Origin of the sequence: Vibrio sp. 1159, from assembly GCF_033340395.1 — a bacterium.
GTDB lineage: Bacteria > Pseudomonadota > Gammaproteobacteria > Enterobacterales > Vibrionaceae > Vibrio > Vibrio alginolyticus.
This window is the reverse complement of the sequence record NZ_JAWOWL010000014.1, coordinates 57,672-115,342: the sequence shown is the minus strand read 5'-3', so window position 1 is coordinate 115,342 and position 57,671 is coordinate 57,672. Positions and strand designations below refer to the sequence as shown.

Genomic DNA, 57,671 nt, shown 5'->3' with positions numbered 1-57,671 from the left:
GTTCAACGTCGGCGTAAAACCGATTGGCGATGATGTATCTTTGAATACAACCTCTAACACGTTCACTGGAGATGAAGGTGATTCCATTTCGATTGACTTTTTAGCGAGCGGTTTTGAAACAAATAGCAACGAATATATAGAAGTGTCGATGTTGATCAAAGCAAGCTCTGAACCCTCTGCATTGGAAGGCTTAGGTAGGATTCGTATTGGAACTCAATTCTCATCCTTTACCTTCGATGACGCGGGCAATGCCGTGGCGACGGTATTAGTGCGAGCAAATGAAGTGTCAGGTTTGGAGTTCATTCCGAAGGATGCATTTGGAACGATGGATGTTGCTCTCAATGTTAGAACGTTTGATCAAGCGATAGTGTCAGAGACACTCGAAACCGATTTTGGAGATGTGCAAACTACCGATCTAACCATTGTTGTTACCCCTGAAGCTGATGAGCCAACACTAACGGCCGATTATCAGTCTATTGTGTCTGAAGCGTCTGGGAGTATTCCTTTGGGGTTGAGCATGAATTTAGTCAATCCTGCACCCGAAGAGTTTGGAAGTGTGGAGATTCGCGGATTACCAACAGATCTAGAGTTGAGTCATGGTGAAAGATTGAACGGCATTTATACTGTTGATCAAGAGGATGTCGCTGATCTTTCCATCGTTGGCGGGTTTAGCGGTGCAAGTGATTTTACGTTGTCGATAAAACCGATTGCAACACTGGGTGCTACAGTCGCAGAAGGTGCTGCTCAGACAGTCAATGTTACCTTAGTGGAAGAAGGGGGCCAAACATTACTTGCGACAGATGCTAATGATTTGCTTATTGGAGGAAGTGGCAGCGATGTATTCCAGTTTGACAGTTCAGGGCTCGGTAACGAGTTAAAGCCCTCGTACGATGTGATCAACGATTTCCAAATATCCGTTATTGGTGATGATAATGACACAATTGACATCGCCTCGATAATCACCGCTACCTCGATAACAGAAGTCGATAATAAGCTCGATTTAACAGAGAATGATGATGGCGTAACGCTTCACATAAAACCAGAAGAGACGGGGACAAAACAACAGATTCTTATGCAGGGCGTCACTCTCGATCAGCTTTACAAAGGTGACTCGACTGGCGTAGCCGAAGAAAATGTCTTACAGAAGATGATTGATGACAACAACTTGCTAGTAGGTGGTATGTCATGAAGCATCACTCATCCTCATCAAGTGAGCTGACTAACGATCCTTGGGGGCAATCGTTAACTTGGTTGATGCGTTATTTTGAGGTTAGACACCATACAAAAAAGGTGCTTTCTGGATTACCTCTTGTTGAGGGTAGATTGGATAGTGACTTATTCATCAGAGCCGCTGAGCGAGCCGATCTTGAACTCACATTAATCGATTTAAAATCCACCGCAATGTTGAGCTTTCCATTGGTGGGAATCAATAGGAAGACGTTACAACCCGCTATTATATCTGAGCGACATAACAGCGATTATCAAGTCACGTTATTTAGTGAAGATCAAGGTGAAACGCAATACGTCACGAGCGAGGAGCTGCATAATCAATTCCAGCCTCAAGCATGGCAAGTTTCTATGCGTCCAGAGTTGGACAAACGGATAAGTTCTATTCAAGCGGATTATAATGAACATTGGCTTTTCGCCGTAGTGAAAGAAATGTCTCCGTGGTATCGAGATCTTTTGATTGCCTCTTTCCTTATCAATACGCTAGCGCTAGTTATTCCGCTTTTCACTATGAACGTTTACGATCGTGTAGTGCCTAATCAAGCTTTCAGTACATTATGGGTTTTGGTCGCTGGTGTCTCCGTCATCATTATTTTTGATTGGCTATTGCGTAAAGCAAGGGGAGTTGTCACTGATACCGCGGGTAAGTACATCGATAACAAGCTTTCTTCGATACTTTTTTCTAAAGTTATGGGGATGAAACTTGAACACCGTCCTGCATCAGTCGGTGCATTCGCTCGACAACTACAAGATTTTGATAGTGTTCGCGATTTTTTTACTTCTGCATCTCTTGTGACCTTAGTTGATCTCCCATTTACGTTGTTATTTTTAGTCTTAATAGGTTGGCTAGGTGGGGCAATGATGTTCATACCTATTGCCGTCATGTTTATCCTGCTGATCCTTGGCTTTGCGGTAAAAGCAAAAATAGAACAATCACATACGGAAAGTGCTGCACTATCCATGAAGCGACAAGCTCACTTGTTTGATTCATTGTCCTCTTTAAAAGAGATTAAGCAAAATAACGCTACGGGAGAAGCACAAAAGCGTTGGGAGCAGACGGTATCCATGCTTTCTGATTGGCAAAATCAATCGCGAAACTATTCGAATATCGTTGCTTACTCCATTCAATCTAGCCAGCAGATAATTACCGTAATGTTACTTGTAACAGGCGTGTACAGAATTTCTGAGGGATTGCTCAGCATGGGGGGGCTCATTGCTATTGTCATGCTTAGCGGTCGTGCTGCAGGGGCGATTAACCAGTTAGCTATGCTGTTACTTCGCTATCAACAGACAAAAACAGCGGTTGAAGGCTTAAATTCTATCATGTCTTTACCTCAGGAGGTGCAACGCAGTCAGGTCATTACGTCTGCCGAATTTACAGGGAATATACGTTTAGAAAACGTGAGCTTCCAATACCCAGATGTTGATATGCCATGTTTGAGAGATATTAATCTTACTATCAAGCAAGGCGAACGCGTTGGCGTTATTGGTAGTGCAGGAGCAGGAAAGTCTACACTCCTTTCTATTATTACCAATCAACTCAGTGCCTTACAGGGTAGCGTTTATTTTGATGACATTGACAGTCAGCTTTGGCCCGCCGAATTGATAAGAGAGAAAACGGGTTGGGTTGGCCAAGATTCGCATCTTATATACGGCAGCATTATGGAAAACATAGTATTAGGACATCATGTTATTGATCAAGAACGTTTACGCCGTGCGATAGAATTATCGGGTTTGAACCAGTACATGAGCCGCCTTCCTCATGGTCTAGAAACGCAAGTCGGAGAAGGAGGGCGTTATTTGTCGGGGGGGCAAAGGCAAGCTGTAGCGATTTCAAGAGCGTTTTATCGAAACCCTGCAGCATTAATTTTAGACGAGCCAACCAGTTCCTTAGACCAGCCAGCTGAGAATGCGTTGTTTAATGCTCTTAAATCGTTGCCGCACTCGACGACGATGATTATTAGCTCTCATAAACATTCCTTATTATCGCTTTGTGATCGAATTGTTGTGCTTGATAAAGGCACAATTTTGAGGGAAGGAGCGCCCCAAGAAATTTTTGCTAAACAACAGTCTAACGCGAAAACGAACAGAGTACGCGCAGTATCAATTGTACGCGAAGGAGGTCAATGATGAGCACAGTTCGTTGGAGTAATGCTCATTTAGCAAACCGTTCGAGAACGTTGATTTGGTTGTCTGCCGCGTTAGTGCTAAGTGTGATTATTTGGGCCTCGTGGGCGAGGTTAGACGAAGTGGTTGTCGGCGAAGGAAAGGTTGTTCCTACTTTGTCTGTTCAGACGATTCAGAGCTTAGAGGGAGGCATTCTAAAGGAGTTACTTGTCATGCCTGGTGAAAGCGTCACTAAGGGGCAAACCATCGCTATTCTGGATGATACAAGGTTTAAGTCGACCTATTCGGAGACCTCTGAACAAGTTGAATCTTTGCTCGCCAGAAAGCAGAGGCTTCAAATTGAATTAGAAACGGTAAAAGTGAATAGCCTCCAACTGGATTGGAAACAACAAGTGAGTATCGAGCCTCAGCCATTTGATATTTCGATGACCGGCCACTCTGCCTATCTGAATGCCAAAGCAAACTATCTTGAGCGGTTGAGCCAACTGGAGTCTGAGCTGGAGGAGGCTAAATTGCGAATTGAGCAACAATCGCAAGCTTATCTAGATACCTTGAATACCATTCAAACACTAAAAAGCAGTCTGGTTATTGTCTCGAAAGAGCGAGATATGTTGAGAGAGGTGGTTTCTAGTGGCGCGGTGGCTGAAGTGGAATTATTAAAACTGAATAGAGACGTTATAAAGCTCAAAGGAGACATCGCGAGTTCACAAGCTGCTGCCCAAAAGCAAAGGGCTGTGTATTCTGAATCCATCGCAGATTATCGTGGTACTGCGCTTGCTTTTAGGGCAGAGGCACAAGGGCAGCTCAATGAAGTTGTGACGCAACTAGCGCAGCTCAATGAAAGTCGTCAGGCGATTGCGGATCAGTTGAATCGAACGCAGTTACTTTCTCCGGTCGATGGAACCATCAAAGATGTTTTTGTCAGAACCATCGGAGGTGTGGTTAAGCCGGGTGAGCCTATTTTAGAAATAGTCCCTCGTAATAGCACGTTAATCGTTGAAGCGAGAATTTCTCCTCAGAATATCGCCTTCATAAGGCCTGGCCTGCCGGCAACGGTAAAGTTGTCTGCCTATGACTTTGTCATTTACGGAGGCCTAGAAGGAGAAGTGACCTACGTAAGCGCCGATGCACTTCAAAATGAAGAGGGCAATGCCTACTACCGTGCCAACGTTACTTTCAAGGTTGATGATAAGTTTACGATCATCCCGGGAATGCAGGTTGTGGTAGACATTCTTACAGGAGAAAAAACAGTACTGAATTATTGGTTAAAACCTATATTACGTGCGAAAGAGAATTCGCTCAGAGAAAGATAGACATAAGGATATAAGATGCGGCTTAAATCAACGTTATTGGTCTTGTTTGCAGTATCATCGTCGCCAAACGCTTTGACTTTAGAAGAGTCAGTTACGTTATCTCTCGATAGCTCCCCCAGTTTGCTTGCTCGCTATTCTCGCTATGAGTCGATGGTACGAGACCGAAATGCCATAAATGGTTCATTTCTTCCTCAGGTTAATTTGTATGCAGCAGCAGGGTACGAAGGTACTCGATATAACAACGGAAACTACATCGACAGTGAAGATAGAACATTAGAAAGAACGGAGATGGGCGTAAGAATCTCCCAACTGTTATTTGATGGATTTAAAACAAGTGCTGATGTTGATCGCCTATCTTACGAGGCTGAAGCTGAACGCTTGGACTTATTGGCATCTGCGGAAAATGTTGCATTAGATACTGTCAGAGCGTATGTGGATGTTTTACATGCCCGAGAGTTGATGAAACTGACAGAAAGAAACCTAAATGAACACCAAGAGATCTACCGTTTCATTCTAGATAAAAAAGAAAAAGGTTTAACCAGCAACTCCGACTTAGCGCAGGTTTCTTCGCGTGTCGCGACAACACAGTCCTCATTGATTGCCGCCCAAAACAATCTTTCCGATGCTAGAACAAGATTTGTACGTTTGGTTGGTCGAGCGCCGCAAAACTTAGTTGAACCTGTTTACCCGCAGGAGTTGCTTCCGAATAAGCTTGACGAAGCACTCAAACAAGCGGTTAGGTTGCACCCATCCATACAGTCAGCGATGAAAGATTTAGAGGCGGCTCGACATGAAGTAAAAAGAGAAAAGGGGGATTACTACCCAGAGCTCAAGCTTGAGCTGTCAGCCAACAAAACAGACAACGTGGATAATATTGAAGGCATTAACGAAGATGCAAAGGTTATGCTGACGGTCAACTACGATCTTTTTAACGGCTTTTCTACAGACTCCCGAGTGGAGTCATCCGCCTGGAGAGTAGAGGAGGCGAGGGCTATTCGAGCAAATGCAGAACTAGATGCGAATGAAGGTGTAAGGCTAGCATGGGACGCACATACATTGCTTCAACAGCAAATGGAGTATTTAAAAGTCAACGTTGATGCGGCGAAAGTAACTGAATTAGGGTACATCCAGCAGTTCAATGTAGGGCGACGCAGTTTGTTAGATGTATTAGATGCCAAAGTTGAAACGTTTGTTGCGAGACGGAACTATACCCGAACAAAGTACGATCATTTGGTTGCCACTTACCGTTTATTCAACTCGATGGGGATTCTGACTTATGCGTTGCGAGTTGAGTATCCAGAGAACTGGAAGGAGAACAATAATGGATAAATTCGCAGTGACGAGTCTTCTAGTTTTTATGTTAGCAGGCTGTGCTGAATCACCGAATACGACGTTGACCACTTACCAGTACAACGACCTTAAAGACAATGATAGTGATGGCGTGATAAACCAACGAGATAACTGCGCAGATACGCCAAAAGGTGTCGTTGTTGACAGTGAAGGCTGTGCGAATTGGGTCAACGACTCGCAGACACACCTGATCAGTTTTTTCTTTGCGATGGATGAGCATCAGGTAACGCCATTTCATGATATGCCGCTAAGCGAATTGAAAGCACTGCTTCAGAGTAACCCAAATGCGCAAGTCATACTGATAGGAGACACAAGCCCTGAAGCGTCACTCGAATACAACAAAGCGTTGGCAAAGAAAAGAACGGCAGCTATACGAAAATTGCTAGTGAGAAACGGCATTCAAGATAATCGAATTGAAGAGCAAGAGTTTTATCAGAATACGGCATTGACGGTACAACTAAAAAAACGGGAAAGGCGCACAATTGCTGTTGTAAACACGAAAGCTGAAAGTACTGAACAAGCGTGGACTATATTTAGTTCGGACAGCGAGTTGACACCTAATTCGAAGTTGGAGTTGAATTATGAAAATTAAAGTATTGCCTTTCTTTGCTCTAGCTTCATGTTTGATTTCACCGCTGGCATTTTCTGACTCTGAGGCTCGAACATCGATTTTTGTCGAGCCAGAGATACTAGAAACGATAGAAACATTGATAGATGAGCCAAGTGTAAATGTAGCGCTTGCATCTCAGTCTGGTGGTTTTAACGACATGCTAAATGACGGAACCTCTATTGCGATCACATCTAAGAAATGGTCAGATGAAAACATCTCCCGATTTCAACGAGAAAGAGGCCACAGGCCTACACGTTTGTTTTTAATGGCAAACGCTATTGTCGTAATCAATAGTCAAAAGAGTACGGTAGATAGTGTTTCCGTTAGTGAATTGAAACGCTGTGATGCAAATACGTATGCTTTCGGGGAGATGCGTTTAAGTAACCCAGGTGTGAGCTCTAATGGTTGTCAATCATCGATTCAAATGCTTGATGAAGACCGATTGAAACGGGCTTTAAGCGACGACTTGTCAGCCAAAGCTTATATGCGATACTCCGATTTTAAATACTCAGAACAGTGGTCGAGCTACAAGGCTCTCTCTGTTCATCATAACGATGACTCATGCTCTTTGAGCACAGATTGCATCTATTCTCTTCGCTATCCATTTTCCGTGGTCTATTACGTTTATATAAATAAACAATTCGACACTAATCAGAAGATCAAAAAATCAAAGCTATTTGAACTCCTTACAACCGACCACAATACACAACAGGTACGAAATGCTGGGTTTATTCCACTACCAAAAGCGCTTATTAAAAGAAATAGAGTGAAGTTAGGGCTAGATGAGCCAGTTGTTTTAAACGGGTATAAATAAACTTCATACGCCTAACTATGTGGGCTGAGTGAACGTACCGTCCTAGGAAGTTTTGCCTTGCTGCTCATTTATCTTTGGTTAACCTTTGGTCAATTGAGTTGGTTGTAAGTGGTTTTGTTGGTAATTTTTCTATTATTGTGGCAAATTCACTTAAAATCACTTAAGTGAATTTAAGTTATGACACAAGAAGAAAGACTCGTAGCACTCAGAGCGAAGCTGGAGCAGCAAAACAAAGTAACGTTGTCTGAAGTTTGTGAGTACTTTGGTATCTCGCGAGATTCAGCTCGCCGAGACTTAGTTAAGTTGAGTCAGCAACCTGGGTTACAAAGAATACGAGGTGGTGTCATGCTTGCGCCGATCTCTTCCCATACCGAGGCATACGCGAGTCGACCCGTGAGTGACGTTAAACATCGACTGGCTCAAGCTGCCGCAGCGTTGTTGGATGAGCGCGACCATCTTGTTATTGATACCAGCACCATTTTATCTCTGCTCCCACTCTATGCAGGAAAAGCACATTGTGGAGAAAACAAGCTCAACGTCGTTACTAACAGCATTGATGTGCTGACCGCTGCTGAGACAAACGACACAATGGACGTTTATTTCTTAGGCGGACACTTTGACCCTTATGCCAGAGCAGTTTTAGGGGCGCAAGCAGAGCAGCAAATGCAGCATTATCACGTGAACAAAGCGTTCATTGGCGTGTGTGCATTGTCATCCCGGGGGCTGACAACAAATAGTTTGTTAGAAGCAACAATGAAACAAGCGATGATTGCTCAAGCTCAGCAGGTCATCGTCGTTTGTGAATCCCGAAAAATTGGTAGCGACAATTTCCACCACGTATGTGATTTGTCAAAGATCGACATCATTATTACCGATCATCCTCCTCAATCAGATTTTCAACAACTCCTCGATCACAATGATATTGAATGTATTGTTGTGTCACCGAAATAAGGAATCTTAGAATGGCTTACGATCCCGTAAAAACCGCTGTGATTGGTTACGGATATTCAGCAAAAACGTTTCATTTACCCTTCATTAAAGCGCTACCAAATTTAACGCTGAGCGCGATAAGCTCGCGTCAACAGGAGGCGGTTCAAAATGATTGGCCAGATGCTAAGTGGTTTTCTGATGCGAATACTTTACTCGATGATAGTGATGCAGAGCTCGTAATCATTACTGCGCCAAATGACGTACATTACGAACTTGCAAAGCGTGCGTTGAACAATGGGAAACACGTCATCATCGAAAAACCGTTTGTTACTCGGATAGAAGATGGTAATGAACTTATCGCCTTGGCGGAAGAGAAAGGTCTGGTGCTGAGCGTTTTTCACAATAGACGTTGGGATGGAGACTTTCTCACGGTTAAATCTCTTATCGAACAAGGTAAGTTAGGTGATATAAAGCTGTTCGAGTCACACTTTGACCGTTACCGCCCTGAAGTTCGTCAACGCTGGCGAGAGCTAGCTCAAGATGGTGGTGGTATTCTATTCGACCTTGCTCCTCATCTTCTCGATCAAGCATTGGTGTTGTTTGGCTTGCCAGATGCGATAGACGCACAATGTCGAATGATGCGTCCGGGCGCGACGACGATTGATTATTACAACTTGATACTTCATTACCCTGAGCATATTGTGCACTTGCATTCAAACTTGTATAGCCCAGAGCCGAATCTCCGCTACAAAGTATTGGGTACGGAAGCTAAATATGAAAAGTTCGGATTAGATCCTCAAGAGGGCTACTTAAAAGAAGGCCGTTTGCCGGAAAACGATGCTTGGTCGGAAGAAGATGAGGTGTTATACGGCGTCCGTTACGACGAAGACGGTGCGCAAACTATCAAAACGGAGAGAGGCGAGTACCAAGCTTACTTTGTTGGTGTGGCAGACGCCATTCGTTTGGGCACTGATAACCCGGTTCCTGCCGCTCAAGCAGTACAGAATATCGCTCTGATTGAGATGGCATTGGAAAGCAGTAAAACGGGTAAAACGATTCAGGTGAAACCATGAGTTTGACGCTTGAACTCGTGGCCCTGCAAGAGCATGAACTTCAGTTGGCGGAATTTAATCACCATATTGCGTGGTCTATCGGCCTCGCTCTAAAAGAAGAGGCTGAAGCTCGCGGCGCGGCTGTTGCTATTGAGGTTTACGGCTTTGGACAAACGCTATTTCAATACGCGATGGCAGGAACCTGCGCTGATCATTTAGATTGGGTCCGTAGGAAGCGAAACTCAGTATTAAGGTATGGCCACAGCTCTTACTATCTTTCTCTGTACAACAAGCAAAAGCAACGTGATTTCGAAAATCAGCCTCATCTCGATGCTCGTGAGTACTGTGCTCATGGTGGCGCGTTCCCAATTCGGCTTTCTGGGTCTGGTTTGGTTGGGGTTGTGACGGTATCGGGTTTACCGCAGTTAGATGATCATCAGCTAGTTGTGGATATATTAAAAACGATGACAGAGACAAAACCCTCTTAAACGCCAAATATGAAAGTAGCACGGTTCTTTATCGTGCTACTGAATTCTCTTTTTAGCTCATAAAGTGTTCTTTAATGTGAGCAAATATTAACATTGATCCCAACTTACTACCTGAAAATCAAATCAATTTCATATAACCTATACGCTCATTCATATAGAAAGCCTTCAAAGTTGGCCATTGGCAATGTCTTTTAGAAGAAAAGAAAAACTCAATCTTAGAAATCTTATTGTCACCCTATGTGTGTTCAGTGTGCTTGTCACTTTGATCAACGCATTCTACTCGATTTATCGTGTTCAAAGGGATCTCATCATCAATAACACGTTAGAATCAAACCGTGTTTACGCCCAAAAAATGTCTGAAATGACAGACTCTTTCATAGAAAGCTCAATGTCGCAGCTAAAATACAGTGCGAACGTGCTAAAAGACAAGATGCATGACGCTCAGCTTCTTGATAAAGAGGCTGAGAGATTAAGAACGCAAACCAAATCATTTAACTCTGTGGTTGTCGTTAATGCAAAAGGGGTTATTATTTCCGTATCACCTGAAACACTTCAGGTGAAAGGTGTAAGGTTAGTGGGTGAAAGAAAACGCCAATCTTTAAACGCTCAAGCACCAGTTGTTACTGAACCATTTATATCGCCCGCTGGAAATTACTTGTTAACCATCTCATACCCTATATTTTCTCAATCTAATGAATATTTAGGTTATATCGGCGGCACTATTTATCTAGAAAAAGAAAATATTCTCGCAGAGTTACTCAGCCAGCACGCATACAAAGATGGTTCTTTCCTTTACGTTGTCGATGAGAGTAACACTCTGATTTATCACCCAGATCAATCGAGGGTTGGTGAAGTAATCGACGATAATGAAGCAATCAAAGCGGTGACGATGGGGCAGAGCGGCAACAAAGAAATTGTTAACTCTCGCGGCGTCGAAATGCTTGCTGGTTATGCGCCAGTAAAGTCATCAGGATGGGGAATTGTTGCTCAGCGCCCGAAATCGATGACGTTATCTGTGCTAGATGAACAGATGTGGAATGTTTTCCTTAAGTCGATTCCAATTGGTTTATTAACTTTGTTGCTAATTTGGTTCTTGTCCCTTCTTATTTCTAGACCACTTTGGCAGTTAGCGGGTGCTGTGCGAGGTGTCGAAGAACATTCATCATCTATCGATGATCTCAAACTGGTTAAGTCTTGGTATTTTGAGGTCTCACATTTGAAGCTTAGTTTTCTTAAAGCATTTGGTATCGTGTCAAAAACCATTGATAAGCTGCAACTGGATACATTAACAGATTCGATGACTGGATTATTGAATCGACGTGGATTAGATAAAGTTCTTGGTTTGTTTAAGCAGGAAAATACCGCGTTCTCTGTTTTGGCGCTAGATATTGACCACTTTAAGAGCGTAAACGATAACTATGGCCATGACGTGGGTGACAACTTACTTAGAGAGTTTGCGCAGTTAATGAAAGACCAAGCTCGCTCTAATGATCACCTGTGTCGTTCTGGCGGTGAAGAGTTTATGATGTTTTTGGAAAAAACAGACGTAAACCACGCTATGGATGTTGCAGAGCGTATTAGACACAACGTGGAACAACATGACTTTCAGGTGGTTGGTAAGGTCACGGTTTCGTTGGGCGTTTCTCACTGGAAAGGCAATGACACACCAATTGAAGCGGTAATGAAAGACGCCGATAATGCACTGTATAAAGCGAAACATAATGGAAGAAATAGAACGGAGTTGGGTGACGACGCACAATAGATATTGCGCTTTATGCTGAACATAAAACGAGCCAGTGACTAATCTTTGCTGTTAATCGCTGGCGTAACCGCTACCAATTGCGCGAAACGGCAAGTTCAGCTCTAATTCTGGAATTTGTTTACCCACCCAAGCCGGAAATGTATTGCTATTTGGCCCTGGAAACAGCGTATATTCTTCAGCCCAAGGGTATTGGTTAATAACACTTTGTATTTTAGGGATAAGCTGGCGGGCCTTTTCACCTTGTATGGAGAGGATCTTTTCTGGTTTTGCACCATACCAATATCGATCTGGCGTCCCAGTTTGGTACTGATATAGAGCGGGTTGTCCGCGATTCACTCTCCAGCCGACTACTTCATACACTGTATATTCGTTCGCATTTTCAGGCTTTATTGCAAACCATGTATGAACGGCAAACCAGCCTCGCCAACCAAACGCGTCTGCGGCGTAAAACTCAATCACAGCATGCTTAACATTGGAAGGATCGGGTGCGATACCCGCAGGTTCTCTGCTAGCGGTACGCCAATCTCCTTGAGTGCATCCACCCAGCATAACCGCGATTGACATGAGCCAAATTTTTACATGGTGAGTAAAGTTGAGAGGGTCTTTCATTTATTGCTCCTAGACCAACCGATGCTGGTAACGCTCTATTGATTTTAGCTATAAAAACGTGGCAAGTCTGATTGTTGAAATCCTCTCCTTATTAAAAGAGAGAGGGAAGTTAGTGCCATAATTCCAGTTCATACGTAATAATAAGGTAAGCCGATTTGTAACATGTGGCATAGACGATGCCGTATTTCTCGATTCATTCGTCTAGTTGCGTATGAAAAAGTAAGAGGTTGTATGTATTCCTTACACGGGTACATTAATTAAAAGCATTAAAAAACATAGGTTTACAGTGGATTTTGACTGATTGAGTGAGTTTGTGACCCTCACATTTGCTTGTTTTGGACGGAATTTTCATCGCTCATCTTTTTGCGCGTTTAGAGTCAGCGTTCAGCTATGGCACAATAGGCGCTCACAGAACAAGTGCTGTTTGGTCATGCAAATAGCAGAAAAATAACTAGAAATAGAATAATTAATGTTTAAATCAAAAAGTATACTCGCATTAAGCATGTTCGCATTTGGCTGTTTTGCCCATCAAGATAGCGAACCAACGTCCGTTGTGCTGAACTATGGTGACTCCTCCATCAGTACTGATATTCAAGCCAATCGAAAATTTCATGTTGTCCGAGACAATGAAAGTGAGCACGTAGAATTTTCCGGCGGAATCATAAAGGAGTATTCCGACTATATTGTGAATGTTCATATCATAAGAAAAAGCAAAATACGCAGATCAAGCCGAGAGTTGAATACAACCGTACTTATGAACAGTGATCAGATTGGGAAGCCTTTAGTGATTGGCATTGAAAATGATGAGTTCACTAGTATCACTTTGCGTTAATGCTTAGTATTTATTGAATAAGAATGAGGAAATTGATGCTCTCAATACGCTGCTATCGCACCGAGGATGCCCCAACACTGTGGGCACTCTTTTACCATACTGTGCGAATCATTAATCGTCGCGATTATACGGAATCACAAGTTTCCGCTTGGGCACCATCAGATTTTGACCTCGATGTGTGGCAACGAAAAATGGACGATATTCAACCATACGTCGCGGAGATAGAAGGGCAGGTCGTTGGCTATTGTGATTTGCAAGGTGACGGCTTGATTGATCATTTCTTTTGCCATCATAAATACCAAGGACAAGGTGTTGGTCGTGATTTGATGTCTTTTCTTTTTTCACAGGCGAAAGTACAGGGGATAAAACGACTGTATTCTGAAGTGAGTATTACCGCCCGACCTTTTTACGAGAAAATGGGTTTCACAGTTAAGTCTCGACAACGTGTTGAGGTTAGGGGAGAAACCTTAACTAACTTTATGATGGAAAAGTATATTTAACTTAAATAGTGAGCATTTAGTGAGCTTGAACACAGATATAAAATGTTTTCCAATGTGAAAACGAGTTCATTGATCTCGCACCAACGTTTTGTTTGAAAACAGTGTACATAATCTTCTCTGGAACGCCATTACCGCATTTCGTCTCTGAAGGCTTAAAAACAGTCTGAAAGTTTTGGTTTTGCGGCGGGTAATAGCGTTCCAAACGCCAAATGTGTCTGGCTAACCATCTCAGGAAGAGAAGTAGTACTATGCGCCCTTATCTCAAATACGTTGTTCCAACATTGATACCATTGCTTGTTTGGTTGATGCCTCTCTCTGCGTTCCCATTTGATGGCATTACTATCGTCCAGCAAAGAGTGATTGCAATCTTCTTGCTTGCCGCACTTTGCTGGGTATTCGAGCCAATTCCAATCTACGCCACTTCGGTTGTGATCATTGTCCTAGAGCTATTGCTTGTATCAAATAAAGGTATTGTGCTCTTTCGTTTGCAAGAAGGGCAGCCACATTTTGGTGAGCCATTACAATACAACGAGATAATGGCGACCTTCGCTAGTCCGATTATCATGCTCTTCCTCGGCGGTTTCTTTTTGGCTATGGCGGCGACAAAGTACAGGTTAGATGTCAACTTAGCCCGAGTGTTACTCAAACCATTTGGACAAAAACCAAAGTTCGTTATGCTGGGGTTGATGCTGATCACCGCTGTTTTTTCCATGTTTATGTCAAACACCGCAACAACAGCGATGATGTTGTCCATTTTAACCCCTGTGATAGCGGTTTTCGGGCCTAAAGACCCAGGTCGAATTGCATTCGCCTTGTGTATTCCTGTTGCAGCCAACATTGGTGGCATTGGTACTCCAATCGGCACGCCACCGAATGCCATCGCCCTAAAATATTTGGTTGGTGACAACTTAATTACGTTTGGTGAATGGATGGTATTTGGTGTGCCATTCGTTATTGTGATGATGGCGTTAGCTTGGTTTCTGATTGGCTTTTTGTATAAAGCCGAACAAACCACCATCGATCTGAACATTAAAAGCAAGTTTTTGAAAACACCCAAAGCAATAATGGTTTACGTCACCTTTGCCGGCACGATTATTCTTTGGTTGATGGGTTCTGCACATGGAATGAATTCTTACACAGTAGCATTAATTCCGGTGGCAGTGTTCTCATTGACGGGCATCATCAACAAAGAAGACTTGAAGAAAATCTCTTGGGATGTGCTTTGGTTGGTGTCAGGCGGTATTGCTCTGGGCCTTGCTCTAGATAAAACCGGGCTTGCGAAGCTGGTGGTACACAGCATTCCGTTTGATCAGTTCTCGCCATATGTTGTCTTGTTTGGTGCGGCTTTCTTGTGCTTGTTAATGGCAAACTTTATGTCGCATACAGCCACCGCAAACTTGCTGATGCCGATTATGGCTGCGCTGGGTACTTCTATGGCTTCGCTAACGCCTCTCGGCGGTGAAGTTACTCTGATCTTGGTCGTGACATTTGCTGCTTCACTCGGTATGTCGTTACCAATCAGTACGCCACCAAACGCGTTAGCTCATGCAACAGGGCATGTCGAGAGCGGCCAAATGGCTCGTATCGGTGCCGTGCTAGGCGTGATTGGCGTATTACTCAGCTTTGTGATGGTGTGGATTTTACATACTGTTGGGCATATTGGATAACCCATGTACGAAACGAAGTTAGACGCGTTAGTACAACGCTACTTTAATCACCTTGAACGCCGATTAACGGTTTTATCCGGGTCGGTGCTTATTGAGCAAGCTGGCTACAACGATCGCTTGTACTATGTGCTGTCGGGAGAACTGGCGGGCTATTACGCGGAAGATGACAAGAAACCGATTCAGGTATTTTCTGCGTCTCAAGGTGCGTTTATTGGCGTACACAGTTTCTTTTCTGGTACGTGGACTGCCTCTTCGACAGTGATTGCTCAAACCGATGTTGAATTGGCTTGGATACAGCGCGATACGCCCGCCGTGGAAGAGGCGACATACGGACCATTGACGACACAATTTATGCCTGTGATGGTTAACGAATTATCTCGTCGTCAACGGCGCGCAATGCAAGAGGCATTGGCTAAAGAAAAAGCACTACAAAAGCTTCATACCGCAGAGCAAATGACAACGTTGGGGCAGCTTGCAGCGGGTATCGCTCATGAGTTGAACAATGCGATAGGCGTTGTAAGCAGTAAATCAGAACGGCTAGAGACAGTTATCATGGAACTGCTTGAAGAAGTTCATCCGGAAGCGAGTCAATTTTTTGATTTTGGTTTAATGCAAGGGCAGAAAGTCTCTTCTAGCGAAGCGAGAAAGCGGGGGCGCCACTTCGAAAAATACTACGGTTTAACCAAGGAGGTTGCTCGTGATCTTGCACGTGCCGTTCCAAATAATTTCCTTTCGGAACATTGGCTAAAAAGACCAGAAGAAGCGATACGTTTCTGGCAAATGGGACGAGATCTCCATGACTTACGCATTGCCTCTAAACATACCGTTGGCATTGTACGATCCGTAAAACAATTGGGGCGCACGGATATCGACTTGGATGAAGCGATTAACATCAATGATTCAATCAATCGCGCCTTGGCTCTATTGCAAAGTGACTTAAGACGAGTGAGTGTTCGTTTTAGCCCTGCGGATTTACCTGCTTTTATTGGTTCTCAAACCGAACTCGTCCAAGTTTGGGTAAATATATTAAAGAATGCGTGCGATGCACTTGGTGAAACGGAGAAACCCGGTATCGAAATACATACTCGGGAGAGTAAGGGTAAAATTTTGGTCACGATTGCTAACAACGGACCAGAAATTGATGAAGCGACACGTAGAAAAATTTTCCGGCCAAACTTCCCCACTAAAAAGGGGGGATTGTCGTTTGGTTTAGGGTTAGGTCTGTCGATTGTGAAGCGCATTATCGCCGGATATAACGGTTCTATTGTAGTAAAGAGCGACAGTGAAAAAACGATTTTTAGAATCAAGTTACCAGTAGAGGGTGAACATGGAGAAGCTTAATGTAATTTGCGTTGATGACCAACGAGAGGTACTAAGCGCGGTTCTACAAGATTTAGAGCCGTTAAATCAGTGGTTGAATGTCGAAGACTGCGAATCAGCAGGTGAGGCTCTAGAACTGATGGATGAATTTGATGCAGAAGGCGAGATGATCGCATTGATTATTTCCGATCATGTGATGCCAGGTAAAACGGGAGTAGAGCTGCTGACCGATGTATCAAAGGACGGTCGTTTTGGCTTTACGAGGAAAGTGCTTCTTACCGGGCAAGCGACGCACACCGATACGATTAATGCGATCAACTCCGCAGGCATTGACCGCTACTTTGAAAAACCATGGCAAGCAAGCCAATTAATAGAGTGCGTTAGAAACCTGGTGACCCAATATATCTTTGATGTGGGCTTAGATTACACTCAGTATCACGAACATTTAGATCAGAGTGTGGTGTTTGAACGTCTACGTTAATCGGGGGACATTAAGCTTGTTTTCGTCACGGCCAGTTAGTGTCTGAAATCTATAGTGAATAGTTCAGCATGTTTAACGTGGCCGTGCGGAATATTGCTCTAGTATGCTTAACTCAACGAATAGCGGCTTGCACTGGCAACAGAAAGTGGCTTAGAGAACCAATAACCTTGCAGATAATCGACGCCCATTTCGGTAAAAAATTCACACATTTTGGCGTCTTCAATTCCCTCAATCACTACTTCAATATTATTTTCCTGGCACATAGTGATAAGAAACTTCAGATATTCTTGTGAAGAGCGGTTGGTTAGTGTTTTCCACGCCATCGACCTATCAATTTTGATTTGTGTCATCGGGAGGTCGAAGAAGCTATTTAATGAACTGTAACCAGATCCAAAGTCATCCAGAGAGAGTGCAAATCCTAGTTCCCTGAGGGTATTCAGAGGGGCAATGGCTGTCTGATTATTATCCAAAATAAACGTTTCTGTTAGTTCCAACACAATAGACTCAGGATCGACACCAACCTCATCCGCCATGGCTTTAATTCGCGCAGGGAATTCACTGTTCATTAACTGAAGTACAGAAACATTCACGTTGACGCGAACTTGGTTTTGGTAACGCTCACGGTAGTTTTTGATAAATTCACACGCTTTGGCAAAGACTTGATATCCGAGCTCGACAATCAAACCTTTGTTCTCTGCGACGGGGATGAATTCGTCTGGGTAAATTTCGCCAAACTCTTTGCTACGCCAGCGAACCAGAGATTCGAAGCTCACCACTTTTGAGCTTTTGGCGTCAATAATTGGCTGAAACTTAACGCTTAATGTCTGTTTTTCTAGTGCACTTTTTAGACCTTGTTCAATAAAGAAATAACGGTCTACGGCATGCTGAGTTTTCTCACTGTAAACCGCAACACGGTCTTTATTCTGCTCGCTTGCGTACTGACAAGTTCGTGCTGCTTTACGTAATATTTCCTCTGCTGAGTGACTTGGATCTATGCAAGGATACAAACCAATACTAATGTTACTTCCTAAGTATTGGCCCTCTTCAATCACTGCCTCGTGGTAGGTTTCCTTTAAACTTTCGGCATAACTTTGCAGCGTTTCTACCGAGCATTCATCGTGAATCAAAATCGCAAAGTCATCATCATGTACGCGATATACAGAACTATTTGGAGAAGGTAGGTGACTGAGAGTTTGTAGCAATTTTTCCACTAACCCATCGACCAACTCGCTGCCATATTGATTTAAGTAAGATTTAATCTCTTCTATCTGAATGTAACAGATAGATGCACAAGAATCGGTGGCTCGAACACTATCTTCAATATCCAGCAAGAGATGGGCGCGATTAGCCATACCTGACGCATTGTCATGAAATGCGACTTGATGAATGTAGCTTTCCATCAGCTTGCGTTCAGAAATATCACGGTGGCTACCAACCATATAATGACCATGTTCTGTTTCTTTGGTCATGGCTACGCCTTCAATCCAGACGTACTGTCCATTGGGTTTACGCACGCGGTAGGTCGTTGTGACCCTCGTGTTGTTGGTAATGATGTGAGCATCGACCCGAGTGGAGAGTCTTTCTCGATCGAGAGGGTGAACAAGGTCTAACCATTGCTCTAAGCTGATTCGACCAGCGTTGATACCAAGCTGCTCATAAAAGCCCTTGTTATAAAATACCATGGTGCCAAACTCATCCATGTAAAAGAGGCCTTCGTTAAATACATCGAAGATATGAATGAATCGTTCTTCGACGATTTTTAGGAACTCTCGGTCACTATCTGAGACTTGTTGGTCAAATAGGGTGGTCAAGATATTTCCTCCTCGAGCCTTTTAGCATCAGAGATGAGTGTTGGGGTTGATAACATAGAGTTGATCTGCTGGCGTACATTACAATCACAAAAGTGTCAGTTCAAATTGTTTGGCTATCATTTTATGCGCTACTAGGTTAATAACATACTAAGATTAGGCGGCTAATCATCGACATTTATAAAAAATAGTCAACAGTAAAAATCATTTATAAAATACAGTTATTGATGCCGTCCGCAATCTATAAATATTTATGAATAATTATCCTAAAGTTATTTTCAGTTGTGTCGGTATCAATGTGCGGTTTTTTAACGTCATTTGTATATATGCTATCTTGGATAAAACCATAATAACAAAAAGGACTTAATGAGCGCGACCGATTATTAATTGACAGGATGCTCATTAATTGTAATCAATTCAAATTTATTATCACGCCAAGTAATCAAATCTCTTATAATGCGGACGTTAATATCGAGTAAGCCTTCTTTATATGCAGTACGATCCGAAAAATTCAATCAAAATTGCGCTCGCTGATATCGGCGTTGGTATGTTTGTTACCGCGATAGAGCACAACAAGCGCGTCAATTTAGCCAATGCAGGGCGGATATCTAGCCCTGAAGGCATTAAGAAGCTTGCTACAAGTGGCGTAAAGTATGTTTGGGTAGATCAAACATTATCTTCGCAGCAGTGTGTCTTCAAGCCTGTAGATGAATCAACTGATGCCACTAAAGAGACGAGAGAGCAGAAACACTCCGATTTTAAGAGGGGTCAACGAGCTTATCGTTCGAGAGACATCCAACACAAGCGAGCCAAAAAGCTGATCGCTGAAGCAAAAGATTTGGCGCAGAAACTATTGAATCAAACTTTTGAAGGAAAAATCATTGAAGTTGATGAAGTAGAAGCTTGGGCTGACGATGTCATTGAAAGTGTTTTGATTGACTCAGATGCGTTGCAGTGTGTCTCTGCACTCCGAAAAAAAGACTCTTACTTATTGGAACACTCCGTCAATGTCGCTTGTCTTTTAGTGTCATTCGGTAAGTACTTGGGCTTGGATAAGCCAACGCTAAAACAGCTTGCTGTAGGTGGCATTATTCATGATGTAGGTAAAATTAAAGTCGATGATAAGATCTTGCACAAGCCAGCGAAGCTAACGCCTGAAGAATTTGAACATATGAAGCTACATCAAGTGTTCGCAGGTGAGATAATCCTTCACGTAAAAGGACTTAGTGACGTAAGCCGTGATGTTTGTTTGATGCACCACGAGAAGTTAGATGGCAATGGTTATCCTAGAGGCTTGAAGGGGGAGGAGATTCCAATTCACGGCCGTATGAGCTGTATTGTAGATATCTACGATGCGCTAACGGCTGATCGCTGTTACAAAAAAGGCATGAGTTCTGCGGAAGCGTTTAAAATCTTGTTGAGTCTAACGCCATTTCATTTAGACGCCGACTTAGTTTACAAATTCATTAATTGCATTGGGATGTACCCCGTCGGCTCCATTGTCGAGTTGAACGATGGGCGTGTTGGTATTGTTTGGTCTTCAAATGAATCTCAAGCATTAAAGCCAGAAGTGAAATGTTTCTACTCCCGCAAGTATAAACGATACATTGATGTCACGATGGTGGATTTAAAAACGAGTGCGTACAAAATTGAAAGAGCGATCGCGCCTTCATCGTTAGAGATCGATCCTAGGCCTTTTTATGATTAAGAGAAATAGATAAGCTTATACAACAGGCTTTACATCCTTGCATGTAGATCGTATTTTATTTGCATAACTATCTATTAATTTTTTCTAAGTTATTTAGATGCAAGATGGTTATTAAGACCTCGGCTTCATGGATAGAAACCGGGCGATAAAATAGTTCTATACACAATGGGCTATAAACCTCATTTTTCTGGAAAGGATGCCAATGCAAATAGATACATGGATTTTTTACACTCTTGCCATTCTCGTGCTCACTGCTTCACCAGGACCAAGCTCACTGTTGTGTTTGAGTAAAGGAGTGAGTAGTGGGTTTCGTATTGCTTTCATGACTGCACTTGGCAGTTTGTCTGCGATTACGATCATCCTTACGCTCTCATTTACCGGGTTGGGAGTTGTCATTGCTTCATCTGAGTTAGTTTTTAATATTATCAAATGGTGTGGTGCCGCTTACTTAATCTGGTTAGGTATTCAAGCGTTGCGCTCATCTCAGACAGATTTTAATAAAACGGCAACGACTCAAAGTTCCGCGACAGCGTTTAGCGCGTTCACTAGTGGTTTCATTGTTGGCGCTAGTAATCCCAAAGCGATAGTCTTTTTCACCGCTTTGTTTCCTCAATTCATAGAACCTTCCGCACCGCTACTGTCTCAATTCGCGATTTTCGCGTCTACATTTGTGGTTTTTGAGCTTAGCTGGCTAACATTTTATGCATTGTTAGGGGTAAAAGCCTCCGATTGGTTGTTTGTCGCTGGAAGGGCGAAGTTGTTCAATCGTTTGACTGGTGGAGTATTTATTGGTGCAGGCGTGATGTTGTCGACGGCAAACCGATAAATAAGACAGATTTCGGTACGCAGTTAGGTTTTCCCATATAGTAAGTTGGAATGCGCTAATTTAGCTTTGTCTTATTTCCAGAATGGAAATAGACGTTTTGTTTATTTTCATTAGTGGCAACAGCCAAGCAGGAGTAAAATCACGTTACTCTTTAGGGGTAGAGCTCGTATTTTGTCTTGTGGGCTTGTGGTTACTTTGTAGGAATATCTTAGATGACAAGCCTTTCTAAACTACAACAACGTTTTCTAGATATCGCGACCGACGTCCGTCTTTCTCCAAAACAGAAGTCGAGTTTTTTAGCTTTAGAGGCGGAAGCGTGCATTCCTTACATGACCGTATCTCCATCACTGAGACAAGCAATGGATGAAGGCATCATCTGCGATATGTTTGAAGGTCATGCACCGTTTAAACCTCGCTATGTGTTGCCTGATTACGCTAAATTTCTATCGCAAGGCTCAGACTATTTAGAGTTGTCTCCGGCTGATGATTTCGATGATGCGTTGAATATGCTTACCATCATTTACCATCATGTTCCTTCGGTAACGAACATTCCGGTTTACTTAGGTCAGTTAGATGATGTCTTGTTGCCTTACATAGGCGACCTAACAGAGAGCCAGATTTACAAAAAGTTAAAACATTTTTGGATCATGCTGGATCGCACATTGCCAGATGCGTTTATGCATGTGAATGTCGGACCGACAGACAACATTATTTGTCGCACTGTTTTAAAAGTAGATGCGGAGCTCAAGCAGATCGCACCGAATCTCACCTTTATGTACGACGAGACAGTTACACCTGATGATTTACTTCGTCAAGCGACACAGAACATTTGTGAATGCAGTAAACCGCATATCGCCAATTACCCAATGCACGCGAAAGCCTACAACGGCTCACGCTTTGGTATTGTAAGTTGCTACAACTCGCTTCCATTAGCAGGTGGCTCGAACACATTGGTGCGAATGAATTTAAAAGAAGTTGCAAAACGAGCATCAGACTGTAACGACTTCTTAAACAGTGCGTTGCCTTCTTACCATCGATTAATGGTCGAGCTCATAAACGCAAGAAGCACGCACTTGCATGAAAAATCGAACTTCTTTCAAGGCTTTTTGACGCAAGAAGGGTTGATAAAAGAGTCCTATTTCGCGCCAATGTATGGCGTTTACGGCATGGCCGAAGCGGTAAACCTTCTATTTGAAAAAGAAGGGCAAATAGGGCGATACGGAAAAAATGATCGAGCAAATACTTTTGCTCATGATGTTTCAGCAACACTGGCTAAACTGGTGGACTCAACCCCGGTGAAATATGGTTTAGATGGCAAAGCGCTCTTACATGCACAAGGCGGCATTAGCTTAGATCATGATGTTACGCCAGGTGTACGTCTGCCTTATGGTGCAGAGCCAGACCCTGTCACTTATGTACAAGCAACGGCGAAGCATCATCAGTATTATCGTGCGGGTATCAGCGATATTTTGACGATTGATGAAACGGTGAAATCTAACCCAGAAGCGATGTTCAATTTATGTAAAGGGGCACTAAATGCTGGTTATCGTGAGTTTACCGCGAATGTCACTTCAAATGACTTAATTCGCGTGACAGGCTACATGATCAAACTTTCAGACGTCGCGAAATATGATGAAGAAGGTTCGAGAACCAACACGACGTTTCTAGGTGCAGAAGCAGCAAAAAATACCAAAATTTTAGAACGCTCACCACGTGTGGTGAGTCATGAAGTAACACCGACTTACACGCAGGCATAAGTTCGGTTTAGGAAAGAACAAGATGTCTAGACGAAGTGGAAGCCTTTTGGCAAAAGTCACTCGTATCCTTCCTTTCTCTTGTGTTGATGGGCCAGGAAATCGTCTAGTCATCTTTCTACAGGGTTGTAACTATCAGTGTTTGAACTGCCACAATCCTCACACGATAAACCATTGTAATCATTGTGGTGAGTGTGTGAGTGAATGTTCAGCAGGCGCATTGAAGTTCGACGAAAACAACAACGTTGTTTGGCTTAAAGAGGAGTGCACCCACTGCGATCATTGTATAGAGATATGTCAGAACCAATCTAATCCAAAAATTACTGACTACTCTGTAGTAACAATGCTCGATTTGATACGCAAGCATCGCTTTTTCATCAGTGGTGTTACAGTATCCGGTGGGGAATCTACCTTACAACTTCCTTTCATTATTGAGCTGTTTAAAGGGATAAAACAAGATCCTGAATTACGGCACCTCTCTTGTTTCATCGACAGTAACGGTTCTTTAGCGGTTGCTGGTTGGCAGCGTATTCTACCTTTTCTGGATGGCGCAATGATCGATTTGAAAGCGTGGCAGACGGAGACGCATCAGTGGCTAACTGGGCGTGATAATCATCGTGTATTTAAAACCCTTCAATACCTAGTTGAACACGAAAAATTGTACGAGGTCCGCTTACTGCATATCCCCCAAAAAAGTGATTTAGATATAGAAATCGTAGCAATTGGGCGTTACTTGAGTACTCTTCCTGAATCGGTGCTTATCCGTTTAAATGCCTTTCAACATCACGGAGTTGTGGGGGAGGCGTTAACTTGGGATATGTGCTCTCATCATGATATCAAACGCTTAAAATCAGAGCTCCGATGCTACGTGAGTAACCCTATCACAGTGCCGACAGTACTCACGTAGTACCGTTGTTTATCTATGCTTAAGCATCACAGGCATCTAACATGGCGCAAGCGTCGAGTAATTGTTGCTGTAACCATTTTAAAGCGGGATCGTTTAAGCTCGCTTTGTTCCAAACGAGGCTGTAGGCTACTTGCCCGTAATCGAATGGAAGAGCTTGCTCAACCAAACCTTTTGCTTGCATTGCCGCTCTTGCCCAAAGCTTGGAGCATGTGAACAAGTAATCCGAGTGCTGACACATCACCGCAGCTGAACCAAAGTCGGCTACACGCATGGCCAAGTTTCGCTTTGAATGCCTTTGGGTGAGATTTTGCTCAAAATAAGGTTGTGACAGATCTTTATCATGAATACCGATGTGTCTTGCACAAAGGTAACTTTCAACAGATAAGGGTTGCTCAGCGAGTGGGTTCGATGCTCTCATTAAGCAAACCATTTCGTCTTTCAAAATGGTTTTCCATACCAAGTCTTTATTTTGTGTGGGTGGTTGGCTGAGATCGTGAGGAAGCAACAAAAAATCCACTTGACCTCTTGCTAATGCATCGAAACTCATTTCCTCTTTCGCATGGACATTCAAGTGCGCGTGATTGCTCAGTTGTTGGGACAAGTGCTGTAGAACTGGCGCAAAGAGCTCAAACGAACTTTCACGCATTGCTAATGAAAAACTACCTTGATAGTAAGCCGGATTAAAAGAGCCTTGATGTAATAACCCATTCATACTGGAGAGTATGCCATGGATTGACGGGCCTATATGCAGCGCAAATGCTGTCGGCACTAAGCGAGTGCCATCACGGTAAAAAAGGTCATCCTTTAGCGTTTCGCGCAACTGTCCGAGCGTTTTACTGACGCTCGATGGTGTTACACACAAGCGTTCTGCCGCAAGTGTGACGCTGTGAGTGGTTAACAACATATGTAAAACAGTTAGATGTTTAAGGCTTATACGCGAAAGAGCAATGTAGTCCATAAATAGCATGGTTTCTTATGATTTTTGGCAGTATATCAGCATGAAACAAATTTTTACTATTGTTTATCTCGGAAACACGCCTGTTTCTCTTTGAGCTCAATGCATTTAATGGGTTGCATAAGGGTTGATGGTGCTTATAAGTCTAGAAATTTATCTTAGTTTTGTTGGACTTTAATGCTTTCATTTATTCAATTCTAAAGCTTCTATGTAATTTTAATCAATTTGGAGGAGTTGATTGATTTGTACACGAATTAAACTTGTTCCTTGTTAATTAAAATAGATATTGTTTTGTTGATTGTTTGGTGATTTACTCATGATCCCTCAGTAACAAAGGTATAAATAATTAATGGACGACCCCTTTAGTCGACAAAACCCTTCACCATATGTCTTCTTATTATTGGAGACATGCTCATGCTAGAACTTTTTATGCAACCAGAAGCTTGGGCTATTTTCGCCACTTTGTTTGCGCTTGAAGTTGTCTAGGCGTTGATAACGTCGTTTTTATCTCTGTCTTATGTGAAAGACTGCCGCTGCACCAACGTAAGCTGGCAAGAAACCTTGGTATTGGTCTTGCTGTTATTGCTCGTATTGGTTTAGTGTTTTCAATCTCTTGGATCATGCAATTGACTCAACCGCTATTTTCTTTGGCGAACCAAGCGTTTACCGGAAGAGACGTTATCATGATTGCGGGTGGTGCATTCCTCTTGGCTAAAAGCCTGAAAGAGTTGTGGAGTTGGTTAAATCACAACGAGTCTGCTCACTCAACTCACGCCCGTACTGGTTTAGCGGTAGTTCTGTTGCAGATTGTTGCCGTGGATGCTGTATTCTCGATGGACTCGGTGATAACCGCCGTTGGTTTGACAAGTGATGTCCCACTTATGGTCGCAGCGATTGTTTCGTCTGCTATCGTGATGGTCATGACAGCCGAAAAAATCAATAACCTGGTGTCGTGTTACCCTGGTTTTAAGACACTTGCTTTGTTATTCCTCGTTTTGTTAGGTGGTTTATTGATGGCAGAAGGCTTCGAAATTCATATCAACAAAGGTTATGTGTACTTTGCGATGGCATTTGGCTTAATTCTGGAACTTTGTCATATCCAGTTAAAAAACAAACAACGCCCGACTATTAAACGTCTTAGTCCGTTGCGAGTTCATCCAACCAGATTAGAAGCTCGTCAATAATAAAAGATATTGCCGCTCATATGAGCGGCATTTTTATATTCGTCATCACCTATTTTTACTCTCTTTTTATTTTGTTGTCGTTTCGACAAAAAATCGCATTTGTTGTGGGGTTGAAGATTTTTTATATAGACCGCCCAACTAATATGAGTGAACGACAATAATGAATAAAATGATCGATGCGTTAGCAACCCATGGTTACTACATCTGGGATGATTTTCTTTCTGAACAAGAAGTGGATCAATTGCGAGACTGCATTCCAAGTAACTGGAAAAAAGCGCGTATTGGTCGTAATGACGATGTGACTCGTATCGAGTCAATTCGAAGTGACAAAATTCAATGGTTATCGCCCAATATGGGGCACGCGGTTACTTCTTACTTAGATAAGATGGAAGAAATACGCCAAGAAGTGAACCGTCACTTGTTTCTGGGGCTTTTTGAGTATGAAGCTCACTTTGCCAAGTACGAGGAAGGGGATTTCTACCAAAAGCATCTAGATTGTTTTAAGGGCAATGAAAACCGTCGATTGACAACCGTTTTTTACATGAACGAATCTTGGACGGAAAAGGATGCAGGTGAATTGGTGGTTTACGATCTAAATGATAATAAGATAGCAACCATCCCTCCTCAATCGGGACGCTTACTTTTATTCTTATCTGAGCAATTCCCGCATGAGGTTTTACCGACCAATGCTGAGCGTTTCAGTATTGCAGGTTGGTTCAGAATCAATGGTGTGCGAGACAATGTACTTGATATTGCAAAATGATTGGTTTGCAACCAGCATAAAATCAGCAAAGGGCGTAGATACGCCCTTTATCGATTAAACATTAGTTGATAGCTCGTAACACTCGGTCATGTTTCGCTCTAGCACTGCATAGACGTCAGAACAAAGTTCTTGTTTAGCGACTTGCTCACCCATAATCGCGGCGATTTGTGCTTGAGCCATTCGTCCGCGGTAGGGACGGTCCTGAGACAGAGCTTGAAAAACATCGGCAACCGCGACAATACGCGATGGTACATCGAGTTCGTCTCCTGTTTTATGATAAGGATAGCCAGAACCGTCCAAACGCTCGTGATGATTAGAGGCCCACTCCGCTATTTTAGCGTTGGGAAACACTTTGTGTAATGCGAGCTGAGTATCAATTGTATGGCGTTTAATACGCGTATACTCTTGTTTATTAAGAGAGCCTTCTTTATGAAGAATCTCATCTGGTGTTTTTAACTTTCCGATATCATGCACCAACCCAGCAATAAATAACATCTCTTGGTCGTGCTCACAGAACCCAAGCTTGATGGCTAGATACCGAGATAACTCCGCCACTTTTTGCGAATGTTGATAAGTAAATGGGCTTTTTGCGTCAACAATTCGAGCGATAAACATGCCCAAACTATTCATATCTTGGATGGTGAGCTGTTTTTGAAGCCAATCAATGCTTTTAAAGTTTAATCCGATGGTTTCTATATTTTCAGACTCCATCGCGAACCAAAATGCGTCGGTCATAACGAGCTTAACCATTGCCTTAGCCATGTCTGGATTAAACAAAGTTCCAGCGTTTGCCATGATGCATTCTGCAATTAGTTCTTCATGAAGTGTGACAATGTCACAGTGGCAGTTCATGACGTATTTGGAACGCATAAAATCGAGACGGTCGGCTAAATAGAGTAGGGCAGCGACCTCTTTTTCAAAAGGCGGTAAATCAAGATATTTTAGTTCACTCCAATGTGTATGGTGGTAAAGAACAGGTGTAGCAAACTGACGTAACAAACGACACTGCTTGAGGCTTCGGTATCCTCTTAAGCAATGTGTTTTTACATCTTGTGGCACCAACTCCTCAAGTAACATTTTATGTTCTTGTGTTTCGGAGACCCCACAATCGTGGATCATCCCTGCGAAGTAGCAAAACTCCGCTTTTTCTGGTTCCCAGTTCATGACCCGAGCACATTGGTAAGCGATGTAAGCGACACGATGGCTATGGTGCGTATCATCAACACCGACATAGTCGAGTGCTCGAGCAACCCAGATAAGTGCTTGTTTCAGATCGACTTCAAAGCCCATGTCCGTATGGGAATGGCAAGAATGATTCATGGTTTATACCGACATTGCTAATTAGCCCACGCTAAACCCAAATCAGAAGGTGATAGGAAAAATTGGGTACGACAGCGAATAGACCCCAAAAAGGTGGGCGTTTAGACATAGTTTTGATTATGGGCGGGATAATAATCCTAGTTGCATAATAATATCACCTGAAGCTCATGGTTAAGAGTCAGATATTTGAACTAAGTATAAGTTTTGAAAGATTATTGTTGCTTTTATTGACTTATTTGAAAACGACAATAAATCATGATGTAACGCATTCTTATTTGTATTTTTATAAGTGATGTTCGGATTAGATTACTGATATACCGTACCGTTATGTGATTAAGTAGAATCCATATTTTTGAGTTTGTATGAATGATAAGGCACCTTCAATAACCACTTTATGATCGGCAAAGCCGAAGAGGGGTGAGTTATTAAGGTAACGCTAATGGAAAATCATAAAAAATAATTTTCTCTACAGCTCATGTGGTGTGGGGAGATCAAGATAACGGTATTGCTCCCTCAGCAGCATTTATGTGTTGATGGAATGACTTAATTAAAAAATGTGTGATTGCAAAGTAAGCATAGGTGATAAAAGTAGCTAGAATAATAGCTCTAAATGAAAAGGATTTCGTATGTTGAAGCATCGCTTATATCGGACTTACACCGCAGGGCTAAAAATAGCAGCTCTTATCCTTCCTATGCCGAGACCAACCTTGTTTTCCGGCCCTGGTTCGATGAATGAGCTATTAGAATCGATGACCGAATTGGGATTTAAACGCGTCTTATTAGTTACCGACGAAGGGTTAGTCCAAGTCGGTATTGTAGATAAGGTGCTTGAGGCTGCAGCAAAACTCGATTTACAGTTAGATGTTTTCTCGCAAGTTAAGCCCGATCCTACCTATGATCAGGTAGAGAGCGGTCTAGAGGCTTATCATCGTTTTCATTGTGAGGGCATATTAGCTTTGGGTGGCGGCTCTGCAATGGATTGTGCAAAAGTTATCGCTGCGAAAGTTACCAATAAACGGCCAATAAAAAAATTAGCTGGACTATTGAAGGTATGGCGAATGCCAGCGCCGATTTTTGCTATTCCAACAACGGCTGGAACCGGAAGTGAAGTTACTATCGCTGCGGTCGTGTCAGATCCCTCCTCACACATTAAAACCCCTTTAATGGATCCAAAGTTGGTGCCACTAATGGCAGCTTTAGATGCGAATTTAATGATTGGTTTACCTCCTAAGATCACGGCTGATACTGGCGTTGATGCATTAACCCACGCTATTGAGGCCTATGTATCGAAAAACGCTACTCAAGAAACGATGGCTTATTCGGTTGCCGCTATTAAACTCATTTTTAAATATCTTCCTAGGGCTGTGATGCAAGGGGATGATGTCGAAGCTCGTCATAAAATGGCTATGGCATCCTATTACGCGGGTTTAGCATTTACCAAAGCGAGTTTGGGTTATGTTCATGCCTTTGCTCACACATTCGGTGCGAGATATGGAATACCTCATGGTATGGCAAACGGATTAGCCTTGTTGCCTGTGCTGCGCTTTTCATTATCAGAGATTGAGCCTCAACTAAGAAAGCTCGATGAGTTGACGGCCGAGGGGCAGTTAGGTAACGCAAGTGCTCAGCATTTTTTGGCGAATCTGGAGTCCTTGTTTTCAACTATTGATATTGAGAAAACCAGTGCGCTCATTCAACGTGAAGATGCTGATGCGCTTGTTGATTTAATTCTGAAAGAGGCGCACTGGAATTACCCTGTTCCCAAGTTCATGAACAGGGAAGAATGCACACAGTTATTGTTAAATATCAGCAAGGTGTAAATTATAGTTTACATGTGTGGTTTTTTATCCTTACACTTTGCTTGATATTCTGCTAAAGATCCTACAATATCGACGGCAATACAAATATGGTGTTGGTTTCGGTGCGCCGTTGCCCGATCTAATACTGATAATTTCTAATAAAGTGTAAAGATTAATATACAATGAGTCGTTCTAAAGTATTCGGTAGTACGCTAATTATTGCGGGCACTACAATAGGCGCTGGTATGCTAGCGCTTCCACTTGCCTCTGCCGGCATTGGTTTTTCAACTTCTATTATCATCATGCTAGGCTTATGGGCTCTGATGGCTTTCACTGCCTTGCTTATGCTTGAGCTTCATCAACATGCGGAGAGTAGTGCTACACTTCATACTTTGGCGAAACAGATCCTAGGTCAAAAAGGCAAGTGGGTGGCAAGTTTTGCGATGTTGTTTCTTTTCTACTCATTATGTGCAGCGTATATCGCTGGCGGTGGTGCTCAGTTCGGAGACCGCCTTGCACAATGGTTTGACCTCGATATTTCAGGGCCTACATCAACGATAATCTTTACCTTGATTGTGACTTTAGTTGTGACAGTGGGTACCGGTACGGTCGATAAAGTAAACCGAGTTCTGTTCGCGATGAAGCTCATTGCGATGGTTGCGGTGCTTTCTTTTCTTGCTCCAAACGTTACGGAATCTTACTTGTTAAGTATGCCAATCGAACAAGGCCTTGTTGTAGCGGCGATTCCGGTGATCTTTACTTCGTTTGGTTTCCACGGAAGTATACCTGCAATTGTGAATTACTTAGACGGTGACACTTCTTCTTTACGCAAAGCCGTTATTATTGGTTCGACGATTCCACTCGTTATTTATATCTTTTGGCAAATCGTGACGTTGGGTGTGGTTAGCCAAAGTACGCTTGTTGAGAACGGAGGGTTGAGCGCACTGATTGGTCAACTATCTCAGACAGTACACCAATCAAATTTGGGTAGCATTGTTGGTGTGTTTGCTGACTTGGCATTGTTGACATCGTTCCTTGGCGTGAGTTTGGGTCTATTCGAATTTTTGGGTGATACCATCAAAGGAAGTAACGATAAGCCTAATCGTTTGATTGCGGCACTAGTGACGTTTACTCCACCGCTAGGCTTCGCACTTTTCTATCCTCAAGGCTTTATTATGGCTTTGGGCTATGCAGCGATTGCCTTAGCGATTTTAGCCATCTTTTTGCCTTTGGTTATGGTGATCAAGGTTCGTAAATCGGATGATTTTACTGGGGAGTACCGCGTCGCAGGTGGTCAAGGTGCGTTAGTGATAACGGGCATCGCTGGCACTGGCATCGTATTCGCTCAGGTGTTAATTACGCTGGGTGTGCTTCCTGCTCTAGGCTAGTTGTTTAGAACGTTCTTTGAATAACTTCTAGTTACTGAATCCATCGTAATCAATCAGTATTGTTAGGCCAACGAGTTTCGCTCGTTGGCTTTTTTAATCTGGATCAAATTACCGTAAGATATCCGGTGAAAAAATTGGTAGAAATGTGCTTTTATTTCGTACACTTAAGTTGTGGTATATCGATAATTTAAGTGGAGAAAACCGCTCAAAATACCATTGAATTTGCAACACAATGAGCTTTTCTTGTTTCTCTGCTTTGGTGTGGAGGTGAAGCATGGCGCACCGGAGTTTTTACCCGTTTGCAAAACCGCTTAACGAGCAACTGCAAACGCTAAAAGGCAGGATGCAGGCGCACTTGCCATGTATTGATAGGGTGTCATTTGCAAAATATCACCCAGACCAAGATGTGCTCAAATCATTTGCAGAAAGTGAGTTCGACACTTGGTGTTTAGCCCATCACGAATCAGCATTCCGTAAACTCCACCACCTCAATATTGCCTCTAAAAACGCGGTTCCTCGTATCGTCGAAGACCTTCATGATATTAAGCACTGTCCTCGGGTTCAAATTTTACTCAAACACGGATATCAGTCGTCGGCTGCTATTCCTTGTTATGACAACAAAGCTTTTACCGGTTTTGTATTTTTGAACTCCACTCAACGTGATGCGTTTAGTTTAGAAGCGCTGAATGGTCTTAAACCTTATTTCGAAATGATTCGATTTGCGGTTGAATCAGAAACTCAAGTAGTCAATGCGATAGAAACGCTAGCGAACCGAATGCAATGTATGATGCCAGGCTATTCACCTGAGTATTACGCGCATACCAAACGCATGAAGTACTACAGTCAAATTATCGCAACGCAGTTAGCGGATCGTTATCACCTGAATGACGAAATGGTCGAAGATATTGGTATTTTTGCTCAGTTCCATGCGCTCGGTGATAGTCAGCTGCCAGTTGAAATTGCTAGCCGCCGAACAAATTACTCTCAAGAACAAGAGGCGATATTGATTCAACATATTGAGCGTTGTATCGATTCAGCGGATGACATAGTTGCCCGTATCGGAAATCCGGTTCACCCGAGTGTGACTTTGTTTTTGCAGATGATTATTTATCAGTACGAAAATTTAAATGGCACTGGTTATCCTTATGGTTTAACCAATGATGATATACCAATAGTCGCCCAAATTACGGCTGCCGCGAATGCCTTTGATTTTATGACAACGCACCATCCGTATAGACAAGCGTGGTCCATCCCATACGCATTGTTAGAACTTGAAAAATGGGTATATCAGGGGTGGTTATCTCGAGAATGTGTTGATGCTCTGCGAGAGCATCAAGGTTATATAAAGCAAATCATCCACAAATATCCCGAGCACTATACAGGCTTGGGGTTAATGTGAAGAGCAGTAACAAAGTTGAAATGTTGACGAGGAGGAATATTTAAACAATACTGTTTTTATATACAGTAATAAGTTTGGAGGTGAAGTATGTTGTGGGAAACCCTTGAAAGAGTAAACCGCTTACGCCAACAAGCACTTGCAAATCCTGAGTTTGTTGAGTCAGCAAAAGAGCACGAACAAGCACTTCAGGAGCAAGAATACCATTATCAAACTAAGAAAAAGCGTTCAGCCAAAGACAAACAAGGTAAAAAGTCGCTGGCCGATATCTATAAAGAAGTAGAGTTTGGCGCTGACGCTCGTCATTAATGTATTCACTGCGGCATTTTTCATTTCTTCATACGCTGCAGTATTCGTTCAAATTTATGCGAGAGCAGTGGGAGACCGCTGCTCTCGTTGACCTGCCTATAATTTACTAATGAAGTTCAGCAGAGCAAATTATCACTAACACTTAGCAATTCTCTCAATGATCTTGTTTATGTAATGATAATGACAACGGTTTGCATTTGTATCTTTGTTGTTATATAAAACCTCCCTTATTAATCGTTCTGTTGAATAAGAACGGCAAACGTGATCAACGAATGAGAGCTTTGAATAACTGTTATTCGTAAATGGCTATTAGGTGAAGTAGGGATGTTGGAAGCTAAAGCACTCCAGTTTGAGATTGAAGGCAAGTCATTGCTAAAAGCGTTTGATGTGACATTTGAACCCGGAAAAACATACGCTCTTGTTGGACACAATGGTTCAGGAAAATCCACATTGTTAAAGTTGCTGGCACAGCAACAGCCATACACCGCTGGTGACGTGGTTCTGCATGGAACGAGCATTAACGATCTCTCAGCGAAAAAGTTTGCCCAACACATTGCCTACTTGCCTCAGCATCTTCCAGTGACCGACAGTATTTTAGGTCGAGATTTAGTCGGTTTTGGTCGTTATCCATGGCATGGTTTACTTGGACGTTTGAGTAAGAAAGATCACGACATTGTTGAAGAAGCAATGGCGATGACAGGCACACTAAAATACGCAGATCGCTTAGTGGACACGTTATCTGGAGGAGAGCGTCAACGTGTGTGGCTAGCTATGCTGTTAGCCCAAAAAACCGAGTATTTGCTTCTTGATGAGCCTTTGTCTGCGCTAGATATCAGCCATCAAGTCGATATGTTGAAGCTTATCTCTAAACTCAGTCAAGAACTGGGCTTGGGCGTTATTATCGTATTACACGACATCAACTTGGCTGCACGATTTTGCGACTACATCGTTGCATTACATCAAGGTGATTTGATTGCACAAGGCAATGTTGAACAGGTGTTTACTGAACCTAAGTTGAGGGACATATATGGGATAGAGATGATGATCTCTGACCACCCCGCGGGTTATCCGGTGGCGATGCCAAGCTAAAGGTTGGAATAATGAGCAGTACAAACACTCGACTTAAACATTTCTCTTTCGCTCTCTCACTTAGTGCGCTTTTGGTCAGTTCTTTTCAAGCACTAGCTGACGCATCACCTCGGGTGATGTCGGTTGATTGGACACAAACTGAAACGATGTTGGCTTTAGGGGTCGTACCTGTAGGCGTTGCTCAAGGGCAAGATTACGATGCTTGGGTAAAATCGCCACCGTTACCACCTCAAACTAAGGATGTAGGGTTAAGAACTCAACCCAATATAGAGCGTATTTACGAGCTCAGACCTGACCGTATTTTTATTGCCCCGTACTTCTCCTCAATGAAGCATCGCTTAGTCGATATTGCCCCCGTTACCACGATTGACTTATATGAAAGCGGGATTACAGATTGGTCGGTACTTACTCGTTTCACTCGGAGGTTTGGTGAAGAGCTGGGAAGAGAAGCGGAAGCAGAGGCGCTTATCCAACAATATGAAAAACGTTTCTCTTTATTAAAACAGCGCATAAACAAAGACCAGCCGCCGCTTTTAATGATTCAGTTTATGGATACAAAGCACGTACGTGTTTTTGGTCAAAATAGTCTTTACTCCCAGGCTATCGAAAAGATTGGGCTGAGTAATGCATGGAATGAAAAGACGAATAGCTGGGGCTTCAGCCTAGTTGGCATCGACAAGTTAGCTGGCATAAAAGCTCAAATCGTTATCGTAGAGCCATTACCTTATGGTGGAGCGGAGCAGCTCTCTCAAGACCCATTTTGGCAATATGTTGTTCAACAATCTGGTGAAAAGGTCATGCAAGTCGCGCCCGTTTGGAGTTTTGGTTCTATGCCTTCAGCCCTCCGTTTCGCAGAGTTAGTTACGGCGAGTAAGGTCGAGGAGTTAACACAATGAAAACGATGCCTTTAAGCTTTGTGGTGTTACTTTCGGCATTTACCTTTTCTATTGGTGCTTTCCAATTGTACCAAGTAAGCTCATTTTCGTTAGCTCTAAGCAGTTTATGGGAGCCTAACTTTCAATCTATCGATTCTGTTTTACTTCACTTTAGCTGGTGGCCTCGAGTCTTCACCACGATTATATCTGGTGCTGGATTAGCGGTTGCTGGGGTATTGATGCAGCAAGTGCTGCGTAACCCTCTCGCTTCACCCACGACACTTGGTGTGGCGAGCGGTTCAAGTTTTGCTTTGATGTTAGCTACGCTATTCGCACCTTGGATGTTGGATATCGCGCCTAATTTGGTTGCTCTCATCGGCGGTGTGATATCGATGGGGTTGGTGATGCTGTTGTCATGGCGACGAGCGTTATCTCCAACGGTTGTCGTCGTTTCTGGGTTAGTGATAAACCTGTACTTTGCATCATTAAGTACGGTTATTCTGATGATGAATACCGAAAAGCTGAATGGGTTAATGATATGGGGAGCCGGTTCGCTTGTTCAGAGTGGATGGGGAGATTTCTCGTATCTTGCCCCTCGAATCGCACTTGCTACGGTCGTTGCATTTGTGATTGCAAAGCCGTTAAGTCTGTTGGAACTCTCCGAGCAAGGTGCCAAGAGTTTAGGTGTCTCGCTAGCTAAGTTGCGTTTTGTCTGTCTTGGGCTTGCGGTGTTAATCACTTCTTGGGTGGTTTCTGCCGTAGGAATCATCGGTTTCATCGGGTTAGCGGCGCCAGCGATTACTCGATTGATAGGTATCAATAAAATCCAGCATAAGCTTTGGGTATCAATGCTGATTGGTGCCATGTTATTGACTTTAACCGATTTGGTTATTCAGCAACTGCCGGGGCTAATGGCGAGTTTTATACCAACGGGAGCAGCAACCGCTGCACTGGGCGCTCCGCTACTGTTATGGCTGTTACCTCGCTTATCACAAAAGACGCAGGGCCATACTCAAACAGTGTTAACTCGACATCGTGAACATGTTTACAAGCTAAACCCTAAAGCGATCTCATTGGCGTTGATCGGCACGTTAATTTCTGTTGTTCTTTTTGCCACGGTTGCTGTGCAAAATGAAGGGTGGGCAAACTTATTTGCTAGCCAAAATTGGATTTTTTTGGAGTGGCGCGCACCTAGATTATTTGCAGCAGCAATTGCGGGGGCAATGTTAGCGATTGCTGGAACCATGATTCAACGCCTAAGTGGAAACCCAATGGCAAGTCCTGAAGTGATCGGTATCAGTTCAGGGACAGCGATGGGATTGATCATCGCGATGTTTACTGGGTTTGGTTCGTCAATTTTCACTCTTTCTCTAGGCGGGCTCGTAGGCGCATTAGCGACGGTATTAGTCATTGTGCTGCTAAACCGTAAGTCAGGCTTTCAGCCGGAGCGTATTTTGTTGACTGGTATTGCGATAACCGCACTGATGAATGCAATACAGAGCTTTATTCTAGCCACTGGTGACCCAAGAAGTTATCAAGCATTGGCTTGGTTGTCTGGGTCTACCTACTATGTCTCGGTTGAAACGTTACTCCCATTGTCTTTATCTGCGCTTGTCTTTATAGGGTTGAGTTTTCTCTGCGTAAGATGGCTAGATATTCTTCCTGTCGGTGCCGCTTCCTCTAAAGCACTTGGAATTCGAGTTGATCGTTCACGCGCAATACTGCTTCTTTTAGTTGCTTGTCTCACGGTCAGTGCGACATTGGTTGTTGGCCCGATTAGCTTTGTTGGGTTGTTGGCTCCGCATTTAGCTCGCTTATTTGGTTTTAACAAAGCGTCACAACACATGTTATGCGCCGCGATACTGGGGGCAGGGGTGATGTTGTTGGCTGATTGGTTGGGACGACAGGTCCTTTACCCGCAAGAAATACCAACAGGGCTTATGGCGTCTCTCATTGGCGGTTTGTATTTAATGTGGGGTTTACGCCGTTTATAGAGATGAGTTAAGCCTCAACCAAGAAAGTACTTATACAAATAAGCACTCGTAGTGGCATTCGTAACCTATGCGAGTGCTTTATGCAAAACCTCTGGTTTGTCTTTTACGGAAACAACTGGCGATGCCGTAACTCGCTTTTCTTTCAGCGGTCGCTGAAGTCATGAAGGGTTGGTTTGGCTGCCGACAAAAAGGAGAAGAATATGACTCGGCAGTTTATGCTGACACCAACGTCGATGGCGGTTGTATTAGCTTTATCAACGCCAAATGTCTTGGCTCAGGAAGATGAAAATATAGTTGTGATTGGACAGCAGCAAGACAGTGCAGTTGGTCCAGATTTTAGTTATCTCGGAGCGAAGAGTCGGGCAGCGACGAAAACTGATATTGCTATCAATGAGACTCCAAGAGCGGTGTCTGTTGTTACGCGAGAGCAAATGGATGATCGTGCCTCTATTAGCATTTCTGACGCACTACAGTACACACCAAGCATTCAAACTAATTATTTCGGCGAAGATAACAAGCAAGATTGGTTTATTATTCTTGGTTTTAAACAAGCGAACAGCGGGTTGTATCAAGATGGTACCCGTTTATATTCTTCTGGCTTCTATAGTTGGCAAATAGATCCGTTTGCGTTAGAGAGGGTTGAAGTTTTACGTGGTGCAGCGTCTGTTCTTTATGGGCAAAACCCTCCAGGTGGGGTTATCAATGTTGTCAGTAAGCGACCTCAATTTGATGGGGGATCAGGACTTGTATCTTTGGAGTACGGTTCTGAAGACCGTAAACAACTTTCTCTTGACGTAAACTCTGAGGTGAGTGAGCAGCTAGCTTTCCGCTTTCAAGGGTTAGCGAGAAAAAATGGGACGAGAATTAGTGGGGTAGAAGCAGAGCGCATTCTTCTCTCTCCATCGATGACGTACAAATTTAATGAGACGTCTGAAATTACCTTTCTAACGAGCTATCAAAAAGACGACTCAGATCCTTATCTGCAATTTTTGCCAGTTGAAGGAACGTTAACGCCAAACAAAAATGGAAAGATCAGTGATAGTTTAGCGATAGGCAATCCTAACTGGGAGACGTTTGAGCGTGAGCAGGTGTCTTTAGGCTATGAGTTTTCTCATGCATTTAATGATACCACTTCATTTGTTCAAGCAGCTCGTTACAGCGAAATGGATGTTAAGCTAAGACAAATGTATTCGTACGTTTACTCGGCTGACGTGCCTGCGTTGGGGCCGGCTTTGGACCCATCAAATGAACGCAAAACCATACTTAGGGGTGCTTCAACAGAAGATGGGTCATCTGATGCTTTTAATATCGATAATCGTTTGATGCACCAAGTAAATTGGGGAAGTGTTGAGCATAACTTGATGTTGGGCATAGATTTTCAAATGATCAGTATCGATGGTAAAGATTTTGCCAATGACCCTATAGTTGCTAATGGTAATGCATTATTAAACACACCAATGGGAGCTTTGCCCGATCCTAGGTTTAATGTATTTAATCCTACTTATTCGGATAACATAATGTTACTCGATCCGAATACGCTACAACCATTGAGCGAAACCGATAAGCAAAGAACGAAAATCGATAATCAGCAGCTCGGCGTCTACTTTCAAGATCATATGCTGATCAACGATAAATGGGCGATGTTATTGGGGGCACGTTACGACGATACAAGTAATGAAGTACATAATGTTACCACTGGTGCTCGCACGAAAGTCGATAATGGAGAGTGGACGTTTAGCGTGGGAACGGCTTATATTTCTGATTCTGGCTTCACGCCATACTTTAGTTACTCTCAGTACTTTGATCCAATTATTCAAGAAGACAGCAATGGTAAGTCAGCGAAGCCTGAAAGCGGTGATCAATTTGAAATCGGTATGAAATACCAACCGGATTCATTTGATGGTTATTTCAATATTGCAACGTATCGGGCAACAAAAGAAAACTTGGCTCGTATCTACTTGAGTGAATTAACGCAAATAGGAAAAATAGAAAATAACGGCGTTGAGTTTGAAGCTGTAGCTAATGTGACACCATCCTTAACATTGATCGGGAACATTGCGTACGTTGATGCAGAGATAAAACAAGACATCAATAAGGCATGGGTTGGCAAAACGCCTTCCCAAGTGGCGAATACCGTATCATCAGCTTGGGCACATTATCGTTTCTTTGATGGACCTCTTGATGGCTTTGCTGTTGGCTTAGGCGCGCGCTATACAGGTGAGTCATACGGAGACAATGAAGAGAGACTAAAAGTACCAAGTTATTTCTTAATGGATGCGACGGTCAGTTATCGAATCGGCGATTACAAGTTACAAGTCGCAGCTAAAAACATCGCGGATAAAAAGTACATAGCGACATGTGATGGCTTTTGTTGGTATGGCGACCGACAAAATGTTATTGCAAGTTTAACTTACGACTGGTGAGTTAACGTATAAATAAACACCCCTAACTTTAGGGGTGTTTATTTAGAAATCGGCTTTACGGACAAAGTGCGGGTTTTTGTACTTTTTCTGCGGACCAAACGATGATACGATAAGTTTGTTCCATAATGTTTTGTCAAACTCACCCTTTGGAATCGAAGGGTAGAGGGTTTCCTCTTCTTCTCTTGCAAAGTTCATATATTGTTTCTTTTTAATTTGATTGTACTTTTTGGCGATCTGGTTATGTTTTCTTACCCACTCCAGCTTGTAATTGTGGAGCACTTTTTCACCATCTTCGAGACTCATTCGAGATAGGAACAGTCGCTTGTATGAGACCTTTCTGTCCAGCATTGTGCGCATAACGGTTTGGATATATTTACCGTGATGCGTAATGGTAATGTCGTTTTCATCAATAGGAGTGACACACCAGCCTTTAGGTAAAAAGTCTGGCTTCTTAAATTGCTTATTACGCTCCATTAGCGCCTGATGTAAAACTAAATCAGAGGTGCCGCGGAACGTCTTTTGCCATTTACCGATACGAATTTGAATCGAACCAGGCAAGCGATAGATGTTAGTAAACTTATCTTTGTCCATGGACTTGTGTCATGAGATTAATGTGCATAATTAGAAAGCGGAATTCAGTCCAATGCCACAGGCAGTAGACTTAAGTACCGTACGATTTTACAACGACCTTGCGCGATATAGCGAGGGGTTATGTCAATAATAGGTAAGAAATAGAAAATTAGTTCACATTATGAAGAAATTGGAAGCTAACAGGTTAAATTTTGAAGTTACACCAATTATGCCCATGCCGACTAAATAAAAAGAAGGCACGGGCATAAAATCACACCGCTTCTTCGAGTTGCTTGGTGTCTTCTTCAATCTGTTGTAGATGTCGGTTTGCTTGCTGTAACTGATACATTTGGGCATAGCGACCATTTTGCGTTAAGAGTGCTTTGTGTGTGCCTTTCTCGACTAACTCCCCATGATGAAGAACAATGATTTGGTCTGCATCTAGGATAGTTGAAAGCCGATGAGCAATAACAACGAGCGTCATGTCTTGTCTGAGTACCGCCAAGCTCTTTTGGATTAAAGCCTCTGTTCCTGAGTCAATATTTGCGGTTGCTTCATCCAATATCAATATCTTAGGTTTTACCACAAGCACACGTGCTAACGCCAAAAGCTGTTTCTGACCCGCAGATAAATTAGTTTCGCCTTGACCTAACTGCGTGTCTAGCCCGTTAGGGTAACGATGAATTTGTTCTGCCAAACCAACCTTGTCTAACGCATCCCATATTTGATTGTCATCAACTGCCCGACTGAGAGAGATGTTTTCTCTGACTGAAGCAGGGAGAATATGTGGATCTTGTTGAACCATTGCCACATCTTTGCGAAGTACGTCTTTCCCTAATGTTTTAAGTGGACGACTATCTATGAGCAGTTCACCACATTGCGTTGGATAAAAGCCCATTAACAGTGACGCTAATGTGCTTTTACCGCTTCCTGTATGCCCGACAAGCGCGATAAAGTCTTGGTGGTTGGCCTTCAACGAAATGTCTTTTAGGACGTCCTGTTTACCATCGTAGCTAAATGTGAGGTCTTTAAGTTCGATAGCACCTGACCTTAATGGTTGATGATCGTCCCCGTAAGTTTGTTCTTTCGCGTCAATCAATTCAAAAACACGTTCGCTTGACACTAACGCCTGCTGAAGTAGAGCAAGTTGCTGAGTCATCTCAATTAGTGGTTCAGTAACTCGCGCAAGATAACTGATAAATGCATACAGTACCCCCACACCAATCAACTCAATACCATTAAAACCAAAGATCGCAACCAAGCAAAGCAACGCAAGACCAGCGAGTAAGTCCATTAATGGTCTTAGCAGATAGCCGTTTAGCCGAATCACTCGTTTAGATGCCACCAGATGCTCTGCGGTTAGCTCGTTGAACTGTTTATTAAAACGCTCTTCTTGTTGCATTAATTGAATGACACTCATCCCTTGAATGGATTCACTCAGATTCGCATTTATATCGGTCAATAGGTCACGCATCTTTCGGTAGCTTTCTGTACTTAGCTGCTTAAACAAGTACATAAAGCCGATGACGATCGGCAGCAATACAAGCACAACGAGTGTGAGCTTCCAGCTCATGAAAAACATAACGCCAAGCATTACGACAATCATGACCACGTTTTTCACCACGGTCGCGATCAAAAGCTCATAAAATTGCTGTAAAGATTCCGTATCGTTGGTGATTCGCGACACCAATTTTCCAGCAGGAGTGTAATCAAACGCAGATAACGGCTGCTTAATCACGCCAGAAAATACTTGCTTACGAATCGCTTTGATCGTGTTAGCCGCGACAATGCTAAATTGCAATGACTGAAAATACTGGAATGTTGCCGATACGATCTGAAGAGCGATATAACCTACTGCTAGCGAAATCAGAACACTTTGTGAATAGTCACCTTTAGCGATGTGCTCATCAATGAAATATTGAATCAACCAAGGGCCGCCGGCGCTAGCTAACGCTGCAATAAACAGCAAGGCGAGTCCTTTAATCATTGGCTTTGGTTGAGATAATGGGTAAGACATTAACCGTTTAAACGTGCTGGTCTGGTTCATTCATTATTCCTCCATCGCCTGCTCTAGTTTCTGATACTCGAACATCTCGGCGTACCAGCCTTTATGCGCTAATAACGCGCTATGTTGCCCACGTTCAGTAATGTGTCCGTGATTCAATACAATGATCTCGTCTGCTGCTTCCAAAGCGGTGAGGCGGTGCGCAATAACGATTAGGGCCTGATTACGGTAGTATGTTTCCAAATTCTTAAGGATTTGATGTTCGGTCCGTCCATCAACAGCGGAAAGTGCATCGTCCAAAACCAACACTTGAGCATTCAGCAGCATAGCGCGTGCTATCGCAATACGTTGTTTTTGCCCGCCGGAGAGTGTAATGCCTTTTTCACCAACTTCTGTTTGATAGCCTTCAGGAAACTTTTCAATATCGTCATGTATACAGGCTAACTTTGCTGCTCTATAGACTTCTTCTTTCTCTGCATTAGGGTTGCCTAAGGCAATATTTTCGAAGATAGATTTGGAGAATAGAAACGGACTTTGGTTAACGACAGCAAAACGGTTGCGCCACTGCGGTAGTAGGGCATCCTTGATCTCGACATCCCCGAATTTAATTGAGCCGTTTTCTAAATCATGTTGACGCAAAAGTAGTGTTAACAGGGTCGATTTTCCGCTTCCTACAGGCCCTGCAACTCCCAACATTTTTCCGGGTTCAAGTTCGATGTTTACTTCCGTCAAAGCGGGCGGTAAATCACTAGACCAGTGGAAATCGTCGATATCAATTTTTAACGGAAGTGGTTTATTTTCTATTGGCTTATTACCACTGATAATTTCTGGCTTTTCATCAAAGATCTCTTGTAGTCGGTTCCATGCGGCAGAGCCTCTTTCTAAAATGTTAAATAGGAATGCGAATGCCAGCATCGGCCATATCATCAACCCTAAATACATCGTAAATGCGGTCAGATCACCAAGCGTGATCTCACCTTTATCAACAAGGTAAGCACCAGCAGCGACACTAAGAAGGAAAGAAAGACCGATGGTTAACTGAATTGCCGGGTCAAATCTAGCATCGACTCTTGCGACAGCGATGTTCTTCTCGCCAGTATCATCCACAACCTCTTCAAAACGTTGCTGCTCTTGGTTTTCTAATCCGAAAGCACGCAGCATTCGCACGCCATTAAGTGACTCTTGTGTCATGTCTGACATGGTAGAAAAGGCTTCCTGAGCGACACGAAAGCGTTGATGTAGGATACGCACAATAAAGAAGATGATGATGGCAAGAAATGGCATTGGAAGAAGCGCCATTACGGTGAGCTTCCAGCTTACTTGCGTTAGCATAATGATTAAAACCGCAATACAAGTGATCAAAGAGTCTGCGGCGGTTAAAACCCCTTCGCCGGCTGTCATAACGATATTACGCACATCATTAGTGCCACGAGCCATCAGATCCCCCGTCTTGTAACGTTCAAAAAAACGAGGTGGCTGTGTCGATAAATGCCTATATAGACGGTTACGTAGAATGGTCCCGAGCTCCCAGCTTGCGCCGAAAAGCCAAATTCGCCATAAGATGCGACACCCATAAATAGTAAAGATCAGTACAGTTAACCCTGAGAGCCATAGAATCAGCGTATTTGTATCTAAAGTGTTGTCTACGACGCCATCAACGATGATGCCAACTGCTTTGGGCGGAACAAGCTGTAGTGCTGATATCACAGCGAAAAGCAGAATGGATCCGACATAGTGCCTCCACTTTTGTTGGAAATACCAACGTAGCTGCCAGAATATTCTCATTACGCCTCCCGCTTTAAATTATTGAATTTGTTATAGAACTATTATTGAGCGAAATGATGAGTTTACAAGCACAAGTTATAGGCGGGTTTAAAAACGATAGATTGTTTCAATTATAGCCATGTGTCGGCGCAAATTACTGGTTTTATCTCTATGAGCTAACTGTGCGACGACATTATGTGAAATAGTTGTTAATGGTTGTTTTGGAGCCATTACCTTGCAATAACGATGAAGACACCAAAAGTAAAAGTGTTACTGCCACTCTATATGGGAATTAGCAATCGTCAGTTTGTATTTTGTATTTCACTTGGCCACCAGGAGTTTCTGGGTAGTAAACTTCGACATAACACATATGTTCTGGACCAACAGGCTTGTTTGCAAAACCAATAAGGAAGTAGGGCTCGTCTGGGCTGTCTACCCCATACCAAGTGTTGATAGTGAGTTGCGGATCAAAGCCTGCTAGCTCTTTTGCTGGAATAACATTTTTGATAAATCCAAAGTAACCAATTAGGTCGTTATGGCCGTCATTATCTAGATCAATGTTATATTGTATGCCGCCATCTACTGTCTCTTGAGATTGAATCACTGCTTTGGTGTAGACAAAGTTGTTGGCGGTCATGAGTGCTTCTCTGGCTCCATATAGAACCGCCACTCTGGCATCTTTTTGTAAGCCAAGAAATTTAGGAAATGCAACGACGCTTACAATACCAAGAATGATGATGCACACAATGAGTTCAATAAGAGTAAATCCTTGAGAGCGACGCACAGCCTTTCTCCATGTTTTAGAAACGAATAGGCGGCTATTCTGATATAGAAACGTTCAGGTCAAGTATTAAAAAAGAATGATAATAAGAGATCGGGATTGCAAATCTCAAATATAAAACAAGTTGCTTATTTTCGAGATGAGGAGTGATTTTGATAAAAACCAAGGAATGAACTCGAGAGGATAAAATCCTCCCGAGTATAGCGACTAAGATTCGTGTGTCAGAGCACTGCTGTTACGTTTAAAAATGAATCGCCAAATAAATAAGACAATTGCGATGTAACCTAATCCTACACCAAGCGCTTGCCAGTGCATGCCGTTATACATCGCGATTGGCATCAAAGAGATGATGAAGATGTCAGTGATTGAGCCAGGGACATAAGCGATGGCGTAATCATCAAGCACCTTGCTACGCATTTTTGGATCAACAATACGAAGCAACGCAATACCCATGGCAACTGTACCGGTTAACCAACCCCAAGAGAAAATGCCTTTCTCGAACCAATCTTCTCCCATGATACGTGGGGCAACCCAGAAGATTAGCCATAGTGTGAAGGCGATACCGCCGATTGCAAGCACTACCATCGGCATTAAATACTGGGCTAGGACGGTAATCTTGATGGCTGAGATACCAAAGATAATCAAATAATCGGTACTGATGCCCGCAGCGTGTTTGAATGCACCGTCACAAAGATAGCGTGAAGCTTTCGTTTGTTTCGCGACGATTCGCACGAGCATGCCGCCAAGGAAGCCAGTTACAAACGTCGGGATCTGCACCTTATCGTGGAAAGAAGACAAGTAGTTGGCGGCGACATAAGAGAAAGCGGTTACGACAACCACTAACGCAGCGTGAATCGCGAAAGAATCAACCGACAGGGAAGAAATGGTGTCTTTCATTACCGGTTCTTGATCATCAGGCTTAACAAGGCCTTTGCGTTCGTGTTCGTCCATGCTGTCGAAGGTCGTAAAGCTACGAATCCAACCCATCTTCAATGCGAATTGCAGCATGAGCATGCCGACAGAAATCGAGATGAAAATACCCACGGTTGCGAACGTTAAGCCAAGTGTGAAGCCATCTTCCCAGCCAAGCCCCGTGAAGATTTCACCAACAACAGATGCAGAGCCATGTCCGCCCATAAAGCCCGCAGACATTGTCACACCAAAGCCAGGATTAATCTCTGGCCAGAAGAAGGTTGTGAGAACTAGACCAAACATTGCTGCAAACAACCACTGAGAAACAGAAGCGATTTGGTTAAACGCCCACAATGAGCCAGCACGCTGTGCGACGGTTTTAGGTGATGGAACATCCGTTGCCAGACCTAACGCAGAAAAAAGTGCAGCAGTTAATAGGCTTGCGTTAGCGGTAAACGTATCGGTCCAAGGCAGTACGTCTAACAGGGCTGGTCCAAAAAATAGACCGAATAATCCTGCGAGAACCGCCGATGGAATGTACATACGCTGTAGTAATGGCGCGTGAACGCGAATGACTTTTGCCAAAATCAATAGTAAGCCAGCGATGGCTAAGTCAGTCAGCATTAGACCTTTAGGCATCTTATCCTCCAGTAAATGCAGTCAAGGGGTAGCGTCCTTGTGACCTACCTTGAATAAAAATCTCTCTCAAGCCAAAAAGTCACATACGTGACTAAAAGCGTTGAGAAATCAATGTCGTTTTCATAAGCAAAGGAATGTGCTTATGCAATTTGAAATGAGTGTAAATGTTGTGATTGCACACGAACAGGAAGAGAAATTAGATTAAATTTCTCGATATTTTTTTGATAGTTCACTCAGGAAAGGCGGCAATCCTAGTCACTTTGTCAGAGCAATGCAATTGGTGTGAATCAATAAATTATGCCTAGTTAATGGGTGTCTCTGACTAACAACATGAAAAATAAAGACAATTAACAAGCAATAATATTTGTCATATCGACAATAAAAGTTAATTAAATGGTTAAATTGTCGCCGCTTTATGGGGTGACGTTATGGATTCACATGAGAAAGAATAAAATCGACCAAGGTACGGTTTTTAAGGGAAAGCTGTTTTGAACGGTAAAGCAGGTGGATCGGTTTTGGCTTGGGAGCATGTTGCTGGAGAATTTCTACCAAGGCACCAGATTGGATTTCCTGCTCAACTAAGATCTTTGGTTGCATAAGAACACCAGAGCTTTTTAACGCGGCGAACTTAAGTACATCGCCATTGTTAGACGTTAATCGGGTGTTGCTGTTTCCAAAGGTATTAGATGGCATGTTCACCACTTGTTGGCTTTCTCCTTGGTGATACTGAAACCCCAAACAATGATGGTGTGCTAAGTCATCAAGTGATTGGATAGGGGCATGTTGCTCAAGGTAAGAGGGTGAGGCGCAGTAAGTCATGTGGTATTCACCCAATTTTCTCGCGACTAACGACGAATCGACCAACTCACCGATTCGAATAATCACGTCAGCTTCGCTTCGATATGGGTCAATCAAATTGTTGTCCAACATTAGCTCAACGTTCAAATCGGGAAATTCAGCTAAGAAGTCAGCCACGATAGGAGCAATGACCTTTTTGCCATACGTGACAGGGCAGTTAACTTTTACAGTTCCGGTTGGACGGTTGATCAGCGTCTGGATCAGGTTCTCTGCGTTGGTGATGTCTTCAATAATGCGGTGGCACTCTTGATAGTAGAGTCTGCCAGCTTCGGTCAGGGACTGTTTGCGCGTGGTGCGATGAATTAGCTGTGTACCTAAGCTTTGCTCAAGAAAGCTCACGTGCTTGCCAACCATGGTCGGTGAAATATCAAAGTGGTGTGCTGCATTACGAAAGCTGCCGTGTTCGACCACGTAAGCGAAAACCTTCATGCTTGTTAATTTATCCATTACACACCCAGAGTTGATAAAGAAATAACTAAAGCAGAGTTTATCAATCAAATGAGGTTAATTACAGTGGACGTATGATTAAGAATGGAGAAAGAGAGCCATCATGAGCGAGACGATTTTTGTTACCGCCGAACTGAAAATGAATGCCGATAAGCCAAGACAACAAGTGGTTGAAGCCATTGAACAATTTTGCCTTGATATGCAAAGCGAAGCGGGGTGCTTGCAAGCGAATGCGACCTACGATTCTACAGAACCACAACGTGTGATTCTTTGGGAGCGATATGAAAACCGCACCGCGATTGAAGCGCATTTTGCTATGCCGCATACACAAGCGTTTATTGCTGCTGAAGTGGCAGAGTTAGTCCAAGCATTCGAAACCCAAGCTCAATAGGAGAGGCGAACATGAAATGGGGCATTTTAGGCACAAGCTTTATCTCAGGTGTCATGGCTGAAGCAATCCAAGGCGATGACAAGAGTGAACTGTACGCGGTTGCTGGGCGTTCGGAGCAGAACTTAAAGACATTCGCTGAGCAATATGGCATCGAGAATACGTTCACCGATTACGATGCGTTGATTGCTGATGAGCAAGTCGACATTATTTACATCGCACTGCCAAATCACCTTCATCATGACTTTATCGTCAAAGCGGCAGAGCAGGGGAAAGCGATCCTGTGTGAAAAGTCACTGTCGGTAGATATGGAAAAAACCGAGTTGGCACTAAAAGCAGTCGAAACGCACAAGGTATTCTTTGCTGAAGGTTTGATGTACTTGCATCACCCGTTGATCAGCGAGTTGGTTTCTGTGCTTAAATCAGGAGAGATTGGTGAACTTCGCTCGATTCATACTTCTTATATAGCGTCGATTGCGCAGTTTGTGAATCCAGACAGTAAAGGTGCTTTGTATAACTTAGGTTGCTACCCAATATCATTAGTGCATTTGGTGGTGAAAACCATGTTGGGTGAACAAGCCTTTGGAAACCGCTTTATGACGGCGATTGGCCGAAGAGGCCATGACGGTAATATCTGTGAATCGAGCTTAATGATGCAATTTGGTGAGCAACAAACGGCGATCGTACACACTGCCGAAGATCACGGATTGAAACACCAATTCACCATTCTGGGTAGCAAAGGCTGTATTACGTTAGATTCAAACCCATGGCTACCAACGCAAGAAAACCAGTTTAGTGTGGAAATTTACGAGACGTCGAAGCGCGAGGTGTCTGTATCGGCAGCTGGAGACGCTTTCTTCTATCAAGTGCGCAATATTCGCCAAGCGGTTGAAGCAGGGCGTACATCGTTAGAGAACCCTTGTGCAACATGGGAAGACTCTCACCGTATTATGCAGCTACTGACTGAGTGGGAATCACTGGCTTCAAAGTAAGTCTGTACTTGAACCAATGAACATAAAAACGGCGCACTAAATCCAATATTTGGTGCGCCGTTTTGTTTTGGGTTCAGTCTCTGTTAAATGCGATTATCGCCGGTGCTGAACGCAATGATTTGGCTGATCTCAGACAGGCTTCTACCACTTTCTTGCTGCCATTGAACAAACGCTTTGTTGGTTGCATCGAGCGATTTTTTCGTATCTTTGCCACCTTCAATGATCTTGCAATTACGCAGGTAAGCTTCCACGTCGCTAGACAAGATAAAGGTATCAACGCCCATTTGACGAAGTGTGTAAGGGCCAGTATTTCCGCCTAGGCGATTGCCGCGTTTCTTCAAATACGCCCATAGGTCGGTGATTTTCTCTTGCGGCCAATCAGCAACCATTTTGCCAAACGAGCCATATTCGATTTTTGCTTCGTGGATCATACGAGCGTTGGCAGGAATCGACATGACTTTAGTGAGGTGGCGAATGATGCGTTTGTCGGTTGCTTTGGTTTCCCATTGCTCATCTGACAGCATCAATAGCGGCTCAATCTTAAACCCAAAGAACACTTCTTCGAAGTTCGGCCACTTGTTGCGAACCACGCTCCACGAAATCCCACTTTGGAATACCTTCATCGAAAAAGCGGCTAGCCAACGGTCGTCGGGAATCGCTGCCAATTCTTCTTTGCTTAGTGGATGAGACAAAAGCGCTTCAAGTTGATCTTCACCACCTTTACGCTCGGCAGCGCGCTGATAAATCGCGTCAAATTTTTCGATACTCATAAAAGAAGTTAGTCCTAGTTTATGTCGATATTTGTGAAACATACTACGCTTAAGTGGCTGAATCGTAAATTGATGGAGTGTCACAAATGAAGAAGGTCACATTAACGTTTGTCGGGGAAGGTTCGGATCGTATTGCAGAAAAATTCTATGCGTGGATGACGGACGGTGGGTTAGAAGACAGCATGATTGAGAATTTATCTGACCGTGAAATCTCAGTTGTCGGCATTAGTGACATGGATAATGAAACGCGTGATGTGGTGATCAATACGGAAATGAACTAACGAGTCGTTTTTCGTCAGCTATTAGAATCAGATAAAACAAAGCCCTTCACGAGAAGGGCTTTGTTGCGTTTATAAGCGTGAGAGCCTAGTTATTTACCAGCGTCAGACCGCTTGGCAGTGCATCACCGAAGATACGTTTTGATTCGCTCTCAGATAACTCTTTGACTTCTTCAACCAATGATACCCAAGATTCAGGTACCTTGCTTTGCTTCAACTTAGCCAATACCTGTTCACGGTAGTCGTCTGAGATATCAAATAGGCGGTCACCCGTCTTACGACAAATCATTACGGCTGCAAACGCGATCATTGGCTCTTTCTGCCAGTTCTGCTCTAACAGCTTAGGCAACCACTGTTCCGCTTGTTCACGAGGAACGACGTTATGCTGACTGCCATATAAAGGCGTACGTGATGCCAAGCGACCCATTGCCCACCAGTGTGCTTGTTCGAACTGGTTATGGTTGATGGCTTTGCTCAAGAACCACGTTGCCAATAGAACCTTGTCTTCGACTTCTAGATGCTCCAGAGAGGCTGACAAACGTACCATTGATTCGTAACCTATATCTTGTGCCGCTTTAGCGGATTGTGGGTTTTTCATCGCACCAGGGTGGAGATATTTCGCGATGTCCGCCAAGATGGTTTCTTGTTGCTCTTGGCTTAAACCACCTGCGATACGACGCCAGAATACCCACCAGTCAGTCCAACCTTGATGGTTCTTAAACTGAATGTTTTGCTGGTAGAGACCCCAAACTTGCTCAATGCGCCATGAGTCGGTTGGATCGCCAAAGCCCGGACGCAGTGCAAAGCCCGCCAAACGAAGCCAGTTTTTCTCGTGTTGTTCAGAACGACGGCGACGCTTACGACCTTGTGCAAAGGTATCAAACAGTTGACGTAGGGTCGTGAAATCCCACTCGTCACGTTTGCCAAGTTTCTTCTCAAGATCTTTGGCTAAGGTTTTGATCTCTTTGCTTTCCGCGCTTTTCTTATTACCGCTGTAAAGGCGAGCGATCAGCTCCTTACATTCGTTCAGTTTAGGGTGAAGCTTAACTTGCTCGCTGTCGTCGGTTTGCTTGTTACGAACTTCGAACTCCAGTTCCCAACGTTTGCTGTCATCTTCTGCGCTGACACATTCCATCTTAAGTGTGCCGACTTCAGTCAACTGACATGCCAGTTGTACTTCTACGCGCTCTTTTTGGTTGGCTTGCAGTTCGGCACCTTCACCTTCAAGGGTGGTGATATAAGGCGGAAGAGGGGCAAATAAGTCAGGATCAACGTCCACCATCACACCGTTTTGAATAGCGATGTTATTGGTTAAGGTGTCGTGGGTAGACGTCAGCAGGTTAAAGCGAACGGGTTCACCTAGGGTAAGCGAGAAACGACGACCACTTAAGCGGATCTCATGACCTTCTTCTGTACCTTTTGCAAGCAAACAGAGCGCTTTGCCCATCTTGTTCTTCTCTTGAAGGTGCAAGAAGTAAGAACGCGCTGCACCACCACCAATTTTTAGCTGTGCACCACGACGTGCTTTACCAAACGCAACAGCACCTAGTGCAACAGACCAATCTGGATGTGGGTTATCTAATACCGTAACCGGAGCGCCGCGCCAATCGGAAAGGAGGGTAGTGACTCGCTCAGTCACAAGTTCACTGTTGAACACACCACCGTTAAGAAGCAAACCGACTGGAATTGCATTTTGTTTGTCGTCTTCAATGCCGAGAGCGGCACGAGCAACTTGTTGGTGCTGAGTTAAGAACTCAGCAACGTGTTTGCTCACTGCTGGGTCAGCAACGTATGGAAGACCAAACTCGACAACGGCGCTGCGGCGCTTGTCTGGTACTTCACTGAAATCAGAAAGCGGGAAGAAGCCATCCAAAGCGATTTGGTGCACTTCTTGTTTGCTCAGCCCAATACTCTTTGTTCCGCCAAGAAGTTTCGAGCCGCTGCCTAGCATGGTGATTTTTACTTCTTCAGGTGCACTCGCTGAAAGTAGGTTCTCTTTCGCCTTGCGAGTTTGCTGAATCAGCTTAGTTAGGCTTGCTGCAGTGAGCTTCTTACTTTGGTTGAAGCGGCTCTCTGCAAGATGTGCTAATGCTAAGTCGAGGTTGTCACCACCAAGCATCAAGTGCTCGCCAACACCAATACGATCAAGGGCTAGTTCATCTTGAGAAGAGAAACTTGCTTCAATCAAGCTCAAGTCGGTGGTACCACCACCCACATCGCAAACAAGGATTAGTGGCAGATCTTTTAATTCGTTAGCCGCGGTTTGCTGGTGGCGTGCGTACCAGTCGTAACACACCGCCTGTGGCTCTTCAAGCAAGACGATTTTTTTCAAGCCAGCAAGCTCGGCGGCTTCAAGTGTCAGTTTACGTGCGGTTTCATCAAATGATGCCGGAACGGTGACAACTACGTCTTGGTCTTCGAGTTTGTTACTTGGATGACGGTAGTTCCATGCTTGACGAATATGATTGAGGTAACTTGCGCTGGCAATAACTGGCGAGACTTTATCCACGTCTTGCGCACCAGCCCAAGGAAGAATATCTGAGTTACGATCAACCGCTTGGTGTGAGAGCCAGCTTTTCGCGCTGGATACCTGACGACCTTCTACTTTCGCGCCTAATTCGCGAGCCCATTCACCAACGATGACATTGTTAATGTCGCCAGCAACAGGTTCGTTGTCCCAAGGAAGAGTGAGGTCAGAAGGGGAGATTTGACCTACAGCTGGATGATAGCGGAAAGAGGGCAGAAGTGGTTTACGAACGACTTCGCCCGGACCAATCAGTTGGTCAATGTCAAATAGGGATACTTCGGATTGTTCAAGGTTGTCGGTTATTTCACAGTAGGCCACCACAGTGTTTGTGGTGCCAAGGTCAATACCAACAAGAAAACGAGGAGATGCCATACAAAACCAAACCTTCGTGTATTTAAAAACGGCACCCGATTGGATGCCGTTTGACTTCTAATTATTGTTCTTCGTTTGAGTCACTTTTCGCGTCTTCGCGCACATCGAACTCAACATGCCATTTTTGCCCGTTATCTGCGGCGATGGCTTCTAAGTAAAGCGTGCCAAGCTCTGTGACGCGAGAAGCAAGAGTTACTGGAACCACTTCACCTTCACGACGACCTTCAGATACAGGCAGCGTTACTTGGATTTCTGGTAGCTCTTCAAGCTCTTCTGGTGCCCAGTAGTCTAGGTGAGTACCTGCTAGGTCATCACGACGAACCGTTGAGCCGAAGAATTGGAAGTTAACTGGCTGGCCGATGATCAAACCAAACTCTTGGCTTGGTACGTCAACGCTTGAGCCTTCTTCCATACCAAATGGTGCAACACAAAGTGCTTCCATTGGCGGCGCCATGCCCGGAATAGCTGGCATCGCACTTTCGATACCCACGTAGTACGCCGAAGCAATACCACCACGGATACGAACGCCCTGACCACGACGCACAGAGCCGTAGTAAGCCGCACCGCTAGCAACTGCAAGGTCTAGATCCACACCTGTTAGGCGTTTTGCCATTTCTGCATCTGCTTCTAGTAGCCATTCGTTGATCGTGTCTTCTAGACGAGTTGCTAGAAGTTTCGATTTCAGAACACCACCGTTGAATAGGATTGCGGTTGGCTTGATGAAGTCAGCTGACTGCGCTGCATCCGAACCTGGCATACCAGGCATGTTAGCGAATGGGTTGAAATCTTGAGCTGCTGCTTCTGCGCCATTTCCTGAAGTAGAAAGAGCATTGGCTTGCTTAGACAAGAACGCTGCAATGTGACGAGTAATGCCTGCATCTTGTGCGTAAGGCAGACCCATTTGCGTTAGTGCTCCACGGTTACGTTGAACAGGGTGGTCAGTAATTGCAACTTGAGGGAAGAAGCCATCAACCAGTGTTTGTTGTACTTCTTCTTGAGTCAGTTCTGTTTTCAGCGTTGCGCCAAGCAGTTTAGAACCACGGCTTGGTACTACGATTGGCACTGACTGAAGTTCGCTGTCGTTCAATAACGCTTCTTTCGCGTCACGACATGCGTGTGTCATTGCCTGAACTTGCCATGGCTGTAGCTCTTTGCCTTCTTGCGCTAGCTTCATCTTCAAGCGGTACGCAAGTGCAAGATCCATGTTGTCACCGCCAAGTAGGATGTGTTCGCCTACCGCGATACGGTTCAGAGTTAGGTTGCCGTCGTCTTCAGTTACTTCAACCAAAGAAAGGTCGGTTGTACCACCACCGATATCGACCACAAGCACGATGTCGCCAACTTCAACTTCGTCGCGCCATTTGTCGTTGCTGTTATCGATCCAGTTGTAAAGTGCAGCTTGTGGCTCTTCTAGAAGTGTTAGGTGCACAAAACCAACGTTGCGTGCTGCTTCTGCAGTTAGATCGCGAGCAGCAGGATCAAAAGAAGCAGGAACCGTAATGGTTACGTCTTGATCGGCAAGGTTGTGATTTGGGTTCGCGTGATTCCAAGCGTCTTTTAGGTGCTCTAGGTAAAGCTCTGTCGCACGAAGAGGGGATACTTTTTCCACTTCTTCTGGGCTACCTGCTGGCAGGAAAGCATCACGACGGTTCACACCTGCGTGGCAAAGCCAAGATTTCGCACTTGCAACAAGACGAATTGGTGTTTTTGAACCTAGGTTACGTGCAATTGCACCAACTAGAGCTTTTGGCTCGCTCGACCACGGAAGAACGCGTGATTGCGGGTTCATTTCGTGTTCGTGCGGCTGGTAAAGGAAAGAGCCTAATTGGCTGCGAGTCTCTACCGTACCCGGCGCAGTCAACTGCGGGATTGGCATCACTTCAACGCGAGCGTCTTCGTTGTGTGTATCAACAAAAGACATGACACAGTGTGTTGTACCTAAGTCGATACCAACACTGAATTTAGGTGTCTGTTGAGTTTCAACAGACGCTTCTTGAGAATGGTTTTCTTGGTTCATGTGTTCCATTACAGCTCAACCTCAGCTGGAGCGATCACAGAAGCATCGTAGTTCTCAGCAAGTTTAGGCAACGTCATTGATGTTGCTTTCCAGCCTTTGTGAACTAGCGTGCCGTTGAATGGCGCGCTGCCTGTTACGTTGCCAGTTAGGCGGATTTCTTGTGGGTTGAAGCCTTCTTCAACCGTAATGCGAGTTTCTTCGTCTTCGTTACGAACATGCGCTAGCGTCACGTAGTCGTTCAGTACTTTCTGACCGCCAGTGTGGATTACGCGAGCGGCTGCGCCTACTTCTTCATCAGAGAATGACGTTAGGTCTTCTTTTAGGAAGTCAATCAGGCGAGCTTCTTGTTGCATGATAGAAAGCAGCTGCATTGCAGAGTCCGTTGACGCGGTTGCAAGTTTTGATTCAACTTCCACCACTTTTTCAACGACTTTCTCTACTTCCACTACTTTTTCTACTTCAACGATCTTCTCAACTGGTTTCTCAACCTCGACGATTTTCTCGACTGGTTTTTCTACCACTTTCTCGACCACTTTTGATTTGCGCGACACTGCAACTAGAAGAAGCAAAACGCTCGATGCGGTTAGGCCAGCGTGAAGCATATCGAACGTTTGAGGAATTAGGTTCAAATCAATGTTCATGACGTTTTTTCTCTTTCTATTGATTTATTGGTGCTCAGTATTGGCTCATATTTGTTCACTAAAACGATCGTCTTTGCGATCTTGCACCAAGTTTAGACATTAAAATGATGACGGATGGTAGCATATTCAAGGCTTAAGGCTGTAATAATTCGTGACTATACCGTACGAACAGCGTGAAAAATCGACGATCAGACTCCCCAATATAGGTTGTTGCTTGATGTTTGTGCATTGCTAACGCAGTATTTCAATAGATCCCGAAGTTTAACTTACGGAAGTATCAAAAATTACGATATGACACAAAGCACCGCTCATAAGAGCTTTATAAAACGACATTCAGACTCTATTTTAGCTTTTTTGGCGACTTTATGTGTCACTGCTGGTGTAGTTGGTGCTGCTTATACAATGCAGCAACGGTATACACAGACTACGTTTGATACTTTAGCCGACCGACAAGCAGAATCACTTAAAGCAAACGTCGAGAATGATCTAAAGTTCATTGGTGCGGGCGCAAACTTTTTCCATTCGATTGAGCGAAGCTATTGGCCATCGTTTCCGATGTATGCGGAACAAGTGATTAACAGCTCGCGAAGTCTCATTGGACTTCAATGGATGCAAAAGGTCGAATTCGAAGATCTTGATGAACATATTTTAAAGACCCGTCAAAAATTTCCAAACTTCCAACCGTTTACCGTTCCTAAAGATGGTCCCAAAACCTACGGGTACATTTTTGAACACAATGAGCCAATTTTCATCGCGTCGGATATCTACCCAAGAACACCGGAAAACCTTTCTCTATTGGGTTTCTATTTTTCGCGCAAACGCTTCGATTTAATCTTGGATGATATTTCCGAAAATGGGCGAGCGAATGTCTCGGATAAAGTTCGCTTGCTGCAAGATGGTTATGACAAGTCCATACCTAAGACTGGGTTGCTGGTGTTCCATCCAGTGTTCGACTTCGAGAACAAATATTTATTAGGAGTAGTGACCGGTGTTATCCGAAGTACGGTTTACTTTGAGGATTTGATTACGAAAACCGCGACGGAGCTCGATATGTCGGTGCGCGTAGAAGATTTGGGATTCGACGCAGCAGATGACCCTGTTCTCTTTCAAAGTGCGAGCTGGGACAACATTCGAGGAACGGTTATAAGCCGGACCATTCAACTGCCTAACCGTGAATGGCGTATTGACTTTAAGCTTTCTGACGCAGTCTCAGCTTGGGAACGTTCTATTTTAGCGGGCACGACACTAGCCGGATTGGTAATCGCCTTTTTGATCAGTTGGATTGTGAATTTACAGTCTCGAGAAAAAGAGCGCTTAGCGGTCATGTTGGAGCTCAAAACCGTTGAATTAAAAAGAATGGCAGAGCGAGACCCTCTAACTCAACTACTGAATCGCCGAGCATTCAACGATCATTTGCTTAATCAGATAAACAAAGGTGTTAACTTCGCCTTGGTTGGTTTTGATATCGACCACTTCAAAGTGATTAATGACAAACACGGCCATTTAGGTGGAGATGAAGCGTTACAACATGTCACTAAGCTGGTCAGTGCTAATTTAAAACCGGGAGATAAGTTTTACCGAGCTGGTGGTGACGAGTTTTGTATTATTTCTAAAGTCATTGATAGAGCAGTGCTAGAAGCTTACCTAGAAAAATTACGGAGTGTTGTGGCAAGTACGGCTTTTGATTATGGTGATGCGTCAATCATCTGTACGTTGAGTATCGGTGCGGTTATCCATAAAGAAGAAGATCCTGAGAGCTTGTATCACAAAATGGATAGTCAACTCTATTTGAGTAAAAAAAACGGCCGTAATAATGTGTCGATCGGCGATTAAATGGGCGCACAAATTCGAGTTTTACGCCGTGTTACGATAGAATCGCACGCTTTAAATTTTTATGTTAGGAACCAAGGCAAACTATGAACCATAACCGTATTGTATGCTTCGATTTAGAAATGTGTTGCTGGAACGAAAATGGCGTCGGCAGCACGGGTGAAATTATCGAAGTGGGGTTAGCTGAAATAGATTTGTCTAAAGGTGAGATAGTCAAGCGTGCTCAATACTACGTGAAACCAGAACACGATGAAGTCTCTCTATTTTGCGCTGAGTTAACGGGCATCACACCACGTAAGA

The 57,671-nt window shown here is 43.7% G+C and carries 47 protein-coding genes and 1 pseudogene (2 of these 48 cut by a window edge); 34 read left to right on the top strand and 14 right to left on the bottom strand.

Features of this window, described 5'->3' with window-relative positions; translation table 11 throughout:
• From R7127_RS13155 to R7127_RS13110, 10 genes are all read left to right on the top strand, one after another.
• Nucleotides 1-1,189, top strand: the end of a protein-coding gene (locus R7127_RS13155) for an Ig-like domain-containing protein (RefSeq protein ID WP_262585058.1). 6,194 nt of this gene lie to the left of the window's left edge; only the last 1,189 of its 7,383 coding nucleotides appear in the window; the start codon falls outside the window, past its left edge; it ends in the stop codon at nucleotides 1,187-1,189.
• Nucleotides 1,186-3,357: a type I secretion system permease/ATPase gene (locus R7127_RS13150; RefSeq protein ID WP_050550048.1), complete on the top strand. Its 2,172-nt coding sequence runs from the start codon at nucleotides 1,186-1,188 to the stop codon at nucleotides 3,355-3,357. Before R7127_RS13155 ends, R7127_RS13150 begins: the two co-directional genes overlap by 4 nt.
• The gene (locus R7127_RS13145) at nucleotides 3,354-4,667 is read left to right on the top strand and encodes an HlyD family type I secretion periplasmic adaptor subunit (protein ID WP_021033865.1); all 1,314 of its coding nucleotides are present in this window, start codon (nucleotides 3,354-3,356) and stop codon (nucleotides 4,665-4,667) included. Before R7127_RS13150 ends, R7127_RS13145 begins: the two co-directional genes overlap by 4 nt.
• 15 nt (nucleotides 4,668-4,682) lie before the next feature.
• A complete protein-coding gene (locus R7127_RS13140) occupies nucleotides 4,683-5,996 on the top strand; it encodes a TolC family outer membrane protein (RefSeq protein WP_033905223.1) in 1,314 nt (437 codons plus the stop codon).
• On the top strand, nucleotides 5,989-6,609 hold the full coding sequence (locus tag R7127_RS13135; protein ID WP_033905224.1) for an OmpA family protein: 621 nt from the start codon (nucleotides 5,989-5,991) through the stop codon (nucleotides 6,607-6,609). The genes R7127_RS13140 and R7127_RS13135 overlap by 8 nt, the downstream gene beginning before the upstream one ends.
• A complete protein-coding gene (locus R7127_RS13130; RefSeq protein WP_033905225.1) occupies nucleotides 6,599-7,441 on the top strand; it encodes a hypothetical protein in 843 nt (280 codons plus the stop codon). The genes R7127_RS13135 and R7127_RS13130 overlap by 11 nt, the downstream gene beginning before the upstream one ends.
• A 177-nt stretch (nucleotides 7,442-7,618) precedes the next feature.
• Complete coding sequence (locus tag R7127_RS13125; RefSeq protein WP_033905226.1) at nucleotides 7,619-8,392, top strand: DeoR/GlpR family DNA-binding transcription regulator; 774 nt, start codon at nucleotides 7,619-7,621, stop codon at nucleotides 8,390-8,392.
• An 11-nt stretch (nucleotides 8,393-8,403) separates the two neighbouring features.
• Complete coding sequence (locus R7127_RS13120; RefSeq protein WP_262585063.1) at nucleotides 8,404-9,444, top strand: oxidoreductase; 1,041 nt, start codon at nucleotides 8,404-8,406, stop codon at nucleotides 9,442-9,444.
• Nucleotides 9,441-9,911, top strand: coding sequence for a heme-degrading domain-containing protein (locus R7127_RS13115; protein WP_033905228.1), 471 nt, complete (start codon nucleotides 9,441-9,443; stop codon nucleotides 9,909-9,911). Before R7127_RS13120 ends, R7127_RS13115 begins: the two co-directional genes overlap by 4 nt.
• A 184-nt stretch (nucleotides 9,912-10,095) precedes the next feature.
• Nucleotides 10,096-11,673 carry a sensor domain-containing diguanylate cyclase gene (locus R7127_RS13110; protein WP_005389121.1) on the top strand — a complete coding sequence of 526 codons (1,578 nt, stop codon included), beginning with the start codon at nucleotides 10,096-10,098 and terminating at the stop codon, nucleotides 11,671-11,673.
• 51 nt (nucleotides 11,674-11,724) lie between these two features.
• Here R7127_RS13110 and R7127_RS13105 read toward each other — a convergent pair whose 3' ends face one another.
• Complete coding sequence (locus tag R7127_RS13105; protein WP_033905229.1) at nucleotides 11,725-12,282, bottom strand: DUF3750 domain-containing protein; 558 nt, start codon at nucleotides 12,280-12,282, stop codon at nucleotides 11,725-11,727.
• Nucleotides 12,283-12,751: 469 nt separating this feature from the next.
• Here R7127_RS13105 and R7127_RS13100 point away from each other — a divergent pair, with 469 nt between their 5' ends.
• The 5 genes from R7127_RS13100 to R7127_RS13080 all read left to right on the top strand — a co-directional run bounded on the left by R7127_RS13100 (nucleotide 12,752) and on the right by R7127_RS13080 (nucleotide 17,082).
• Entirely contained in the window at nucleotides 12,752-13,114 is a 363-nt protein-coding gene (locus R7127_RS13100) for a hypothetical protein (RefSeq protein WP_050550049.1), read from the top strand.
• 35 nt (nucleotides 13,115-13,149) lie between these two features.
• The gene (locus tag R7127_RS13095; RefSeq protein WP_033905230.1) at nucleotides 13,150-13,614 is read left to right on the top strand and encodes a GNAT family N-acetyltransferase; all 465 of its coding nucleotides are present in this window, start codon (nucleotides 13,150-13,152) and stop codon (nucleotides 13,612-13,614) included.
• Between the two features lie 248 nt (nucleotides 13,615-13,862).
• Complete coding sequence (locus tag R7127_RS13090; protein ID WP_033905231.1) at nucleotides 13,863-15,281, top strand: SLC13 family permease; 1,419 nt, start codon at nucleotides 13,863-13,865, stop codon at nucleotides 15,279-15,281.
• A gap of 3 nt (nucleotides 15,282-15,284) precedes the next feature.
• On the top strand, nucleotides 15,285-16,622 hold the full coding sequence (locus tag R7127_RS13085; RefSeq protein ID WP_262585066.1) for a sensor histidine kinase: 1,338 nt from the start codon (nucleotides 15,285-15,287) through the stop codon (nucleotides 16,620-16,622).
• Entirely contained in the window at nucleotides 16,609-17,082 is a 474-nt protein-coding gene (locus R7127_RS13080) for a response regulator (RefSeq protein ID WP_005377744.1), read from the top strand. The genes R7127_RS13085 and R7127_RS13080 overlap by 14 nt, the downstream gene beginning before the upstream one ends.
• A gap of 107 nt (nucleotides 17,083-17,189) precedes the next feature.
• Here the strand turns inward: R7127_RS13080 and R7127_RS13075 are convergent, their stop codons facing one another.
• On the bottom strand, nucleotides 17,190-18,893 hold the full coding sequence (locus R7127_RS13075) for a putative bifunctional diguanylate cyclase/phosphodiesterase (RefSeq protein WP_138939414.1): 1,704 nt from the start codon (nucleotides 18,891-18,893) through the stop codon (nucleotides 17,190-17,192).
• 487 nt (nucleotides 18,894-19,380) lie between these two features.
• On the opposite strand from R7127_RS13075, the gene R7127_RS13070 reads away from it, so the two are divergent.
• The 4 genes from R7127_RS13070 (at nucleotide 19,381) to R7127_RS13055 (ending at nucleotide 24,085) form a co-directional block, all read left to right on the top strand.
• A complete protein-coding gene (locus R7127_RS13070) occupies nucleotides 19,381-20,598 on the top strand; it encodes an HD-GYP domain-containing protein (RefSeq protein ID WP_262585069.1) in 1,218 nt (405 codons plus the stop codon).
• 202 nt (nucleotides 20,599-20,800) lie between these two features.
• Complete coding sequence (locus tag R7127_RS13065; RefSeq protein WP_017634019.1) at nucleotides 20,801-21,424, top strand: LysE family translocator; 624 nt, start codon at nucleotides 20,801-20,803, stop codon at nucleotides 21,422-21,424.
• A gap of 212 nt (nucleotides 21,425-21,636) precedes the next feature.
• Entirely contained in the window at nucleotides 21,637-23,181 is a 1,545-nt protein-coding gene (locus R7127_RS13060; protein ID WP_258482024.1) for a YjjI family glycine radical enzyme, read from the top strand.
• Nucleotides 23,182-23,203: 22 nt separating this feature from the next.
• On the top strand, nucleotides 23,204-24,085 hold the full coding sequence (locus R7127_RS13055; RefSeq protein WP_054574118.1) for a YjjW family glycine radical enzyme activase: 882 nt from the start codon (nucleotides 23,204-23,206) through the stop codon (nucleotides 24,083-24,085).
• Between the two features lie 19 nt (nucleotides 24,086-24,104).
• Here the strand turns inward: R7127_RS13055 and R7127_RS13050 are convergent, their stop codons facing one another.
• Complete coding sequence (locus R7127_RS13050; RefSeq protein ID WP_005377737.1) at nucleotides 24,105-25,043, bottom strand: LysR family transcriptional regulator; 939 nt, start codon at nucleotides 25,041-25,043, stop codon at nucleotides 24,105-24,107.
• Between the two features lie 411 nt (nucleotides 25,044-25,454).
• On the opposite strand from R7127_RS13050, the pseudogene R7127_RS13045 reads away from it, so the two are divergent.
• A pseudogene (locus tag R7127_RS13045) lies at nucleotides 25,455-26,224 on the top strand (TerC family protein).
• 160 nt (nucleotides 26,225-26,384) lie between these two features.
• Nucleotides 26,385-26,987, top strand: coding sequence for a 2OG-Fe(II) oxygenase (locus tag R7127_RS13040; RefSeq protein WP_033905235.1), 603 nt, complete (start codon nucleotides 26,385-26,387; stop codon nucleotides 26,985-26,987).
• 54 nt (nucleotides 26,988-27,041) lie between these two features.
• Here the strand turns inward: R7127_RS13040 and R7127_RS13035 are convergent, their stop codons facing one another.
• Nucleotides 27,042-28,307: an HD domain-containing phosphohydrolase gene (locus R7127_RS13035; protein WP_025766702.1), complete on the bottom strand. Its 1,266-nt coding sequence runs from the start codon at nucleotides 28,305-28,307 to the stop codon at nucleotides 27,042-27,044.
• 626 nt (nucleotides 28,308-28,933) lie between these two features.
• Here R7127_RS13035 and R7127_RS13030 point away from each other — a divergent pair.
• The 8 genes from R7127_RS13030 to R7127_RS12995 all read left to right on the top strand — a co-directional run bounded on the left by R7127_RS13030 (nucleotide 28,934) and on the right by R7127_RS12995 (nucleotide 39,580).
• Complete coding sequence (locus tag R7127_RS13030; protein ID WP_033905237.1) at nucleotides 28,934-30,127, top strand: iron-containing alcohol dehydrogenase; 1,194 nt, start codon at nucleotides 28,934-28,936, stop codon at nucleotides 30,125-30,127.
• Nucleotides 30,128-30,288: 161 nt separating this feature from the next.
• Complete coding sequence (locus R7127_RS13025; protein ID WP_033905238.1) at nucleotides 30,289-31,494, top strand: aromatic amino acid transport family protein; 1,206 nt, start codon at nucleotides 30,289-30,291, stop codon at nucleotides 31,492-31,494.
• Nucleotides 31,495-31,768: 274 nt separating this feature from the next.
• Entirely contained in the window at nucleotides 31,769-32,893 is a 1,125-nt protein-coding gene (locus R7127_RS13020; protein ID WP_033905239.1) for an HD-GYP domain-containing protein, read from the top strand.
• 87 nt (nucleotides 32,894-32,980) lie between these two features.
• The gene (locus tag R7127_RS13015) at nucleotides 32,981-33,199 is read left to right on the top strand and encodes a hypothetical protein (protein WP_005377723.1); all 219 of its coding nucleotides are present in this window, start codon (nucleotides 32,981-32,983) and stop codon (nucleotides 33,197-33,199) included.
• Between the two features lie 324 nt (nucleotides 33,200-33,523).
• Entirely contained in the window at nucleotides 33,524-34,288 is a 765-nt protein-coding gene (locus tag R7127_RS13010; RefSeq protein ID WP_005377721.1) for an ABC transporter ATP-binding protein, read from the top strand.
• A gap of 11 nt (nucleotides 34,289-34,299) precedes the next feature.
• Nucleotides 34,300-35,184, top strand: coding sequence for an iron-siderophore ABC transporter substrate-binding protein (locus R7127_RS13005; RefSeq protein WP_054574124.1), 885 nt, complete (start codon nucleotides 34,300-34,302; stop codon nucleotides 35,182-35,184).
• On the top strand, nucleotides 35,181-37,157 hold the full coding sequence (gene fhuB / locus R7127_RS13000) for a Fe(3+)-hydroxamate ABC transporter permease FhuB (protein WP_005377716.1): 1,977 nt from the start codon (nucleotides 35,181-35,183) through the stop codon (nucleotides 37,155-37,157). Before R7127_RS13005 ends, fhuB begins: the two co-directional genes overlap by 4 nt.
• A 200-nt stretch (nucleotides 37,158-37,357) precedes the next feature.
• Nucleotides 37,358-39,580: a TonB-dependent siderophore receptor gene (locus R7127_RS12995; protein ID WP_318148408.1), complete on the top strand. Its 2,223-nt coding sequence runs from the start codon at nucleotides 37,358-37,360 to the stop codon at nucleotides 39,578-39,580.
• Nucleotides 39,581-39,622: 42 nt separating this feature from the next.
• On the opposite strand, the gene R7127_RS12990 is transcribed toward R7127_RS12995, so the two are convergent.
• The 6 genes from R7127_RS12990 to R7127_RS12965 all read right to left on the bottom strand — a co-directional run bounded on the left by R7127_RS12990 (nucleotide 39,623) and on the right by R7127_RS12965 (nucleotide 47,556).
• Nucleotides 39,623-40,171: a hypothetical protein gene (locus tag R7127_RS12990; protein ID WP_172563277.1), complete on the bottom strand. Its 549-nt coding sequence runs from the start codon at nucleotides 40,169-40,171 to the stop codon at nucleotides 39,623-39,625.
• 250 nt (nucleotides 40,172-40,421) lie between these two features.
• Entirely contained in the window at nucleotides 40,422-42,197 is a 1,776-nt protein-coding gene (locus R7127_RS12985; protein ID WP_005377709.1) for an ABC transporter transmembrane domain-containing protein, read from the bottom strand.
• A gap of 3 nt (nucleotides 42,198-42,200) precedes the next feature.
• The gene (locus tag R7127_RS12980) at nucleotides 42,201-43,940 is read right to left on the bottom strand and encodes an ABC transporter transmembrane domain-containing protein (RefSeq protein WP_318148407.1); all 1,740 of its coding nucleotides are present in this window, start codon (nucleotides 43,938-43,940) and stop codon (nucleotides 42,201-42,203) included.
• A gap of 271 nt (nucleotides 43,941-44,211) precedes the next feature.
• Complete coding sequence (locus R7127_RS12975) at nucleotides 44,212-44,703, bottom strand: type II secretion system protein (RefSeq protein WP_005377704.1); 492 nt, start codon at nucleotides 44,701-44,703, stop codon at nucleotides 44,212-44,214.
• 204 nt (nucleotides 44,704-44,907) lie between these two features.
• Entirely contained in the window at nucleotides 44,908-46,251 is a 1,344-nt protein-coding gene (locus tag R7127_RS12970; RefSeq protein WP_318142018.1) for a sodium/glutamate symporter, read from the bottom strand.
• Nucleotides 46,252-46,677: 426 nt separating this feature from the next.
• Nucleotides 46,678-47,556 (bottom strand): LysR family transcriptional regulator, encoded by an 879-nt coding sequence (locus R7127_RS12965; protein WP_005377700.1) that lies wholly within the window; start codon nucleotides 47,554-47,556, stop codon nucleotides 46,678-46,680.
• A 103-nt stretch (nucleotides 47,557-47,659) separates the two neighbouring features.
• On the opposite strand from R7127_RS12965, the gene R7127_RS12960 reads away from it, so the two are divergent.
• On the top strand, nucleotides 47,660-47,947 hold the full coding sequence (locus tag R7127_RS12960) for a putative quinol monooxygenase (protein WP_005377698.1): 288 nt from the start codon (nucleotides 47,660-47,662) through the stop codon (nucleotides 47,945-47,947).
• An 11-nt stretch (nucleotides 47,948-47,958) separates the two neighbouring features.
• Entirely contained in the window at nucleotides 47,959-48,936 is a 978-nt protein-coding gene (locus R7127_RS12955; RefSeq protein ID WP_033905244.1) for a Gfo/Idh/MocA family protein, read from the top strand.
• Between the two features lie 83 nt (nucleotides 48,937-49,019).
• On the opposite strand, the gene R7127_RS12950 is transcribed toward R7127_RS12955, so the two are convergent.
• Nucleotides 49,020-49,706, bottom strand: a complete 687-nt coding sequence (locus R7127_RS12950) for a DNA-3-methyladenine glycosylase I (protein WP_005377694.1) — start codon at nucleotides 49,704-49,706, stop codon at nucleotides 49,020-49,022.
• Between the two features lie 86 nt (nucleotides 49,707-49,792).
• Here R7127_RS12950 and R7127_RS12945 point away from each other — a divergent pair, with 86 nt between their 5' ends.
• Nucleotides 49,793-49,987: a hypothetical protein gene (locus tag R7127_RS12945; protein ID WP_005377692.1), complete on the top strand. Its 195-nt coding sequence runs from the start codon at nucleotides 49,793-49,795 to the stop codon at nucleotides 49,985-49,987.
• 85 nt (nucleotides 49,988-50,072) lie between these two features.
• Here R7127_RS12945 and R7127_RS12940 read toward each other — a convergent pair whose 3' ends face one another.
• The 3 genes from R7127_RS12940 to R7127_RS12930 form a co-directional block, all read right to left on the bottom strand.
• Complete coding sequence (locus R7127_RS12940; protein WP_005377690.1) at nucleotides 50,073-52,883, bottom strand: Hsp70 family protein; 2,811 nt, start codon at nucleotides 52,881-52,883, stop codon at nucleotides 50,073-50,075.
• A gap of 61 nt (nucleotides 52,884-52,944) precedes the next feature.
• Nucleotides 52,945-54,909, bottom strand: a complete 1,965-nt coding sequence (locus R7127_RS12935) for an Hsp70 family protein (protein WP_172563276.1) — start codon at nucleotides 54,907-54,909, stop codon at nucleotides 52,945-52,947.
• Nucleotides 54,909-55,541, bottom strand: coding sequence for a DUF2760 domain-containing protein (locus R7127_RS12930; protein ID WP_005389474.1), 633 nt, complete (start codon nucleotides 55,539-55,541; stop codon nucleotides 54,909-54,911). The genes R7127_RS12935 and R7127_RS12930 overlap by 1 nt, the downstream gene beginning before the upstream one ends.
• 291 nt (nucleotides 55,542-55,832) lie before the next feature.
• On the opposite strand from R7127_RS12930, the gene R7127_RS12925 reads away from it, so the two are divergent.
• Together R7127_RS12925 and R7127_RS12920 are read left to right on the top strand one after the other, a co-directional pair.
• A complete protein-coding gene (locus tag R7127_RS12925; RefSeq protein WP_005377686.1) occupies nucleotides 55,833-57,374 on the top strand; it encodes a sensor domain-containing diguanylate cyclase in 1,542 nt (513 codons plus the stop codon).
• An 83-nt stretch (nucleotides 57,375-57,457) separates the two neighbouring features.
• A protein-coding gene (locus R7127_RS12920) for a 3'-5' exonuclease (protein ID WP_005377684.1) crosses the window boundary here: on the top strand, nucleotides 57,458-57,671 show its start. Its footprint extends 317 nt past the window's final position; only the first 214 of its 531 coding nucleotides appear in the window; the start codon lies at nucleotides 57,458-57,460; its stop codon lies beyond the right edge, outside the window.

What these genes read in the sequence shown, in the direction of transcription:
- R7127_RS12940 (WP_005377690.1), bottom strand. Translation starts at nt 52,883, where the DNA reads ATGGCATCTCCTCGTTTTCTTGTTGGTATTGACCTTGGCACCACAAAC.
- R7127_RS13125 (WP_033905226.1), top strand. Translation starts at nt 7,619, where the DNA reads ATGACACAAGAAGAAAGACTCGTAGCACTCAGAGCGAAGCTGGAGCAG.
- R7127_RS13005 (WP_054574124.1), top strand. Translation starts at nt 34,300, where the DNA reads ATGAGCAGTACAAACACTCGACTTAAACATTTCTCTTTCGCTCTCTCA.
- R7127_RS12995 (WP_318148408.1), top strand. Translation starts at nt 37,358, where the DNA reads ATGACTCGGCAGTTTATGCTGACACCAACGTCGATGGCGGTTGTATTA.
- R7127_RS13130 (WP_033905225.1), top strand. Translation starts at nt 6,599, where the DNA reads ATGAAAATTAAAGTATTGCCTTTCTTTGCTCTAGCTTCATGTTTGATT.
- R7127_RS13145 (WP_021033865.1), top strand. Translation starts at nt 3,354, where the DNA reads ATGATGAGCACAGTTCGTTGGAGTAATGCTCATTTAGCAAACCGTTCG.
- R7127_RS13070 (WP_262585069.1), top strand. Translation starts at nt 19,381, where the DNA reads ATGCAGTACGATCCGAAAAATTCAATCAAAATTGCGCTCGCTGATATC.
- R7127_RS13035 (WP_025766702.1), bottom strand. Translation starts at nt 28,307, where the DNA reads ATGAATCATTCTTGCCATTCCCATACGGACATGGGCTTTGAAGTCGAT.
- R7127_RS13010 (WP_005377721.1), top strand. Translation starts at nt 33,524, where the DNA reads ATGTTGGAAGCTAAAGCACTCCAGTTTGAGATTGAAGGCAAGTCATTG.
- R7127_RS13065 (WP_017634019.1), top strand. Translation starts at nt 20,801, where the DNA reads ATGCAAATAGATACATGGATTTTTTACACTCTTGCCATTCTCGTGCTC.
- R7127_RS13105 (WP_033905229.1), bottom strand. Translation starts at nt 12,282, where the DNA reads ATGAAAGACCCTCTCAACTTTACTCACCATGTAAAAATTTGGCTCATG.
- R7127_RS13120 (WP_262585063.1), top strand. Translation starts at nt 8,404, where the DNA reads ATGGCTTACGATCCCGTAAAAACCGCTGTGATTGGTTACGGATATTCA.
- R7127_RS13150 (WP_050550048.1), top strand. Translation starts at nt 1,186, where the DNA reads ATGAAGCATCACTCATCCTCATCAAGTGAGCTGACTAACGATCCTTGG.
- R7127_RS12930 (WP_005389474.1), bottom strand. Translation starts at nt 55,541, where the DNA reads ATGAACATTGATTTGAACCTAATTCCTCAAACGTTCGATATGCTTCAC.
- R7127_RS12990 (WP_172563277.1), bottom strand. Translation starts at nt 40,171, where the DNA reads ATGGACAAAGATAAGTTTACTAACATCTATCGCTTGCCTGGTTCGATT.
- R7127_RS13050 (WP_005377737.1), bottom strand. Translation starts at nt 25,043, where the DNA reads ATGGACTACATTGCTCTTTCGCGTATAAGCCTTAAACATCTAACTGTT.
- R7127_RS13110 (WP_005389121.1), top strand. Translation starts at nt 10,096, where the DNA reads ATGTCTTTTAGAAGAAAAGAAAAACTCAATCTTAGAAATCTTATTGTC.
- R7127_RS13095 (WP_033905230.1), top strand. Translation starts at nt 13,150, where the DNA reads ATGCTCTCAATACGCTGCTATCGCACCGAGGATGCCCCAACACTGTGG.
- R7127_RS13090 (WP_033905231.1), top strand. Translation starts at nt 13,863, where the DNA reads ATGCGCCCTTATCTCAAATACGTTGTTCCAACATTGATACCATTGCTT.
- R7127_RS12960 (WP_005377698.1), top strand. Translation starts at nt 47,660, where the DNA reads ATGAGCGAGACGATTTTTGTTACCGCCGAACTGAAAATGAATGCCGAT.
- R7127_RS13020 (WP_033905239.1), top strand. Translation starts at nt 31,769, where the DNA reads ATGGCGCACCGGAGTTTTTACCCGTTTGCAAAACCGCTTAACGAGCAA.
- R7127_RS13040 (WP_033905235.1), top strand. Translation starts at nt 26,385, where the DNA reads ATGAATAAAATGATCGATGCGTTAGCAACCCATGGTTACTACATCTGG.
- R7127_RS12945 (WP_005377692.1), top strand. Translation starts at nt 49,793, where the DNA reads ATGAAGAAGGTCACATTAACGTTTGTCGGGGAAGGTTCGGATCGTATT.
- R7127_RS13025 (WP_033905238.1), top strand. Translation starts at nt 30,289, where the DNA reads ATGAGTCGTTCTAAAGTATTCGGTAGTACGCTAATTATTGCGGGCACT.
- R7127_RS12950 (WP_005377694.1), bottom strand. Translation starts at nt 49,706, where the DNA reads ATGAGTATCGAAAAATTTGACGCGATTTATCAGCGCGCTGCCGAGCGT.
- R7127_RS13030 (WP_033905237.1), top strand. Translation starts at nt 28,934, where the DNA reads ATGTTGAAGCATCGCTTATATCGGACTTACACCGCAGGGCTAAAAATA.
- R7127_RS13135 (WP_033905224.1), top strand. Translation starts at nt 5,989, where the DNA reads ATGGATAAATTCGCAGTGACGAGTCTTCTAGTTTTTATGTTAGCAGGC.
- R7127_RS12970 (WP_318142018.1), bottom strand. Translation starts at nt 46,251, where the DNA reads ATGCCTAAAGGTCTAATGCTGACTGACTTAGCCATCGCTGGCTTACTA.
- R7127_RS12965 (WP_005377700.1), bottom strand. Translation starts at nt 47,556, where the DNA reads ATGGATAAATTAACAAGCATGAAGGTTTTCGCTTACGTGGTCGAACAC.
- R7127_RS12935 (WP_172563276.1), bottom strand. Translation starts at nt 54,909, where the DNA reads ATGGAACACATGAACCAAGAAAACCATTCTCAAGAAGCGTCTGTTGAA.
- R7127_RS13100 (WP_050550049.1), top strand. Translation starts at nt 12,752, where the DNA reads ATGTTTAAATCAAAAAGTATACTCGCATTAAGCATGTTCGCATTTGGC.
- R7127_RS12985 (WP_005377709.1), bottom strand. Translation starts at nt 42,197, where the DNA reads ATGAACCAGACCAGCACGTTTAAACGGTTAATGTCTTACCCATTATCT.
- R7127_RS13080 (WP_005377744.1), top strand. Translation starts at nt 16,609, where the DNA reads ATGGAGAAGCTTAATGTAATTTGCGTTGATGACCAACGAGAGGTACTA.
- R7127_RS12980 (WP_318148407.1), bottom strand. Translation starts at nt 43,940, where the DNA reads ATGAGAATATTCTGGCAGCTACGTTGGTATTTCCAACAAAAGTGGAGG.
- R7127_RS13015 (WP_005377723.1), top strand. Translation starts at nt 32,981, where the DNA reads ATGTTGTGGGAAACCCTTGAAAGAGTAAACCGCTTACGCCAACAAGCA.
- R7127_RS12925 (WP_005377686.1), top strand. Translation starts at nt 55,833, where the DNA reads ATGACACAAAGCACCGCTCATAAGAGCTTTATAAAACGACATTCAGAC.
- R7127_RS13085 (WP_262585066.1), top strand. Translation starts at nt 15,285, where the DNA reads ATGTACGAAACGAAGTTAGACGCGTTAGTACAACGCTACTTTAATCAC.
- R7127_RS12955 (WP_033905244.1), top strand. Translation starts at nt 47,959, where the DNA reads ATGAAATGGGGCATTTTAGGCACAAGCTTTATCTCAGGTGTCATGGCT.
- R7127_RS13115 (WP_033905228.1), top strand. Translation starts at nt 9,441, where the DNA reads ATGAGTTTGACGCTTGAACTCGTGGCCCTGCAAGAGCATGAACTTCAG.
- R7127_RS13140 (WP_033905223.1), top strand. Translation starts at nt 4,683, where the DNA reads ATGCGGCTTAAATCAACGTTATTGGTCTTGTTTGCAGTATCATCGTCG.
- R7127_RS13055 (WP_054574118.1), top strand. Translation starts at nt 23,204, where the DNA reads ATGTCTAGACGAAGTGGAAGCCTTTTGGCAAAAGTCACTCGTATCCTT.
- fhuB (WP_005377716.1), top strand. Translation starts at nt 35,181, where the DNA reads ATGAAAACGATGCCTTTAAGCTTTGTGGTGTTACTTTCGGCATTTACC.
- R7127_RS13060 (WP_258482024.1), top strand. Translation starts at nt 21,637, where the DNA reads ATGACAAGCCTTTCTAAACTACAACAACGTTTTCTAGATATCGCGACC.